Consider the following 48,234-nt stretch of genomic DNA (forward strand, 5'->3'; position numbering starts at 1 on the left):
GCGCGGGGGGGGGGGCGGCCGGGGGGGGGGGGCCGCCCGCCCCTTCGTGCGCGGGCGCGGGAAGGGGCGTGAGCCGTCTCTCTCTTGGTGCAAATGGCTTCAATGGCGGGTGAATGGGATGCCCGACACGCGGTGGTAGCCCACTTGGCGTGTATGTTCCGGGGCCGAGAACCTTGGAAGGGACCAATCCGGTGAACAAGAAGCTTGCAGCCGCACTGTCCGGCGGTGCGGTACTCGTGATGATGGCGACGCTGTCCGGTTGCGGAGACGACGCGGAGGACAAGAAGGCGGAGTGGTCCAAGGCTTTCTGCCCGAAGGAAAAGACCGCGCTCGACAAGCGGAGCAAGGCCGAGCAGCTGATCGTCGCGACGGCCGCCGACGGCAAGCCCGAGGACATCAAGAAGGCCGACGTGGCCGCCTTCCAGCAGGTCGCGGATTCGAACCGCGCGCTGGCCGAGGCACTGCGCACGTCGGGCGTGCCGCCGATCGACAAGGGAGAGCAGCTCCAGAAGGACGGCATCAAGCAGCTTGAGGCGCAGGCCGCCGCGTACACCGCGCTGAAGAAGAAGGCCGAGGCCCTCGACCCGAAGAACGGTGACGCGTTCGCGAAGGGTCTGAAGGAGATCGGCGCCGACATGGAGAAGGCGGACAAGCTGCTCAGCAAGGCGCAGCCGACCTGCCAGAAGCCGAAGGACGGGGCCGGGAGCCCGGCCGCAGGCCAGTAGCGGGCGGTTCCGGGGCGCGGTGCGAGTGAAGGACCCGCGGCCCGGAGCGTGCTGCCGGAGCACGGGATCGTCGAGGCCCGGCAGCACCGGGCCGGAGTGCGGGGCCCGTCGAGGCCCCCGCAGCGCCGTGCCGTGTCCCGGGGCGGGTCGCCTCCGCCGGTACGGCGATTGTCAGTGGCAGCGGTGACAATGGCCGGGTGAGTCAGACCAGCCTTTCCGCGCCCCTGCCCGAGTCCCTGCCCGCCCCCGAGAGCGCGCCCCGATTGCGGGACGCCCTGCTCGCCGCGGCCTTCACCGCCGACGGGCTGCTCGACCTGCTCGGCGCGCCCGCGTACAGCGCACTGGCCCGTGGCGAGACCGTTCCCGCGCTGCGGGCGACCCGGGGGGACGGGCCGCTGGAGACGCTGGTGCGGCTCTTCCTGCTCCAGGAGTCGGTGCCGGCCGCGCGGGCCGCCGCCGTGCTGCCGCTGGAGTCGTGCCTGACCGACGGCTGGCTGACGGCCCAGGGCGAGGCCGGGGGCGATGGCGTACGGGCGCGGGTCGACGTGCGGCCGTACGGTGGGGACGAGGGCCAGGACTGGTTCATCGTGTCCGACCTGGGGCGTGCGGTCGGCGGCGCCGGCGGTGCGGGCACCCGCGAGGAGGGCGTCGTGCTCGGGGTCGGCGGCGCGTCCACCACGCTCGCCGGAATCACCGTACGCACGCCCGTCGGCTCCGCCCTCGACCTCGGTACGGGCTCGGGCATCCAGGCCCTGCACGCCGCGCAGCACGCGGTGCGGGTCACCGCCACCGACCTGAACCCGCGTGCGCTCGCCTTCACCCGGCTCACCCTCGCGCTGTCGGGGGCGGCGGACGCCGAGCTCCTGGAGGGTTCGCTGTTCGAGCCGGTGGGGGACGCCGCGTACGACTTGATCGTCTCCAACCCGCCCTTCGTGATCTCGCCCGGCGCCCGGCTGACCTACCGGGACGGCGGGATGGGCGGGGACGATCTGTGCCGCACGCTCGTTCAGGGAGCAGGGGAGCTGCTGAACGACGGGGGATACGCGCAATTCCTCGCCAACTGGCAGCACGTGGAGGGTGAGGACTGGCAGGACCGGCTCCGCTCCTGGGTGCCGCGCGGCTGTGACGCGTGGATCGTGCAGCGCGAGGTGCAGGACATCACGCAGTACGCCGAGCTGTGGCTGCGCGACGGCGGCGACCACCGCACGGACCCCGCCGACTACGCCGCGCGGTACGAGGCGTGGCTGGACGAGTTCGAGGCCCGCAAGACCACCGGGGTGGGCTTCGGCTGGATCACGCTGCGCAAGTCCGAGGCTGCCCGGGACGAGCCGTCGATCACCGTCGAGGAGTGGCCGCACCCCGTCGAGCAGCCGCTCGGCCCGGTGATCCTGGCGCACTTCGAGCGTCAGGACTATCTGCGCGGTCACGACGACGCGGCGCTGCTCGCGGACCGGTTCAGGCTGGCCGACGAGATCGTGCAGGAGCAGATCGGGGCCCCGGGCGCCGAGGACCCGGAGTACGTGGTGCTGCGCCAGCACCGGGGGATGCGGCGGGCGACGAAGGTCGACACGGTCGGCGCGGGCTTCGCGGGAGTGTCCGACGGATCGCTGACCGCAGGGCAGATCCTGGACGCGATCGCCCAACTCATCGAGGAGGACCCGGTGTTGCTCCGGGACCGGACGCCGGAGGCCATCCGGCTGCTGGTGGAGCAGGGGTTCCTGGAGCCGCTGGAGGACGGGAGGGGCTGAAGCGACGGCATTTGCCCGGTAAGGGCCTCCGTGTCACCCCGGGGGCGCGGCTACCGTCGAGGGAGTGCGTGACGCGCGTCGCCGTGCACGCGCACGCGCGGAGCAGTGGTCTCGGGCACGCGGTCTCGGGGGAGGCGCCATGGCGGGAGGCACGCCGGAGCGGGGCGGGTCGCAGGGTGGGCAGCGGGACGGGCGGCGGATCGTCGCGGGCCGGTACCGGCTGGTGCGGAAGCTTGGCGCGGGTGGCATGGGGCGCGTGTGGCTGGCGTACGACCACGAGTTGGCCATCGAGGTCTCCATCAAGGAGATCGTCATGCCGGAGGGCGCGGGCGCGGTCCCGGTCGACGACGGTGAGCGCGCCGAGCGGATCGCCCGCGCGCGCAGCGAGGCCCGCAATGCGGCCCGGCTGCGTGGCCACCCGCATGTGGTGACCGTGCACGACGTGGTGGTGCACGACGGACTGCCGTGGATCGTCATGGAGTTCGTGCCGGATGCCGTCGATCTCCAGGCGGTGGTGCGGAGTTCGGGGCCGCTTTCGGCCGAGGAGACCGCGCGGGTCGGGCTCTCCGTCCTCGACGCGCTCACTTTCGGGCACCGGATCGGTGTCCTGCACCGGGACGTGAAACCGGCCAACATCCTTCTCGCACCGGACGGTTCGGATCCGTACGGGCGCGTGCTGCTGACCGATTACGGGATCGCGCTGCAGCCGGGGTCGAACGAGCCCCGGCTGACGGCCACCGCCGGAATCCTCGGCACGCCCGGGTACTTGGCACCGGAGCGGGCGCGCGGTGACCCGCCGACACCGGCCGCCGACCTCTTCTCGCTCGGCGCGACGCTGTACACGGCGGTCGAGGGCCGGGGCGCCTTCGACCGGCCCGACGACTACGCGATGCTCACCGCCCTGCTGACGGAACCTCCGGATCCGCCGGTACGGGCCGGGGAGCTGCTGGGACCTGTGCTGCTGGGGCTCCTGACGAAGAGTGCGGTACGGCGGTCCGCGCCCGAGGTGGTGGCGCGGGGGCTGGAGCGGGTACGGCAGGGGCCGGTGGCGGGATTCGGTCCTGTGCTGCCGTACGGAGGCGGAGGGATTGGTTCCGGCGGGCCGCCGGGCGGGACGGTGTCCTTGGGCAGGGGGCCGTCCACGCCGGGCGGGGGCCACGGCGGGACGCCGCCGAGGGGCCCTTACGAGCTGCCGAATCCGTATCCGTACGAGCTGAATCCGTATGCGGCGACGGGGGTCGGTGCGGGTGGTGGTGCGGGTGGTCCCGGCGGGGGAACGCCGACGACGCCCAGCGCCGACACTCCGGGCGACCGGGCACCAGGGGGGCCGGGGGGATCAGGGACACCCGGGGGACCTGGGGCGACCCGGCCGTCGGGGGCGCCAGGGGCCCCAGGTTCGCCAGGGATGCCAGGGATGCCAGGGATGCCAGGGATGTCAGGGGCACTGGGGACGCCAAAGACACCGGATTCATCGGGTTCGCCCGGGTCTTCGGACGGTGGCCGGGCGAAGAGGCGGCGGGTGGCCGTGCTGGGGGCCGTCGTCGCGGCGCTGCTCGCGATCGGCGGCGGTACGTGGGCGGTGCTGGCTCTCGGCGGTGACGAGAAGGGCGGGGCCGCGGGCGGAGCGAAGTCGTCGGCCACGGCTTCGGCCTCGCCGAGCGATGTGGGCGGTGGCTCGGGCGAGCTCTATCCGTACGGCGAGGCCGCCGGGCTGACCAAGCCGCTCGGGGTGGGCGACTGCGTCAGCGCCGTGTGGTTCAGCAAGCCGTTCACGGGCCGGCCCAACATCGGGACCGCGGACTGCGCGACGGGAGTGCCGGACGGGCAGGTGATGACGGTGGAGAAGTTCGACACCGCACAGGAGGCCAAGCGGGACGGGGCCCTGCTGTGCCGGGCCCAGACCCGGTCCGTGGTGTCGGCGCTGCCCGACGCGGCGGCGTATGCGCTGATCCCGACGGCCCAGGGGTTCGACACGGCGGGCGGGCGGGTCATCTGCCTGGTGCTCGGACGGTCCACCGGGATCGGCAGCGAGGTGGGGCGGTTCCGCGACACGGGTCTCGACCTGCCGGTGTCGGGCATGGCCGTCGGCGACTGCTGGACGTACAAGCAGCTCAAGAGCACCTGGGCCGCGCTGCTGACCGACTGTGCGAATCCGCACACGGACCAGGTCATCGGTTCGCTGTGGGCGCCGCCCGGAATGGCCTATCAGCGGACGGTCGACAACGCGACCAAGCTGTGCAGCAACAAGTTCGAGTCGCTCTGGGCGCCGGGCGACAAGCTGTCCGTGAACGGCAACATAGCGGGCGCGGACGAGTGGAACACCGGCTTCAGGAAGGTCGTCTGCACGGTGGGCCGGGCGGACCGGAAGGCGGAGCCCGGGACGCTCTCGCCGACGGGCGCGTGAGGGGCCCACGGCCGGACGGCGGTCTCGCGGACGGCCGGACGGCGGTCTTGCAGGTGGGTGGGCGGCAGTCTTGTGGACGGTTGGACGGCGGTCCCACGGGTGGGTGGGCGGCGGTCCGGCGGACGGCCGGACGGTGGCCTCGCGGGTGGGCGGACGGCGGTCCCGGGGGCGGGCGGGCGAAGGGTCCGGGCGGTGGTCCCGGTGGGGATCGTGCCACCGGGACCGGATGGGCGGGCCCGGGACCCGTAAGGGGTGGTGTGTCGGTCCGGGCGGCAGGAATGGCGATTGTCGGGTTACCGTCTCCGAGTGGCCGTTGCGGGGTTTCGGGCTTTTGCCGTTTGACACGAGGGCGGGTTGTACCGTCACACTCCGCAGCGTTATGCGTCCGGCACAGCCGTGCCGGACGGGTATCGACCACCACTTGTGACCACCGAGTGTCGACCGGAGAGAAGAGCCAAGTTGTCCCCGACCAGCGAGACCGCACAGGGCGGCCGCCGACTCGTCATCGTCGAGTCGCCTGCCAAGGCGAAGACGATCAAGGGCTACCTCGGCCCCGGATACGTAGTCGAGGCGAGCGTCGGGCACATCCGCGACCTCCCGAACGGCGCCGCCGAGGTGCCGGAGAAGTACACCGGCGAGGTCCGTCGTCTCGGGGTCGACGTCGAGAACGACTTCCAGCCCATCTACGTGGTGAACTCCGACAAGAAGGCGCAGGTCAAGAAGCTCAAGGAGCTGCTGGCCGAGTCGGACGAACTCTTCCTGGCCACCGATGAGGACCGCGAGGGCGAAGCCATCGCGTGGCACCTCCAGGAGGTCCTGAAGCCCAAGGTCCCGGTCCACCGGATGGTCTTCCACGAGATCACCAAGGACGCGATCCGCGCGGCGGTCTCGAACCCCCGCGAGCTGAACAAGCCGATGGTCGACGCGCAGGAGACCCGCCGCATCCTCGACCGGCTGTACGGCTACGAGGTGTCGCCGGTCCTGTGGAAGAAGGTCATGCCGAAGCTGTCGGCGGGCCGTGTGCAGTCCGTCGCCACACGTCTTGTCGTCGCCCGGGAACGCGAGCGCATCGCTTTTCGTTCTGCTGAGTACTGGGACCTCACCGGTACGTTCTCCACCGGACGCACCGGGGACGCCTCCGACCCGTCCTCTCTGGTCGCCCGCCTGACGACGGTCGACGGCAGGCGTGTCGCCCAGGGCCGCGACTTCAGCGCGGCCGGACAACTGAAGAGCGACGTCCTGCACCTGGACGAGGGAGGCGCACGAGCCCTGGCCGCCGCCCTCACCGACTCCTCCTTCGCGGTGCGCTCGGTCGAGTCCAAGCCGTACCGCCGCTCGCCGTACGCCCCGTTCCGTACGACGACCCTCCAGCAGGAGGCGTCCCGCAAGCTCGGATTCGGCGCGAAGTCGACCATGCAGGTGGCCCAGAAGCTGTACGAGAACGGCTTCATCACCTACATGCGTACGGACTCCACGACGCTGTCCGGCACCGCGGTCACCGCCGCCCGCACCCAGGTGACCCAGCTGTACGGCGCCGACTACCTGCCGGACAAGCCGCGCACGTACGCCGGGAAGGTCAAGAACGCGCAGGAGGCGCACGAGGCGATCCGCCCGTCGGGGGAGAGCTTCCGCACTCCGGCCGAGACCGGTCTGACCGGCGACCAGTTCCGGCTCTACGAACTCATCTGGAAGCGGACCGTCGCCTCCCAGATGAAGGACGCGGTCGGCAACTCGGTGACCGTGAAGATCGCGGGCCAGGCCTCGGACGGCCGCACCGCCGAGTTCTCGGCCTCCGGCAAGACGATCACCTTCCACGGCTTCATGAAGGCGTACGTCGAAGGCGCCGACGACCCGAACGCGGAGCTGGACGACCGCGAGCGGCGCCTCCCGCAGGTCGCCGAGGGCGACGCGCTCGGCGCCGAGGAGATCACGGTCGACGGCCACGCGACCAAGCCGCCGGCCCGCTACACCGAGGCTTCGCTGGTCAAGGAGCTGGAAGAGCGCGAGATCGGGCGCCCGTCCACGTACGCCTCGATCATCGGCACGATCCTGGACCGCGGTTACGTCTTCAAGAAGGGCACCGCACTGGTCCCGTCCTTCCTGTCGTTCGCCGTGGTCAACCTGCTGGAGACGCACTTCGGCCGGCTCGTCGACTACGACTTCACCGCCCGGATGGAGGACGACCTCGACCGCATCGCGCGGGGCGAGGCGAAGTCCGTGCCGTGGCTGAAGCGGTTCTACTTCGGCGAGGGCGAGGCGACGGGCGTCGCGTCCGACGCGGGCAACGGCGACGGGGACCACCTGGGTGGTCTCAAGGAGCTGGTGACGGACCTCGGCGCGATCGACGCCCGGGAGATCTCGTCGTTCCCGGTGGGCGACGGGATCGTGCTGCGGGTCGGCCGTTACGGGCCGTACATCGAGCGTGGCGAGAAGGACGCGGAGAACCACCAGCGTGCGGACGTCCCGGACGACATGGCGCCGGACGAGCTGACCGTGGAGTACGCGGAGGAGCTGCTGGCCAAGCCGAGCGGCGACTTCGAGCTGGGCGCGGACCCGGAGACGGGCCGGCAGATCGTCGCGAAGGACGGCCGTTACGGGCCGTACGTCACGGAGATCCTGCCCGAGGGCACCCCGAAGACGGGCAAGAACGCGATCAAGCCGCGGACCGCTTCGCTGTTCAAGTCGATGGCGCTGGACACGGTGACGCTGGCGGACGCGCTGAAGCTGATGTCGCTGCCGCGGGTGGTGGGTGTGGACGCGGAAGGCGTCGAGATCACCGCGCAGAACGGGCGATACGGGCCGTACCTCAAGAAGGGGACGGACTCGCGGTCGCTGGAGACCGAGGACCAGCTCTTCTCCATCACGGTGGAGGAGGCGCTGGCGATCTACGCCCAGCCGAAGCAGCGTGGGCGGGCCGCCGCCAAGCCGCCGCTGAAGGAGCTGGGGACGGACCCGGTGAGCGAGCGGCCGGTGGTCGTCAAGGACGGTCGGTTCGGTCCTTACGTGACGGACGGCGAGACGAACGCGACGCTGCGGTCCGGCGACAGCGTGGAGGAGATCACGCCCGAGCGCGGGTACGAGCTCCTGGCGGAGAAGCGGGCGAAGGGGCCGGCGAAGAAGACGGCCAAGAAGGTGGCGAAGAAGGCTCCTGCGAAGAAGGCTGCGGCGAAGAAGACGGTGGCCAAGAAGGCGGCGTCTTCTTCCTCGGCGGCGGCCAAGAAGACTGCTGCGGCGAAGAAGGCTCCGGCTAAGAAGGCGCCTGCCAAGAAGGCGGCGGCGGCTTCGGAGTAGTCCGGGCGTTGGGTGGGGGCGGTCGCGCGGGCGTGCGGTCGTGAGGGGGCGGCTCCGCGTGGGGGGCCGCCCCTTTGCCCACCCGCCCCCAAGCTCTCCACTTCGTTCGAGCAGGGGGGACCCCCGCCAAGCTCTTAAGGAGCAGGGGAGACCCCACTGCCCCCGGGGGCGGCCCCGCTGCCCAAGGGGGCGGCGGGGGTCGGCGGCGTCAGCCGCCCAGGGGGCTCGGGGGCAGGTATGTGGGGGCGCGGGGAACTGCGCGACCAGCCACCCACCGGCCCGCGCGTGCGGACCCGTCCATACGTCAGTTCGAGCACCCGCGCATGCGCCCCCTGCACTGCGGATAGGCTGGCGGGATGACGCGAGCCGAGCAGCCAACGGTCGTGAGCCCCACCTCCGACGCACTAGCCGCAGACTCACGCGAGCGAGCCGTACGGGCTCTTCTGCGCCATCAGCCACTGAAACGGCTGTGGAGCGCACAGCTCGTCGGTGGTGTCGGGGATGCTCTCGCCCTTCTAGTCCTCCTCCTGCTGACGCTGGAGGCATCAGGCCTCCGGGATGTCTTCGGGGGCGGCTATCGGGCCGACGCCTTCGCCGTGGCCTCCGTGTTCGGTGCACGCATCCTCGCCACACTGCTTTTCGGTGCCGTACTGCTCGGCCCCGTCTCCGCGCTCGTCGCGCCCGGCGGGCCGCTTGACCGGCGCTGGGCGATGCTCGCCGCCGACGGCCTGCGGGTCGCGCTGCTGGTCGTCGCCCCCCTGTGGGTGGTCTGGCTGCCGGGCAAGGCGACGGCGATGCTGCTGGTGACCGTGTTCGTGACGGGGGTCGCCGAGCGGTTCTGGACCGTGGCGCGCGAGAGCGCCGCCCCGGCGCTGCTGCCCACGCCGCCCATGGAGGGCGCTGCGGTACGGCCGCTTCCGGATCACCTGGACGCGCTGCGGAGGCTGTCCCTCCGTACGAGCTTCGCGGCGATCCCGCTGGCCGCTGCCGCGCTTCTCGTCGCGGTACTGCTCGCGCGGCTGCTGGGTACCGGCATCGACTGGTTCGCGCACCACCAGGCGGCGCTCGGGTCGTACCTCGCCGCAGGGCTCTTCGCCGCTTCCGTCTCCACGCTCGTACTGCTGGAACTGCCCGATGCGCAGACGCCGCGCCCGCGTTCCCCGCTGGAGGGCCTGCGGCGTCCCAGCACCGGGAACGGGCCCGACAAGGGGCGTACCGGAGCCATCGCGCTACTGGTCCTGGCGTGCGCCGCGGTCACCATGTCGGTCTCTGCCGCCGGGGCCGTGTCCGTACTGCACGCGCGTGATCTCGGACGAGGCCCCGCCGTGTTCGCACTGCTCGTGCTCGCCCTCGCGGCGGGTGTGGGCATCGGCATCCGCAGTGCCGCCAAGATCCTTCCGGCGCTGTCCCGCCGCAGGCTGCTGGCCCTCGCGATCACCGTCACCGGTGTCGCGCTGCTGGCCATGGGCCTGGTCCCGGACACCACCACCGTGCTGCTGCTCGCGCTCCTCGCGGGCGTCGCGGCGGGCGTCGCCGCGAACATCGGGCACACCCTGCTCGACCTGGAGACCGAGGACTACCGCAGGGCCCGTACGACGGAGCACCTCCAGGCGGTCGTACGGGTCTGCGGTGCGCTCGGCGTGCTCGCAGGACCGCTGCTGGCCGCCGCGATCGGTCTGCACCGGCTGGAGAGCGGAAGCTTCGTCTTTGTGCAGGGCGGCGGGGCCGCATACACGTTGATGCTGGTCGGAGCGTTGCTGCTGCCCGTGGCCGCGCTCGTACTCGCGAAAGCGGACGACCGGCAGGGAGTACCTCTGCGGCGCGATCTGCGCGAGGCGATCCGTGGCGGGGAGCCCGCGCAGGCGCCGTCCGCGACCGGTTTCTTCATCGCCCTGGAGGGCGGCGACGGCGCGGGCAAGTCGACCCAGGCCAAGGCCCTCGCCGACTGGATAAGGGCCAAGGGCCACGAGGTCGTGGTGACGCGGGAGCCGGGTGCGACGCCGATCGGCAAGCGGCTGCGGTCGATCCTGCTGGACGTGTCGAGCGCGGGACTCTCGAACCGTGCGGAGGCGCTGCTGTACGCGGCGGACCGTGCGGAGCACGTGGATTCGGTCGTAAGGCCCGCGCTGGAGCGCGGTGCGGTGGTCATCACCGACCGGTACATCGACTCGTCGGTGGCGTACCAGGGAGCGGGCCGCGACCTGGCCCCGACCGAGATCGCGCGCATGTCGCGGTGGGCGACCCACGGCCTCGTACCGCATCTGACGGTGCTGCTGGACGTGTCGCCGGAGACGGCGCGGGAGCGTTTCACGGAGGCGCCGGACCGGCTGGAGTCGGAGCCGCCGGAGTTCCACGCGCGCGTGCGGGCCGGCTTCCTGACGCTGGCCGCGTCGGACGCGAGCCGCTATCTGGTGGTGGACGCGGGCCAGGAGCCCGAGGCGGTGACCACGGTCGTACGTCACCGGCTCGACCTGATGCTGCCCCTGTCCGAGCAGGAGATCGCCGCCCAGGAAGCCGCCCGCAAGGCCGCCGAGGAAGAGGCGCGACGCCTCGCCGAGGAGGAGGCCGCGCGCAAGGCCGAGGAGGAGCGGGTCGAGCGCGAGCGGCAGGAACAACTCGCCAGGCTGCGTGCCGAGGAGGAGGAGCGCAAGCGCCGCGAGATCGAGGAAGCGCGGCTGCGCGAGGCGGAGCGGCAGGCCGAGGAGGCCCGTCGGCGCGCCGAGGAGGCGCGCAGGCAGGCCGAGGAGGAGCGGGTACGCCGCGAGGCCGAGGCCAAGGCGCGGGCGGCGGAGGAGGAACGGCTCCGCAAGCAGGCCGAGGAAGAGGCCCGGCTGCGCGCGGAGGCGGAGGAACGCCGCCGCGAGAAGCAGCGCAAGGCGGAAGAGGCGCTGCTGCGGGCGGAGGAGGCGCGGGCGGCTGCGACGGCGGCATCGGCGGCCTCCGCGGCGGCGGCTGCGGTGCGGAGGCCGGAGCCGGACAACGAGACGACGTTGCAGACTCCGGTCGTACGGCTGGACATGACGAAGGACGAAGCGCCGAGGGCATCCGACACGAGGGCGCCTGATACGCGTACGCCCGGCACGCGTACGCCCGGCACGCGTACGCCCGGCACGCGTACGCCCGGCACGCGTACGCCTGACACGCGTACGCCCGACATGGAGGAGACGACGGTGCTGCCGCAGTCGCCGAAGCCTCCGGCGGGCGGGGCGACGGACGAGACGGCGGTGCTTCCGGCTGTGCAGGACACGGGCGGCGGCACGGGCTCTGGTGCTGGTGCTGGTGCTGGTGGTGCTGGCGCGAGCTCAGGCGCCGGTGCCGGTACGGGCTCGGGTGCGGCCGGTCGGGTTCCGCCGGGGTACTTCCGTGACGAGGCGGGGGAGGACCGGACGCGGGAGCTTCCGCAGTTCGACCCGGACAACCCGGGTGGTGGCGGACCGGAGCGTGCGGAGCGCTCCGGCCGTGACCGGCCGCGTCGGCGGTCGGACTGGGCGGAGGAGACGCCGCTGGACGACCTGCCGTCGCTCGCGGACGAGCTGCTGGGCGGGCCGGACGAGGGGGACGAGGGCAAGGGCCGGGGCAAGGGCCGCCGTCCCTGACGGGGCGGGCTCCGGTCTCCCCGTGACGGGTCAGGCTCCGGCCCCCCCGTGACAGGGCAGGCTCCGACCCCTCCCCACCTTGGCCCGGTCACCGTTGTCAGTGGCGTCGCCCACAATGGAGGCCGGGCCCCCGTACCGGGGCCGTGAGGGTGTGAGGTGGGAGCGGTATGACCGTATGGGACGACCTGGTCGGGCAGGAGCGCGTCCAGGAGCAGCTGGCCGGCGCGGCCAGGGACGCCGATGCGCAGGTCACCACCCAGTCCGAGGGCGGGACCGCCGCGGACGCGTCGAAGATGACGCACGCCTGGCTGTTCACAGGACCGCCCGGCTCCGGCCGCTCCACCGCCGCCCGTGCCTTCGCCGCCGCCCTCCAGTGCACCAGCCCCGACCGTGCGATGGGCGGCATCCCCGGCTGCGGGTTCTGCGACGGCTGCCACACCACCCTCATCGGGACGCACGCCGACGTGGAGATCGTCCGCACCGACCTCCTCTCCATCGGTGTGAAGGAGACCCGCGACCTGGTCCGCCGCGCCCAGCTCTCCCCGGCGGTCGGCCGCTGGCAGGTCATCGTTCTGGAGGACGCCGACCGCCTCACCGAGGGCGCGGGGAACGTACTGCTGAAGGCCGTCGAGGAGCCCGCCCCCCGTACGGTCTGGCTGCTCTGCGCGCCCTCCCTCGAAGACGTACTGCCGACGATCCGTTCCCGCTGCCGCCACCTCACGCTCAGCACCCCGTCCGTGACGGCCGTCGCCGACGTTCTCGTACGGCGCGACGGCATCGACCCCGAAGCGGCGATGACCGCGGCCCGCGCCACCCAGGGCCACATCGGCCGCGCCCGCCGTCTGGCCACGGACGAGCGCGCCCGCGACCGGCGGGCCACGGTGCTGCGCCTTCCCCTGCGCGTGGACGACATCGGCGGCTGCCTCAAGGCCGCCCAGGAGCTGGTCGACGCGGCGGGCGAGGACGCCAAGCAGGTCGCGGAGGATGTCGACGAGAAGGAGACCGAGGACCTGAAGGCGGCCCTCGGCGCCTCCTCCGGCGGCCGGATGCCGCGCGGTACCGCGGGTGCGATGAAGGAGCTCGCCGACCGTCAGAAGCGCCGCTCCACCCGTACCCAGCGCGACAGCCTCGACCTCGCGCTCACGGACCTGACCGGCTTCTACCGCGACGTCCTCGCCCTTCAGCTCCGCTCGTCGGTGGCCCTCGCCAACGAGGACGTGCGGGACTCGCTGGACCGCATCGCCCGCGACTCCACCCCCGAGCGCACCCTCCGCCGCATCGAGGCGATCATCGCCTGCCGCCAGGCCCTGGACCGGAATGTGGCACCGCTGCTGGCCGTCGAGGCGATGGCGGTGTCCCTGCGGGCGGGCTGAGGAGGGGGAAGGGGCTGTTTCCGTTACCCGGCCGCGGGCCGGTGGCCCAGTACGGCTGTGCAGTCCTGACGGGCTGCGGGGCTCAGCAGGGGACCGAACCTGGTGAACAGGTGCAGGAGGTCTGCTCCCCAGCGTTCGCGGAAGGCGGTGTCGACGCGCGCGATGTCGAGTTCGTTGGCCGCGGTGAGTTCCGCGAAGTCCTGCTTCTCCTGGAGGGCGGGGGCGCGGCCGAGGCCGGTGAACCTGTCCGTGAAGCGCATGGCGGGGTCGGTGAGTACGGGGTACGTGGCCTGCCTGTCGCAGCTCGCGTAGAGGTGCACGACGGCCTCGGCCTCGGGGCCGATCACGGCCCTCAGCGGTTCGCGCCGGTCGGGTGGCAGCAGGACGGGGGCGAAGCCGTCGGTGCCGTAGAACGCGTGGCACAGGCCCGCGAGTTGCAGTGCCGGCCGGGCACCCCAGCGGGCGAGCTGCTGTTGTACGCGCACCAGGTGGGCCAGGAGGGTGCCGCCGGGGTGGTCGAGGGTGTCGGCACCGTGCTCGCGCAGGAGCCGTAGGGCGGCGCGGGCGGCCGGGTCGGCCGGGGCGGCGTGTCCGACACGTTCAGCGTGACCGACACGTTCAGCGTGTCCGACACGTTCAGCGTGTCCGACACGTTCAGCGTGTTCAGCGTGGACGGTGAGTTCAGCGTGGTCCGTGAGTTCGGCATCGGGGCTCATCGGTGGCTTCCTCGCAGATCATTCGGAGGGGTCGGCACCCGGCAGGCCCCCGCACACCGTCCGGAGCGGTGCGAGGGAGTCGGCCGGGTTGCCGCCTTGGGCCCGAAAAGGATCGTCCCGCCTGCCCAACACTCAAGTCAATCCTAGGGTTTCCTTGCCTGCCTCCAAGCTGTAGCTTCACCGCCCATGACCCTCGACGACCTCCGCGTCTTCGTCGCCGTGTGCCGCAGCGGCAGCCTCAGCGCCGTCGCCCGCGAGCTGTGCTGCACGCAGTCCGCGGTGAGCCAGCACATCAAGCGCCTGGAACGGGAGACCGGCATCGCACTGCTGGAGCGCCATCCGCGCGGAGTGGTGCCGACCCCGGCGGGACAGCTCCTGCACAGCGCGGCTGCTGGTGGTCTTGGCGACATCGACCACGCCCTGCGCCGCCTGCGTGACCTGGTGCGCGGCGAGGGCGGCTCGGTGCGGATCACCACCGGCGCGACCACGGTCCGCCACTTCATGTCCGATGCGGTGGTCGCCTTCCGCCGTCAATTCCCGAACGTCAGCCTGGAGTTCCGGACCACGCACTCCAGCCGCGACTGCTTCGACGCGCTCCTCGCGGGCGGTCTCGACCTTGCCTGGATCACCCTGGGCGAGCCGGTCCGCGGCATCGAACAGCGTCCCGTCGTCGAGCTTCCCTGGGTGCTCGCCGTAGCCGCCGACGACCCGCTCGCCGCCAAGTCCCGTATCGACATGGCCGACTTGGCGCACATCCGCCTGATCGGCCTGCCCGAGAACGCCACTTCCCGCTCCCGCCTGGACACCTGGTTCGCGGCGTCCGGCATCGAGCCGACCTCCGACACCAGCGTCGCCGACTGGGACACCGCGATCCTGCTGGCCGAACTCGGCCTGGGCCACGCGGTCGTCCCCGACCTGCCGGGCTGGCACGGCCCCGCCCACCCCCACCTGCGGCTTGTCCCCGTTCCCGACCTTCCCACGCTCTGGACGGGCTGGGCGGTACGCCGCTGGGAAGCCCTGTCCCCGCTCGCCCGCGCCTTCGCCGACACGGTGGAGGAGAGCTGCGGCGAGATCTTCCCGCCAGGCCCCGCGGACGCGCCTGGATGAGGCACCGCACGAGCTACCGCAGCAGGCATGTGCCCGGTGGTGAGCCCTCAAGCTCCCTGATTGACCGCCTCACTCGTACGGGCAACTACGCGCACCCGAGGCGCACCCCGAGTGACAGTCCCACTACGCTCCGGACATGGATACCAGGCGCCTGCTCCTCACCTCCGCCACCCTGTTCGCCACGACCGGCCTCCTGCTCGGCTCCTCCGGCTGTTCGTCCGGAACGATGGCGTCCCCGTCGTCGAGCCGTACCGTGTCCACCTCCGCGCAGGGGCCGGCCCAGGGCGAGGACCGGGCGGCCCTCGCCCCGTACTACACGCAGAAACTGAGCTGGCGGGCGTGCGGCGTCCCCGGCTTCGAGTGCTCGACCATGAAGGCGCCGCTCGACTACGCCAAGCCCGGCGAGGGCGGCGGCGGCGACATCAAGCTGGCCGTTGCCCGCAAGAAGGCCACGGGTCCGGGCAAGCGCATCGGATCGCTGCTGGTCAACCCGGGTGGACCGGGCGGTTCCGCGATCGGCTACCTCCAGGCCTACGCCGGAATCGGCTATCCGGCCCCGGTCCGCGCCCGCTACGACATGGTCGCCGTCGACCCCCGAGGCGTCGCCCGCAGCGAGCCCGTCGAGTGCCTGACGGGACCCGAGATGGACGCGCACACGCAGGTCGACCAGACCCCTGACGACGCCGCCGAGATCAACCAACTCTCCAAGGCGTACGAAAAGTTCGCCGCGGGCTGCGAGCAGCGCTCGAAGCGCGTCCTCCCGCACGTCTCCACCGTCGAGGCGGCCCGCGACATGGACGTCCTGCGCGAGGTACTCGGCGACGAGAAGCTCCAGTACGTGGGTGCCTCGTACGGCACCTTCCTGGGTGCCACCTACGCCGAACTCTTCCCCGGCCGCACCGGCCGCCTGGTCCTCGACGGCGCCATGGACCCCTCCCTCCCCGCCCGCGAGATGAACCGCGACCAGACCGCCGGATTCGAGACCGCCTTCCGGTCCTTCGCCGCCCACTGCGTCAAGCAGCAGGGCTGCCCCCTCGGCACGGGCACCCCCGCCGAGGCCGGCACCCGTCTCAAGGCCCTCTTCGCCGCGCTCGACGCCAAGCCCGCCCCCACCAAGGACAAGAAGCGCCCGCTCGGCGAGTCCCTCGCCACCACGGGCGTGATCGCCGCGATGTACGACGAGGGGGCGTGGCCGCAGCTCAGCGCCGGTATCAAGGCCGCCCAACGGGGCGACGGAAACGGCCTCCTGACCCTCGCCGACAGCTACTACGAGCGCGATGCGAACGGCAAGTACGCCAACCTCATGTACGCCAACACGGCCGTCAACTGCCTCGACCTCCCCCCTGCCTTCTCGTCCTCCTCGGACGTCCGGTCCGCCCTCCCCTCCTTCGAGAAGGCCTCCCCGGTCTTCGGCGAAGGCCTCGCCTGGGCCTCCCTGAACTGCGCCTCCTGGCCGGTCGAGGCCACCGGCAAGCCCCACCGCATCGAGGCGAAGGGCGCTGCCCCGATCGTCGTGGTCGGCACCACGCGCGACCCCGCCACCCCGTACAAGTGGGCCGAGTCCCTCTCCGGCCAGCTCGCCTCCGGCACGCTCCTCTCGTACGACGGCGACGGCCACACCGCGTACGGCCGCGGCAGCGACTGCATCGACACGGCGATCAACACCTACCTCCTGGAGGGCACCCCTCCCAAGGACGGCAAGCAGTGCTCCTGATCCCTCCGCGCCCCTCTCCCCACCCCCTTCCCGCGCCCTCCCCGACCCCCGTCTGACCTGCCCGGAGTCCACCGTTCCGGGGGTGTGCGGAGCACCCCCGGAAACTGTGTAGACTTGGCTCCGCTGCTGATCGCACCATGGTGTGAACGGCAGCGATGCCGCCTTAGCTCAGCTGGCCAGAGCAACGCACTCGTAATGCGTAGGTCTCGGGTTCGAATCCCGAAGGCGGCCCGGATCAGCCCCAGGACTCACTCGCCGTGACCTGGGGCTTTTTCATGTCCGGTCGGTGCTGAGGACCTGGTGCGGCTTGCCCTTCGGGGGCTCCCTTCTCGTGTTGGTGCGGACGACCTCGACGCCCCGTGCCGCATTCGCCGCGGTCAGGGTGTGCGGTCCTGTGACGGCGGGGGTGGGCAGGGCGTAGCCGTCGGGGACGGCGGTTTCGCGGAGGTGGTAGGCGCCGAGGGGGAGGCCGGTGAAGGCGCATCGGCCGCCCCGGTCCGTGGCGCAGCCGGGGCCGGTGAGGGTGTCGGGGCGGGGGCCTGAGGTTTGCAGGCCGGGGGTGTTGTTGGTCTCGCGCCAGAGCTGGAAGACCGCGCCCGGGAGGGGGCGGCCGGTGGTGGCGTCCCGTTTGAGGACGGTGATGCGGCCCAGGACCGGGCGGACGGGCTGGTTGTGGGCGGTTGCCGTGATGCCCTGCGAGGCGTTGTCGACGGTCAGGGTCAGGGGGCCGACGATGCCCGGGCGCGGCAGGACGTATCCGGCGGGGGCCCGGAGCTCCTGCCAGTAGTAGGTGCCGAGGGCGAGTTCGGCGCTGCGGCAGAGGCCGTCGGTGCCTGTGGTGCAGGGGGTGCCCAGTGCGGTGTCCGAGGGCTGGAGGCCCGGGGTGCCGTTGGTTTCGTGCCAGAGCTGGAAGACCGCTCCGGCGAGGGGCCTGCCGGTGGCGGCGTCCTTCTTGACGACGCCGACCTTGCCGGTGGGCGGGATGTAGTAACCGGCGTCGTGGGTGTGGTCGTTGGCGCCGGCGCCTGCTGTGGTGAGGACTTCGGTCTGGGTCTTCGGGTCGGGGTTGGAGTCGATCGAGCGGTTGGTGCCGCGTTCCTTCGCCGTCGGTACGAGGTCGGCGGGGGAGGGACGTTCGGGGATGCCGCTGGTGTCGGCGGTCGTCACGTCGAACCTGATGCGGTACGTCGTCCTCGGTTCGACCTGGAAGTAGTACTCGCCGCGGGCGTTGGTGGTGGTCGTTCTCAGGACGTTGCCGTCCTTGTCCATCAGGGTGACCGTCGCTCCGGGGACGGCTTCCTCGGTCGGTCCCTGGATGCCGTCGCGGTCGCGGTCGAACCAGACCCGGTTGCCGATCTGGACCGGTGCCTCGTCGCACAGCAGCTCCAGGTCACCGAGGCCGTTGGCCTTGCCGAAGGTGCCCTGCCCCTCTTCGACCTGGTAGTCCTCGCTGCCCGCGCCGGTGGCGTTGTCGAACTTCCGCACACCGCCGGAGAAGATAGTCAAGGGGTCCACGATCGTCGAGACCGTCTTGGTGAAGCGGGGAGCGAAGGCGAGACCGCCCTGCAAGGACTCGGCGAGCTGGCCGAGTGTGGAGTCCCCGGGGTAGTACTCCTTCACCCCGTTCTGCTGCGGCGGCTCGGTGCCGTCGACGAAGTGGTTGGGGCAGGCCGGTGAGTCGCTGTCCCAGACCCAGCCGCTCGGGGTCCTGCACACCCGGGTGATGTCGCCCATGGCGGGGAAGAGGGAGCGCTGCGCGGTGTCGGTGCTGCCCTCGGGGGCGAGCGCCTCGTATCCGGCCTGGTCGCCGAGACGGTCCCGGAAGCCCAGGATCAGCGAGCCGTCACGGTCGAAGACGAGGTCGGAGAGCATCGGGCCGGGGAAGTTCGCCTGGAGGAACCACTTGTACGGGTCCCAGGTCTGCAGCCAGGGACGCCAGGCGGTGTCTCCGCTCACGGCGGCGTAGCCCATGCCGCGCGCGCCGTCGAGGGCGTGCGAGACGACCGTACTGAACGAGGTGCCGGACAGCTTGAGGACGTAGGCCCGCAGGTCCTCGCTCTTCTGGGAGGACTCGGCGGAGCAGGTGCCGCCGACGTACACCTCGCCGTCGTGGACGCCGATGCCGTACGGGCGCCAGTCGTCGGCGCCGGTCGGGCAGCCGGGGTCGGGGACCGGGACGATCTGGCGTGGGGCTGCCTGCGGCTTTCCGGGGGCCGCGCCCGTGGTGTCGTAGAAGTAGAGGCTCTTGGACTTGAGCCCCATCGCGTACAGGGTGCTGCCGTCCTCCGACAGGTCGAGGTCGCCCAGGCCCTCCTTGCCGACCGCGTTGTTGATCGCCATCGTGTCGCGGGTCAGGTCGGTGGAGTGCCGGGCGTCACCGGCGTCGGGGATGGTCGCGAAGACCGAGGTCCGGGCGGTCTTGCGGTCCACCAGGTAGATGCCGCCGGGGCCTGCCGGGCCGTAGGGGATCAGGCGCTTCGTGAGGGCGCCCACGAAGAGCTGGTCGGTGTCGCGCTTGTGGGCCAGGCCGTAGGTGGCGCCGATCTGGTCGGAGGTCGCCTCGGTCGTCGGCCCCGGCGAGTTGCCGGTGCGGTTGTAGGGCCAGGAGACCAGTGCCTTGACGCCCACGCTTCCGGCCGCGTCCTGGCGCTGGCAGGGCGTGGCCAGGTCGGGGTTCTCCTGGCAGTGGTCGGCCGGGTTGTGCACGCCCGTGACCACCTGGGCGTCCCCGCCGGAGATGTCCACGAACTCGACCAAGGAGGAGAGGGTGGGGGCGGGGCCGCCCGCCTGCGCCGGGCGCAGGTGCTTCTTGGCGGCCGGAATCACGGCCTCCACCCGGTACCGCCCGCCGGTCAGCCCCAGGCTGCCCGGGGCGAAGGTCACCTTGCCGTCGGCGCCCGTGACGGCCGTTCGTACGGTGCCCGCGGCGTCGGTGAGAGTGACGGGGATGCCGGGCTCGCCCACTTCCAGGGCGGGCGTCCAGCTGCCGTCGGAGTTCACGTCCCGTACGACGGTCACGGTGACGGTGCCTTCGGCGCGGGCTTCCGGCGCACCCGACGCGGGAGTACCGGCGAGGGACGGAACGGTGAGGGCGAGTGCCGCGCACGCAAGCCACCGGTGGCTGCGCCGGGAGCCAGGTCTGCGGTTCCGTACGGGCAGGAAGGTTGGTCTTCTCATGGTCCTCATTCCCACTGCTGTCGTCACAGATGGGGGAATGATCGCCTCCGATTGTCCGATTTCGGCTCGTCCTGGCGATGAGTCGCCCTCGCCTCACCCATCCGCTGCGCCGCGTCCGGTCGCGCGGATTCAGCACGGAGCCCGGTGCCCCGCGCACGGACGGTGCGTGCGCGGGACACCGGGCTATTGCGGCTCAGCAGTGGCTGCCGGGTGCCGGGGCTTCGGTCAGAGGCCGCTCCTGGCGGGCAACTGGCCGCATTCGCCGCCGGCGCACTTGCTCAGCCAGTCGGCGAAGTCGGTGTCGTACCTGGTGCCGATGGTGTCGCGCAGGAAGGTGGCGGCAGCTTCGTACTCGCCCGCGCGGTAGTGGCCGAGCAGGGTGGCCACGTCACCCGGGTGCGACTGGAGCATGTAGCGGACGCCCAGGTAGCCCCACTGGTAGATGCGGGTGGTGTCGGAGTTCTCGTAGGTGTTCCCGAAGAGCTGGCTGAGCTTGTAGGTGTTCTTGCCCGCCTCCTCGATCGCCCGGTCGTAGGTCTCGCCGCGGTAGGAGTACGAGACGTACTCGGCGAAGCCCTCGACCCACATCACGGTCGGGGTGCTCTGCCCGGCCGCGAAGTCGCCGTGCATGTTGTAGCGGCCGTCGAGGTAGTGGGTGTACTCGTGGTTGAGGTTCCAGATCTGGAACGCGCCGTCCTGGCGGGGCTGTTCGTAGGCGATGAAGCGCGGCTGGTTGCCCGCGGCGGCCGGGTCGCCCTCCAGGTACATGCCGCCGTTGTTGGTGTCGATGCCGAAGACGATTCCGGCGTAGGTCCGGTAGTCGTTGCTGGAGTTGAAGGCGACGATCTCGATGTTGGTGTTGTTGTCGTCCTTGACCGGGCCGGGGTCCTTGGCGACGTTGTGGAAGACCGGGTCCTGCTTGAGGACGCTCTCGCAGGTGGCCGCCAGTTCGGCGGCGGACAGTTCCTGGCCGAGGATCTTCGCGCTCGGACCGCACGAGTGCTTCACCGTCAGTACGGCCTCGCGCACGCGGTTCTGCAGGTCACAGGTGCCGTACTCGGCGCAGTTGGCCTTGTCGAACGCGTCCGTCATCCCCGCGACGGCGACCCAGAGCGAGGCGGTGCGGCCGGTGATCTGGCTGCGCGCGAGCAGCTCCTTGACCAACGGCTTGACGGTGTCCCGGAGTTCCTCGTGGCGCAGGAAGCGGCCGAGTTCGAGTCCGGCGTTGCTGGCCAGGTAGGACTTGTCGGTACCGAGCAGGTCGTCGTGGGCGACGGCGAAGTCGCGCAGGCCGGTGAGGATGCTCGGATCCGCCTTCACGGCTGCCGCGAACTCCGGCAGCTGGTGGCCTCGGAAGAGCACGGTGTAGGTGTTGTTGACCGCCGCGACCATTCCGTAGAACTCGTCGTACGACTTGTTGTAGTCCTTCTGGAGGCGCTTGACGACGTTGAGGAAGCGGATGTTCTCGCCGGAGCTGTCGATCAGGATGACCGCTTCGGAGAGGGTCTCGCCGTTGGCCTCGGTGACGTCGAAGGCGCGCGCCGAGCCGAAGAAGGCGTCCAGGGCGCCCTGGACGGCGGTTTTCAGCGCCGGACCGTACTCACCGACGTTCTCCGGGTCGCCCCACTGGACGTAGTAGCCGGCGCGCAGGTAGAGCACCAACTGGGCGGCCGAAGTGCTGTTGTCACCGGGGTAGTCGGCCGCGACCTCTTTGAGGGCGTTCGACACCGTGACCATCTGTTCCTCGCGGAAGAGGGCCTTGGCGTCCCCTCCGGTCACGCTGAACAGCGTGTTGATGCAGCCGACTTCCGACTTCTTGATCTGCTCGACCAGGGCGGCGCCGGTCTTCGAGGTGAAGTCGCTGACGTTGCACTCCGCCGCGGCTTTCTCCGCGGCCCGGGCCTTCTTGCGCTCCGTCGCGTTCAGCGGCGCGGGACGAGGGGCGCGTTCCGCGGGTCTCGAAGCGCGCGCGGCCGATCGCCGGGTGGTGGCGTGTCCGGGTGCCTGATCGGCGGCGAGGACGGTGGCGGTGGCGGGCTGCGGGGCGATCGCCGAACCCGTCGCGGGCCTGGGCGCGGGCTTGGCCGCGGCGGCCTCGACCGGGGTCGGGGCCGCAGTGCCGGTGGGGGCGAGCAGGGTGAGCCCCAGGCCGGCGGCGGTCACGGTGGGTATCAACAGGCGGGTGAAGGTCCTGAGGGTGGGGGGTCTGCGCATGGAAATGGCCTCCAGGCCGGTCGGCAGCCGTGCCGGGGAGCACGGCGGTGGGGGGTGCGGACCGTAAGGGCAACGGAAGTTGAGCACTTCCGGAGCTGTCATGCCCGCGAAAAGTGTGACCGTACAATTTCACAGTTCACATGGCAGTGGTAGAGGTCTGCACGCACCAGATGGAACTGATGTGTCCTCAGGGTGCGGGTGTGGCCGTTGACTTGGAGGTCACCGGGCGTTCGGCTGCCGGACCGGATCTTGTGGATGCCTGTGAAGGGCCGTCTGCGGCCGGTGCACGCGCGCGGGACGGGCGGTCGGCGCGGTGCGCGGGACAGGCGGTCGGCGCGGTGCGCGGGACGGGCGGTGTTCGGCGTCTCGCCCGTGGTGCCGGTGGTGCCGGTGAGGCAGGTGGTCGGGACGGCGCTCGGGGCGCTGCCGGACGCTCTGTGCCCGAGGGTGATCGAGGCGGCTTCGGCGTCGGAAGTCGCGTACGACACGGAGGGAAATGCGACGGTGCGGTCACTCAACGACACGTCGTACTTACGGTGACATCAGGAGCGGTCCGGCTCTTGTAGAAGTCTACGAAGAGCCGGTCTCAGCCTGCGGAGTTTTCATGTCTTCCACTCCTAGCTGACTCCGCTCGGTTGGCTGTGTACTCCTCAACAGAAGGTGCCGAACAAGCCGGCCTCCCCCCCTCGCCGTTTCCGAACCAAGGAGTCACCGTGACCGCGCACGCCCAGGAGAAGAGCATCCAGGAACTAGAGCGCGCCTGGATGGACGAGGCGATCGGGCTGGCCACCACCAGCGTGCAGAACGGCGGCGGTCCGTTCGGCGCACTGGTCGCCAAGGACGGCGAGATCGTGGCGCTCGGGAACAACCAGGTCACCGCGAACCTGGACCCCACGGCACACGCCGAGGTGAGCGCGATGCGCGCCGCCTGCCAGAAGCTGAACACCTTCTCGCTCGAAGGGTGTGTCCTGATCACCTCGTGCGAGCCGTGCCCGATGTGCCTCTCGTCCGCGCTGTGGGCGCGGGTCGACCGGATCGTCTTCGCCGCCGACCGGGACGATGCCGCGGTGGCGGGGTTCGACGACCGCAAGTTCTACGACCTGTTCGAGAAGAAGCCCCAGTCGATGTGGCCGGCCCAGATCGTGCAGCTGGAGGTGGAGAACCGGACGGCGCCCTTCGACGCGTGGCTGGCGAAGACGGACCGCGTCGACTACTGACGTGCCGCACCGAAGTCCGGGCTCATGGGAAAACCCCGGGTCGCGCCTGCCGCGACCTGGGGTTTTCCGTGTCCGGTGGCCTGTTTACGCCATGTCCTGCGGGTACCAGCGCAGCTCGACCGTGTTCCCGTCCGGGTCCTGCACGTAGAGGGACTGGGCGGAGCCGCGGGCGCCGAAGCGGGGGACCGGGCCCTCCAGGACCGTGAAGGTGCCGGAGTCGATGACCGCCTGCCAGTCGAGCGGGTCGACGGTCAGACAGATGTGGTCGACGTTGGACTCGCCGCGGGGGCGGCTGAACAGGTCGATGATCGTTGCCGGGTTGACGCGCACGGAGGGGAACGGGACCTTGCCCGCCCGCCACTCCTCCACGCGGACCGGCTCCAGGCCGAGGGGGCCCGTGTAGAAGGCGAGGGAGCGTTCGACGTCCTGGACGTTGAGCACCAGGTGGTCGAAGTCCTTCACGCGCAGTTGAGGCAGAGACAGAGACATGCGGGGAATCAAGCAGGGGGAGGGTCGGCTGTCAATGCCCGGGCAGGTGGGACGGCCTGGGGTTTTCCGGTGCGTACGGGCGGCCGGCCGGGTGGTCGGGCGGTCAGGAGGGCGGTCGCCCGTGGTCAGGAAGGCGGACGCTGGGTCCAGACCTCCAGTTCGGGGCGGCCGTTGGAGGCGGCGATACGGTCCGTGCGGCTCCAGCGCCAGGCTTCGTACGCCGCCTTGGCCGCCGTGTTGGAAGGCTCGATGAACGTGGTGACGAGCTCGGCGTCGACCCGTACGAGCAGGCGTTCCTGAAGGCGCTCGGCGACCTTCTGGCGGCGGTGGGACGGGGCGACCATCAGATCGGCCACGTTGAACACCCGTCCGGAGTCCGCGAGCTGGCCGATCTCGGGCGGTGCGATGTCATGGCGTCCGTACCACCAGGAGCCCTGCCGGTCGGGGAGATAGCCGTAGATGCAGCCGACCAGGGTGGCGGCGGTACTGGCGATCAGGAGGTCGAAGCCCGGGCGCTGGACGTCGGCCGCGAAGCGGGTGAGGAACGCGTCACGGTCGGGGCAGGCCGGGTCGTCGGGGGGCACCGTGTCGTACGGATTGCGCCTCGGGGGAATGCTGCTGCGGGGCGTGCCGCTGTTGTCGCGGTACGTCAGTTCGTACAAGTCCGCGATGGAATCCCGCTGTTGGTCGGCCTGCCACCTGCTCAGCCGACGGAAGAAGACCTCTGCCACTGCTGCCATGCCCACAGCGTGACAGTGCGGAGCGGGTTGTGGAAGCAGGACCTACGCCGACTGCCCGAGTGCCGCCTCCAGCGCCGCCTCTATCTGGGCGGTGACCTCGGCAGCGGGCAGCGGGCGGCCGGCCCGGTCGAAGCCGTGGATCGAGGTCTCGCCGAGGCGGACCGTGGGGGTGCCGCGGACTCCGCTGCGGCCGAAGGCCTCGGCGACCGCGACCGCCCACGGGACGTACGTACCGGAGATGGTCGCCTCGCGGAAGGCGGGCGCGACCAGGCCCACGGACTCGCCGACGCGCAGGACCACCGAGGAGTCGCCGTAGGAGTCGACGCTCTCGTCGGGCTGCTGGGCGTAGAGGGCCTCGTGCAGGGTCTTGAAGTCCTGCTGGCTCTCGTGGAGCGCCGCACCCGCCGCGCCCAGCGCCGTCGTGGAGCCCCGGCCGCCGAGCATGCCGTCGAGGAACGCCGCGAAGTGGTACTCCAGGCGCAGCCGGCCGTCGTCCGCGAAGCGGCGGATCGCGGCGCCCGCGCTGAGCTCCAGGCCCGCGCAGTAGGGGCAGCGGAAGTCCTCGTAGAGGGAGAGGACCGGGAGCGCGCCCGCCTCTCCGTACGGGACGACCAGCCCGGCCTCGCCCGTGGTGTGCGCGGGCGTCCGGGGCGGCTGTGGCTGCTGCGACATGAGCCGGGCTCCTTTTCGTCCCTCCCAGGTACGCACAGGGGGGCGGGCGGCGCATCCTCAGTGGGTCGCGTCCTCAGCGGGTCGCGTGCTCAGTGGGTCGCGTTCAGTGGGTCGCGTGCTCAGCGGTTCTCGGCCTGGAACATCCAGTGCTGCTTCTCCAGCTCCGCGGTCAGCGTGATGAAGATGTCCTGCGTGACCGGGTCGGGCCTGTCGGTCGCGGTGATGCGCTCGCGCATCCGCACGATCGTGCCGCCCAGGGCCTCGACGAGCAGTGCGACCACGTCGTCGTCGGCCGTCCAGCCGCCCGTGGGCTGCGGCAGCCCGGTGTGCTCGGCGACCGTCGCCGCCCGGCCGTCGGGGGCCACGCCGATCGCGGAGGCGCGCTCGGCGACCGTGTCCGCGTACGCACGGGCCGTGTCGACGATCTCGTCCAGCTGGAGGTGCAGCGAGCGGAACCGCGGGCCGACGATCGTCCAGTGCGCCTGCTTGGCGAGGAGCGACAGGTCGAGGAGGTCGACCAGGGCGCCCTGTAGCGCGGAGCCGGTGATCCGGCGGGAGGCTTCGGGGAGGGTGCTCTGGATGGTGGGGGTGGCGGTGGGTGTGGTGGTGCTGGTGGGTGTGGCGGTGGTCATGGGGGGTCCTCCTGTGGGTCGTGTGCGGTACGGAGTCAGTCGCCGGGGCGGGTGCTCGCGTTGCCGTATCCACCCAGTTGGTGGGGGGTGCGGCGGACGCCGTCCTGAGGGAGCTCGGCCGTCTCCCGGTTCTCCCGCATCTCGCCCGGCGGGTGGTTCCGCTCCGGCGCGCGGGGCTGTTCCTCCGGGCGGGGCGGGGCGGGTTCACGCTTCTTCACGCGGATGCCCAGCCACACGCCGCCCATGAGTACGGCCACGACGGCCAGCCCGATGACGAACGGGGCGATGCCCACCATCAGGTCGCGGGACGCGGCCAGTGGCGAAGCCAGCGACGAGGCCAGCGACGAAGCCAGTTCTGTTTCGGTGTTTTCGATGCCGTGTGCGTGCATGCGTCCCGCGTACCCCACACCCGCGCGGGGATGCGGGGTGGACCATTCCACCGGGCCTGCCGGGCCTGCCGGGCCTGCCGGGCCTGCCGGGTCCGCGAGCTCCTAGCGGTGATCACTTGGCGTCGGCATAGCACTCCACCGCCGCCACCGTGAACGGGAACCGCACCGGGGTCTCCCCGAAGGCGATCCGGCCGGCCAGCTCACCGGCCGCGCGGATCGCCTCCGAGACCGCTTCCGTCTCCTCCGCAGGGCAGTGCACGATCACCTCGTCGTGCTGGAAGAAGACCAGCTCGGCCTTCATCCCGGACGCGTGCAGGGACTGCCGCAGCGCCGCCAGCATCAGCAGCGCCCAGTCCGCCGCGCTGCCCTGGACGACGAAGTTGCGGGTGAAGCGGCCCCGGGCGCGGTTGTTGCGCGAGGCGTAGCCCGGGTAGCCCGCAGTGAACTCGCCTTCTGTGGAGAGCACTTCGCCCGTCTCCTGGGGGATTCCTGCCTCCCCGATGTCGTCGTCCGAGCCCACTGCCGGTGGGCACGTCCGGCCCAGCCACGTGCGGACGAGACGGCCCTCCTCGCCCGCCCGGGCCGCGTCGTCCACGTACTGCACGGCGCGCGGGAACCTCCGGCGCATCGCGGCCAGGTTCTTCAGGCCGTCGCCCGAGGTCTGCCCGTACACCGCGCCCAGCACGGCGAGCTTCGCGGCCTCGCGGTCGCCGGAGAAGGCCCGGTCGGAGACGGCCTTGTAGAGGTCGCCCGGCTGGCCCGCGACGTCCATCAGGCCGGGGTCGCGGGAGATCGCGGCCAGGACGCGCGGCTCCATCTGGTCGGCGTCGGCGACCACCAGTCGCCAGCCCTCGTCGGCGACGACCGCGCGCCGGATGACCTTGGGGATCTGGAGCGCACCGCCGCCGTTGGTCACCCACCTGCCGGTCACCGTGCCGCCCGGCAGGTACTCGGGTCTGAAGCGGCCGTCGCGCACCCAGTCCTGGAGCCAGCCCCAGCCGTGCGCGGTCAGGATCCGGTAGAGCTTCTTGTACGCGATCAGCGGGGCGACGGCCGGGTGGTCGATCTCTTCGAGCTCCCAGCGCCGGGTCGATTTGATCTTGATTCCGGCCTGCGCGAACGCCTTGATGACGTCTGCGGGCAGCTCGGGGCGGACCCTGCGGCCGAACGCCTCCGACACCTGGTCCGCCAGCTCGGCCATCCGGCGCGGGTCGCCGCCGCCCGCGTACCGCTCGCCGAGGAGCTCGTCGAGGACGGACCGGTGGACGTCGGCCCGCCAGGGCAGGCCCGACCGGTTCATCTCGGCGGCGACGAGCATTCCGGCGGACTCGGCGGCGGTCAGCAGGCGCATGCGGTCCGGGTGCTCGGCCGCGTCGTGCCGCAGGACCTGGTCCTCGTACACCTGGAGGAGGGCGTCGAAGGGGACGTGCACCGGCTGCGGCTCGAACAGCGAGGACTGCGAGCCGGGCTCGGCTGCGCGCTGCGGGGGATCGGGCGGTACGGGGAGGTGGTGGAGGCGGGCGTACGCGGCTGCGGCGGAACGGGGCTCGCCCCAGCGGCCCGCGTGGCCGAGGAGGAGGAGCTCGGCGTCCTCGATGTCGTAACAGCGGGGGACGTGCACACCGGCGGCGAGGAGGCGGGGGTAGATCTCGGCGGTGGAGCGCCAGACCCAGCGGGTGGTCCGGGGGCGGGAGCGGACGGCTTCGGCGAGGTCGGGTTCGTGGCAGGGGGTGGCGGCGGGGCGGCCGGCCCGGGTCAGTGGGGCCAGCAGCGCCCCACCGCCTTCCGTCGCGGCGACAGCCCACCGGTCGTTCATGAGATCGAGTGTGGCAGGGGGGTCTGACAATGCCCCGCGACCGGGCGGCAAGGGGGAGGGGGGAGGGGGAGGAGGGGAGTGTTCCGGTGAGGGGAGGAGAGGGAGCGCTCTTGTGTCGTACGGGCGTTCACGCTATCCACACGCATTCCCCCACTTCTGACGCGCAACTTCTCGGCAGCCCCAACAGTCACTGTGGTGTGACCGTCCGTACCGTGAAGAGGAGCCCCATGAACGTCCGTCATGTCCTGGCCGCCGCGGTGGCGACGGCGGCCCTGTCCGCCGCCGTGGCGCCCGTCGCGTACGCCGCGGGGGCTTCGGCCGGGCTGCCCGCGTGCAGTGACGTTTCGACCGGGGACGGCGGCTACGAGCAGAAGCTGATCGCGGTGACCATGTCGGAAGCGGCAGGACCCGTCGTCGCAGGCGGCGACTGGTACCCCTACACCGTCACGGTGACCAGCACCTCGGCCGACGAGCTGAAGGACGTCGGCCGGTCCGTGACCGTCGCCCGCCAGACGGAGAACGGCGAGGACCAGCCGGGACCCTGGATGGACGTCGAGTACAAGTCGAAGGAGACCGGCCGGTGGGTCGCCCTTGAGGGACACGGCGGCCCTCTGGCGGCCCTCGGCACGCTGAAGCCGAAGGAGTCGGTGACGCAGGAACTGCGGATGCGGGCCGCCAAGGACATTCCCGCGGTGATCAATTCCATCGACTCGTACTTCTCGTCCTCCGTGGACGACGTCTACGTCAATCCGAACACCGGCACGAAGACCCCCTGCCGCGGTACGACGACGGCGATGGACACCTTCGGCATCAAGCCGGCCGGGACGGCCCCGGAGCCGACCCGCACTCCCGGCCCGAAGCCCACGCCGACCGCCACGCCGACCAGCAGGCCGACGGCCACGGTGACGCCGACCGGCGGCCCGTCCGAGTCGGGGAAGCCGTCAGGCAAGCCCTCCGTGACCTTGAGCACCGCCCCTACGGCCACCGGGTCGGCCGCCCCCGCTCCGCAGCTCGCGGGCACCACGGGCACCACGGGCGGCACCGGCGGTACGGCCGACCTCGCCTCCACCGGCGCCTCCGGCGCCCTGCCGGTCGTCGGCCTGGCGGGCGGCGGCGCGGTGCTGCTGGGCGCGGCAGCGGTGATCGTCGTACGGCTCAAGGGGCGCGCGTAACAGCAGCGGCCCGCCCCCGGGTGTACCGACGCGCGCAGCAGCAGCGGTCCGCCCCCGGGTGCACGTCCCCGCACGGCCCGCCCGGGGTGCCGACCCGGCGGGCCGCTGACAGGCTCGACGCATGCGAGTGGCACTGGCACAGACGGACTGCGTCCTCGGCGACGTCGAAGCGAACCTGGCGGCGGCCCGGGACCAGATCAGGCAGGCCGTCGCCCAGGGCTCCGACCTCGTCGTCTTCCCCGAGCTCAGCCTGCACGGCTACCACCTGGGCGCCCTCAAGCAGGACACCTCCGTGGAGGCCAGGGATCCGCGGCTGATGGAGCTGAGCACGCTCGGCGCGGACGTCGTCGTCGGGTTCCACGAGTACACCTCCATGAGGGCGTACAACACCTCGGGCTACTACAGCGCGGGCGCCCTGCTGCACGCCCACCGCAAGCTGTACCTCCCGAACTACCTGGCCTGGGAGGAGCGCAAGCACGTCAGCCCCGGCCAGTCGCTGAAGGCGTACGACCTGCCCGGCGGGCGGGGCCGGGCGGCCACGCTCATCTGCAACGACGCCTGGCAGCCGGTGCTGCCCTGGATCGCCGTGCAGGACGGCGCCGAGGTCGTCGTCGTCCCCGCGAACAGCGCGGCCTCCCTCGACCCCGAGGCGATGGACACCGGCCTGTACTGGGACAGCCTGCTGTCGTACACGGCCCGCATGCTCCAGTGCTGGGTGGTCTTCGTGAACCGCGTCGGCAGCGAGAACGGAGCGTCCTTCTGGGGCGGCTCCCGCGTCGTCGACCCGCGCGGCATGGTCGTCGCCCAGGCCCCCAAGTGGGAGACCGCACTGGTCACCGCCGACCTCTCGGTGCCCGAGGCGCGCCGCCAGCGCCGTGCGGTGCCGCTCGTCGCGGAGGCCAGGCTGGGCCTGGTGTCGCGCGAGGTCGGCCGCCTGATCGACGAGGGCGGCGACAGCTGAGCGGCAGCAGCTCAGCGGCGTCAGCTCAGCACAGGCGGGCGAGCAGGGGCGGCCGAGCAGGGGCGGCTGAGCAGGGGCGGCCGAGCACAGGCTCCGCGGCCGGGCGAGGTATACCAGAAGGGTGAGCCCGACCGAGGAGATACGTTGACCGACACTGCCGCCTTTCCGGGCGCCGACCAGGCGTTTTCCGCGCTGTACGGAACGGGCGACGACGACCTCGACCTCGGTGCCTCGCTGCTCGCCGCCGCTCCTTGGGCGGACGCGGGACGTGAAGTGCTGCGCAGGGGCGAGGAGTTCGTGCGCCGCGCCTGGGACCGGGGCTGGCAGCCGGCCGACGTCGCCCGCCTCGTCCGCCGCGACCTCAAAGAGGTGCACGTACGCCTCTTCGCCGACCTGGTCGCGGCCGAGCACCGGCGGCACTCGCCCGCGCGCGCGTACGTGTCGCCGCGCTGGCAGGAGCAGCTGCGGGAGCTGGGCGTCCAGGACGGGCCTGTCCGGTGGAAGAGCGACGAGCGGTACGCCGACGCGCTCGCCCGCCGTGAGAACACCGACCGCTTCTCCCTGGCCACCGCCGTACTGGAGCTGCTGCGGCTGCTGATCCGGCTCCCCACGATCGAGCCCGTCGGGCCGGCGCCCGGAGCCTCCCCCCTCGTACAGCAGATGCAGGCCGCCCCCGGCGAGCCGCGCATGTTCACCCGGATCCGGGCCCTGCTCGCCAAGGCGGAGGCCACGGACTACCCGGAGGAGGCCGAGGCGCTCACAGGGAAGGCGCAGGAGCTGATGGCGCGGCACAGCATCGACGACGCCATCCTCGCGGCAAAGGGGCACGGGCACTGTGCGGACGGCCCCGGCGCCTGCCGCATCGGCGTCGACGCACCGTACGAGACGGCGAAGGCGATCCTGCTCGACGCGGTCGCGACGGCGAACCGCTGCCGGTCCGTGTGGAACAGCGAGTTCGGGTTCTCCACGGTCGTCGGCTTCGAGGCCGACCTGGAGGCCGTCGAACTGCTCCACACCTCCCTGCTCGTGCAGGGGACGGCCGCGATGACCCGTGCGGAGGCCGCCCAGCGGGCCGGCGGGCGCAAGCGCACCAAGTCCTTCCGGCAGTCGTTCCTGACGGCGTACGCGAGCAGGCTCGGCACCCGGCTGGCGGAGGCCACCGAGCACGTCGTGGAGGAGGCCGGGGCCGAGGAGGCGGGCGCCCTGCTGCCCGTACTGGCGGCGCGGGACGTGGCGGTGACGGACCGGGCGGAGCAGATGTTCCCGCGCACCACGTCCACGCGCGTGCGCGGTGTGAACGACCTGGCGGGCTGGGAGCACGGGACGGCGGCCGCGGACCGGGCCTCGGTGCACGGGGCGCGGGGGCCGCGGGACCGGATCACCCGCTGACTCACGCACGGACCGCCTGCCGGCTCACCCGTTGAGGAACTCCGCGCACCGGTAGGGGCCCAGCGTGTCCCCCTCGGTCGGGTCCAGGGTGACCTCGACGTCGTCGGTCCGCACCTTCGGTTCGAGTACGGACTGGGCGCGGGCCAGCGTGCACACCAGCTGGCCCGTACCCAGATCGCGGCCCGTCGCCGAGTAGGGGCCCTCGATGCGAATCGTGACGCGGGTGCCGGAACCGGTCGCCGAATAGCCGCCGAGCTGGACGAGCGAGGTGAGCCCGTCGCGCCGATCGGCGTCCGACGGCGGCTGAGCGAGCATCTTCAGGGCCCCGTTGAGATCCCTGATCTCCTGGTCGAGCAGAGGCACTCCGCGCAGCCCGCCGGCGGACGCGTAGTACAGCCGGACGCCGCGCGTCAGCCCGGTCGCGGGCTCACCCGCGTCTATCACCCCGGTCGGCTGGACGCCGCAGCCCGTGAGGGCGATGCCCAGGGCGGCCCCCAGCACGGCCACCGCGGCGCCCCTTCTACGGACCCTCACCGTTCGTCCTCCCCGGTACGCCGCAGCGGCAGCCGCAGTGTGAACACCGCGCCGCCCTGCGGTCCGTCGGCGGCGTCGATCGTGCCGCCGTGCAGCCGTGCGTTCTCCAGCGCGATCGCCGTGCCGAGGCCGCTGCCCCGGCCGCTGTCGTCGGTGGCGTCGCGCGTGCGGGCCTCGTCCGCCTTGTAGAACCGGTCGAAGACCCGCTCCCTGGCCCCCGGCGGCAGCCCCGGGCCGTGGTCGGCGACGACGAGGGTGACCTCTTCGCCCGTCACCGCGAGGGTCACGGTGACCGGCGGGGCTCCGTGCCGCAGCGCGTTGCCCACCAGGTTCGCGACGATCACGTCGATGCGGCGCCGGTCGACCACCGCGCGCACGCCCTCATAGAGGTGCGTGTCGACCTTGTCGGTCCAGCCGCGCAGCGCCAGCGACGCCCGTACGGTGTCGGCGAGGTCGGTCTCGGCCGCGTTCAGCCGTACCGCCTTCGCGTCGAAGCGGGAGATCTCCATCAGGTCCTCGACCAGCCGCGCCAGCCGTGCCGTTTCCGCGCCGACGGTACGGGCGGCCCGCGCCGCGTCCGGCGGCAGCAGGTCGGCGTCCTCCTCCAGCACCGTCGCCACCATCGTCATCGCCGCGAGGGGCGTGCGCAGTTCGTGCGACACGTCCGCGACGAAGCGGCGCGCCTTCGCCTCCTGCTCGCGCAGTTCCGCGTCGGACTCCTGGAGCGCGTTCGCCGTCTCGTTGAACGTCCTCGCCAGCTCGGCGAGTTCGTCGTGCCCGCTCACGGCGACCCGGCTGCCGAGATCACCTGCGGCCAGTTCCCGGGTGGCCCGGCCCAGCTTCCGTACCGGGCGCAGAACCGTCCCCGCGGCCAGCAGCGCCAGTACGGCGGCCAGCAGCACCACCGGCACGACGCCCGCCCGTACGGAGTCCAGCAGGGCGGCCGTGTCGTCGCGCTCGGCCCGCAGATCGGTGATCGCGAACACCTCCAGGCCGGACGCGCGGCGGTCCCCGTCGGCGTACGTCACGGGCGTGCCGACGACCAGATAGGGCTCGCCCCGCCATGTGACCCGCTGGAACTTCGTCTCCGTCACGGTGGAGGCCCGCAGCGCACTGCTGATCCGCGCCCCCGTGTCCGCCAGGGAGTCGGACGACGCCGACAGGTCCTGATAGCGGGCGACCACGAGGTTCCCGCCGAGACCGTCCGACACCTTCGCCGCGAACCGGGCCAGGGTCAGCTGGTCCGGCGGTACGTCGAAATCGGCGGCGACGGCGCCCACCCGCTCGCGGAGGTCGTCCACGGCGGCGTTCTGGGTGCGCTGGAGCACGGCGGTGCGGGCGTCCCGGTAGGCGAGCGCGGTCGAGGTCACCGCGCTGATCAGGGCGACGACCACGAAGGCGGCGACGAGCCGGGTGCGCAGCCCGCCGATGAGCCGGCGCGAGCGCCTCTTTGAGGTGGCGGCGGCCTTGCGCCTCTTCGAGGTGGCGGCGGCCCTGCGACTGTTGCTGTCGCTGCTGTCGCTGCTGTCGCTGCTGTCGCTGCTGTCGCTGCTGTCGTTCATGCGGCTCACAGCGGTCCGAAGCGGTAGCCGAAGCCCCGCACCGTCTGTACGTACCGCGGCTTCGCCGGTACGTCCTCCAGCTTGGCCCGCAGCCTGCCGACCGCCGCGTCCACGATCCGGGAGTCGCCCAGGAAGGTGTGGTCCCAGACGGATTCGAGGAGCTGCTCACGGCTGAAGACCCGGCCGGGGGAGGCCGACAGTTCGAGCAGCAGCCGCAGTTCGGTGGGCGGCAGCGGCACCGGCGTGCCGTTCTTGGTGACGGTCAGCCCGGCGCGGTCGATCGCCAGGCCGCCAGGGTCGCCGTCCTGAGCGGTGTCGGGGCCCTGCCGCAGGGACGGTTCCGCGCGCCGCAGCGCGGCCCGGATGCGGGCCTCCAGGACGGGTGCGGTGACCGGCTTGACCACGTAGTCGTCGGCGCCCGCCTCAAGGCCCGTCACGATGTCCCAGTCGTCGCCGCGCGCGGTTAGCATGATGACCGGCAGGGTCGCCGAGCGGGCGCGGACGCGGCGGCACACCTCGAAGCCGTCCATGCCGGGCAGCATCAGGTCGAGCACGGCCAGTTCGACCTTGTCGCCGCCGGGGCCCGCCAGCAGGGCGAGGGCCTCCTCGCCGGTGGCCGCCGTGTCGACGTCGTACCCGTGCCGGCGCAGCACGAGCTCCATTCCGTCCCGTACGGACGCGTCGTCCTCGATGAGCAGTACGTGCGGCATGCGGTCGATTATGGGCACCGCGACCGCCCGCGCGACGCCTCGGCGGGGGCCGATGTCGCAGGCCGGGGCATTGTTACGTTCTCATCATGTGGCCATGGAGCGGCCATCATGCGGCCCGGTGAAGGTCGGGGCATGACCCTGAAGACGACCTCCCGTGCCACCGCCCGGCTGCGCCTGACCGCACTCGTCGCGGTCCCCGTCCTCGCCTTCTCCGTGGCCTGCGGCGGCGGCGACAGCGCGGGCGCGGTGAAGAAGGACGACGCGGTCGCCGACGTGCCGAAGGCACCGGCCGCGAGCACCCCGACGAGCGACAGCAGCCCCAGCACCAAGCCCGAGGGCAAGAGCGCCTTCTACGACGCCCAGATGAAGTTCGTCCAGTGCATGCGCGCGAAGGGTGGCTACAAGGAGTTCCCCGACCCCAAGCTCAGTGGATATCTCGACTGGGTGAAGGTCAACGAACTCGGTTCCCAGCCAGGCCGCAACAAGGGCATCAAGGCGGGCAAGGACAACGTCTGCCTTCCCGAGCTGCGGGTCGTCATGGACACCGAGCCCAAGCGCGACCAGCAGAAGTCCTACGAGTCGATGCTCGCGCACGCCAAGTGCATGCGGGACAACGGCATCTCGCAGTTCACCAACCCGACGATGTCCGGCGGCAACGCGATCCCCGGCGGCGACCCGAACCCGGGGTCCCCGTCCATCGACCAGGAGTCCCCGAAGTACAAGCAGGTCCGCGAGACGTGCAAGTCGAAGCTGCTCGACGGTCTGGACGGCATGCAGTGAAGCGCCGCACCGCCTTCCTCGCGCTCGGCGCGGTGACCGCCGCCGCCGTCACCGGGGGAGTGCTCTTCCTCGGCGACGGCGGTGACGCGGGCGCCTCGGCCAAGGGCGGTGAGCTGCCGCCCGCCACCGCGACCGTCGTACGCACCGACCTCGTGCAGTCCAAGACCGTCGACGGCAAGCTCGACTTCGCGCAGCGCCGCCCGGTCAAGGCGGTCGTCGAGGGCACCGTGACGGTGGCCGCCACGGAGGGAAGGACGGTGCGGACGGGACAGGCGCTGTACGAGCTGAACGACAAGCCCGTCACCCTCCTCCACGGGCCCGTCCCGATGTTCCGCGAGATGAAGGCGGGCGACCGGGGCAGTGACGTACTCCAACTGGAGCGCAGTCTCCGCGACCTGGGGTACGGAGCGAAGCTCTACGTCGACACGCGGTACGACAAGGACACCGAGGACGCCGTCAAGCGGTGGCAGAAGTCGCTGAACCGGGAGACCACCGGGAAGGTCGGCATGGGGGACGTCGTCTTCCAGCGCGGTCAGGTCAAGGTGGTCTCCGCCGACGCGGCGCTCGCCGACCGGGTCGGCCCGGACAAGACGGTCCTGACGGTCGCCTCCACCAAGCCCGTCGTACGGGCGAAACTGGAGCAGACCGACGGCGCCCTCACCTCAAGAGGCACCAAGGTCGAGGTCACGCTCCCCAGCGGGAAGACCGTGGCGGGCAAGGTCGCCGGGACGGTGCGCCCCGAGGAGACGGAATCCGGGGGAGCGGCCCCGGCAGCCCAGGACGGCATCACCGTCGAGGTCGTCCTGGAGGGTGGGGCGGGCGCCGCTTCGGGCGAGGACGCCAAGGTGTCGGCGAGCGTGAAGTTCGTCAGCGAGGCCCGCAGGGGAGTCCTCGCGGTTCCCGTCGAGGCGGTCGTCGCACTGCGCGGCGAGAACGGCGGCTACGGCCTGGAGGTCGTCCGGGGGACCACCTCGAAGATGGTGCGGGTGGAGACGGGCATGACCGCCGACGGGCAGATCGAAGTCAGCGGCCCGGACGTGCGCGAGGGCATGAAGGTCGGGGCGGCGAAGTCATGACACCGCCCTCAGGCAATGCTCCGGTGCCTGCTCCTGCCGCTCCTGCGTGTGCTTCGGCGGCCGGTCCGGCGGCCGGTCCGGCGACCGGTCCGGCGACCGGTCCGGCGGCCGGTCCGGTGATCGAGCTGCGGGACGCCGGCAAGCTGTACCCCGGTGGCGTGCACGCCCTGCGCGGAGTGAACCTCACCGTCGAGGAGGGCGAACTCCTCGCCGTCGTCGGCCCTTCGGGGTCGGGCAAGTCCACGATGCTGCACGTCATGGGCACCCTCGACAAGCCGACCTCGGGCACCGTCCGGGTCGCCGGGTACGACGTGTCCGCGCTCTCCGACGCCCGGCTGTCCGCACTGCGCGCCCGCCACATCGGCTTCGTGTTCCAGCACTTCCACCTGTCGGCGGGGCGCGACGCGGTCGACAACGTCGCCGACGGGCTGCTGTACGCGGGCGTCTCTTTGAGGGAGCGCCGGGCACGGGCCAGGGAGGCGCTCGCCAAGGTGCGCCTGGACCACCGCTACTCGCACACGCCGAACGAGCTGTCCGGCGGCGAGAAGCAGCGCGTGGCCATCGCCCGCGCCCTGGTCGGTGCCCCCCGGCTGCTGCTGGCGGACGAGCCGACCGGGGCGCTGGACACCGCGTCCGGGGAGATCGTCATGGAGCTGCTGCACGAGCTGAACGCGGCGGGCACCACCGTCTGCGTCATCACCCACGACCAGGAGATCGCGGAGTCGTTGCCGCGGCGGGTCCGGTTCCGGGACGGCGAGATCGTCTCGGACGTCCGTACCAACTCCCGCGCGGAAGGCGCCGTCCGTACCAACTCCCGCGCGGAAGGCGCCCGAGAAGGCGCCCGTATCGACCCCTGCGCGGAAGGCGGCGCCTCGTGAAGAACGACCTCAAGCCGTCCCGGCTCTCGCCGCGCGACGTCCTGCGCGTCGGCGCGGTCGGCCTGCGCGCGCGACGCGCGCGCGTGGTGCTCTCGGCGCTCGGCATCGCCATCGGCATCGCGACGATGGTCGCGGTCGTCGGCCTCTCCGAGTCCAGCCGCGCCGACCTGATGGCCCGGCTCGACCGCCTCGGTACGAACCTCCTCACCGCGGAGGCGGGCGAGGACGTGGACAAGAAGCCGGTCGAGTTCCCCAAGAGCGCGGTCGCGATGGTCGAGCGCATCGGCCCGGTGCAGCACGCCACGGCCACCGGCTACGTCGACACCCGCATCCGCCGCAGCGACGTGGTCCCCGAGGAGCGCACCGCGGGCGTCACCACCCAGGCCGCCAGAACGGACCTGCTGGACGCACTCGGCGCCCGCATCGCCAGGGGCGTCTGGCTGAACCGGGCCAACGAGCGGCTCCCGGCGGCCGTCCTGGGCGCAGTGGCCGCCGACCGCCTGGGCATCACCCGCACCGGCGAGACGATCATGATGAACGACACGCGCATGGTCGTCGTCGGCATCCTCGAACCGATCGAGCTGGTCCCCTCCCTGGACCGGGTCGCGCTGATCGGATTCCCGGCCGCCGAGCGTCACTTCGGCTTCAACGGCCACCCGACCACCCTCTTCGAGCGGTCCACGGACGCCTCGGTGGAGGACGTACGGGCCGTCCTGGCGCGCACCATCAACCCCGGCAAGGAGGGCGGCGTGAAGGTCTCCCGGCCCTCGGACGCGCTGGCGGCCAAGGCCGCGACCGACGAGGGCCTGACGACCCTGATGCTGGGTCTCGGCGCGGTGGCGCTGCTGGTCGGTGGGGTGGGAGTCGCCAACACCATGGTCATCTCCGTCCTGGAGCGCCGCCAGGAGATCGGCTTGCGCCGTTCGCTGGGCGCGACCCGGGGAGCGATCAGGCTCCAGTTCCTGACGGAGTCGCTGCTGCTCTCGGTGCTGGGCGGGGCGACGGGGGCGCTGCTGGGGGCGGCGGCGACGTACGGCTTCGCACGGGCGCAGGGATGGACGGCGGTGGTCCCGCCGTGGTCCCTGGCGGGCGGCCTGGCCGCCACCGTCCTGATCGGCGTACTCGCCGGCCTGTACCCGGCCGTCCGCGCCTCCCGCCTCCACCCGACGGTGGCTCTGAACGCGACGTGAGGGCCGCTGGGCGCGGGGCGGCGGGTCGTGAGGGCCGCTGGGCGCGGGGCGGCGGGTCGTGAGGGCCGCTGGGCGCGGGGCGGCGGGTGGTCGTCGTGCGGGCTGCTTGGTGCGGGGCGGCGGGTGGGTTGTACGTGCGGGTGCGTCGTGGCTGGTCGCATAGCTCCCCGCACCCCTAAATGCCCGCCCCAGGGGGCGGCCCCCATGCGGAGCGCAACCCTCCGCCCCTCCCGCCACCAGCCATTACCCTCGTCCCATGAGCTGGCTCAAAGCGCTGAAGGACACCGCCCGCTCCGGGCTGACGGTCGAGCGTCAGCGGCTCGATCCCCTCATCGCGGTCCGGGCCGCCGTCGGTCTCGCGCTCGTCGTCGGCGCCGCCCTGTACCTCTTCGGCCCCGCCGTCGCCGCCAGTTCCGCCTTCGGTGCCTTCCAGGCCGCCCTGGCGACCTTCCAGCGCAGTTGGCGCACCCGGCCCGTCCTCGCCCTCGCCTCGGGCGCGAGCCTCGCCGTGACGACCTTCGTCGGGTATCTGACCGGGGCCCACCCGGTGCTGTTCGTCAGCCTGCTGGCCCTGTGGACGTTCCTCGCGGGCATGACGTGGGCCGTCGGCCCCACCGCCGGCATGATCGCCAGCTCGAACGTGGCGATCATGCTGGTGACCGTCACCCTCCCGACCTCCGTCTCCGCCGCCGCGGGCCACGCAGGAATGATCATGATGGGCGGAGTGGTCCAGGCAGCGCTGATCGTTCTCTTCCCGGTACGCCGCTGGGGCGCCCAGCGCGACGCACTCGCCGACGCCCTCGCGGCCGAGGCCGACTACGCGCGACGGCTGCGGCACGACCCCGTCGCCCCGTTCGACCCCGAGCCCCTGATGACCGCCCGCCACGCCGCCGCGATCACCCCCCGCCAGGCCCGTCGCCGGCCCGCCGAACTGCACGGCACGCGCGGCCTGGCGGAACGTATCCGCCCGGTCCTCGCCTCCCTCGCCGACCCGGCCCTCGGCGTCCCCGCCGAGGGTGAGGAACGCGCCCGGGTCCGCGAGCTGCTCGCCGCCGCCGGGTCCACCCTCGACGCCGCCGCCCGCGCCGTCCGCAAGGGCGAGCCGGTCACCATGTCCCCGGCCGCCCGGGCGGTGCTCGCCGTCCCCAAGGAGGGCGCCGTCCTCACCGGCCCCGCCCGCCGCGCGGAGTCCCGGTTGATCACCCTGCTGCGCGACGTGATCGAGACCGCCCAGGGCAGCGGCACCACCAACTCCCGGAGCGCGGGCCCCGAGCGCAGCCCCAAGGACGACACCGCCTACCGCACCGCCGCCCGCATGGCCCGCACCGCCGCCCGCCGCGTCGCCCGCCGCCCCGAGCACCGCGCCGACCCCGACGACCACCTGCACCGGCCCACCGTCCTGGAGCTGGTCCCGGTCGCCCTGCGCCTGATGCGCGGCGAACTGCGCCGCGACTCGCCGGTGCTGCGGCACGCCGTGCGCGTCGCAGCCGTCAGCGCCACGGGCTACGTCCTCGGTGCGTCCCTGCCGCTCGGCCACGGCTACTGGGCGCCGATGGCCGCCGTCATGGTCATGCGGCCCGACTTCTCGCAGACGTACTCGCGCGCCGTCGCCCGCTTCGGCGGCACCCTGCTCGGCGTCGCCCTCGCCACCGGCCTCGTCCAGCTCACCCACCCGGACACCCGGCTGTCGGCGGGGCTCGCCGTCGGCTGCGCCTTCCTGATGTTCCTGCTGCTGCGCAACGGCTACGCCGTCACGCAGGTCTTCGTCGCCGCGTACGTCGTCTTCCTGCTCGGCATGGGCGGCCTCCAGTGGACCCAGACCGTCCCCGAGCGCGTCGTACTGACCCTGGCGGGCGGACTCCTCGCGATGCTCGCGTACGCCGTCTACCCGGCCTGGGAGACCCCGCGCCTGCGCACCCGCCTCGCCGACTGGCTGATCGCCGACGGCCGGTACGCCTCCGCCGTCCTGCAGCGGTACGCCGACCCCGCGGGCGCCCCGCGCGAGGCCGTACGGGAGACCCTGCTCGGCACCCGCGAGGCACGGGTCGCCTGGAAGGACGCCCTGGAGCGGGCCGCCAACGAACCGGTACGCCACCGCGGCCTGTCCCGCGCCGCCGCCGACGACGCCCCGGACGCCCTCGCCCAGCTCGCCCGCGTCGCCATGCTGATGGAGGCGCACCTCCCGGCCCGCGACACCACGCCGGTCCCGGCCGCCGCCGCACTCGCGGACGCGCTGCACCGCGACGTCACCGACGCGGCCCGCGCCGTGCGCGAACGCCGTGCCCCGAAGTGGGACACCTTCCGCGCCACCCTGAACGCCTGGGACGCCGACGACACCGCAGGTGACGACAAGGTCGTACGCAAGGGCGCCGGGCTCCTCCTCGAAGCGCTGGACGAACTCACCGACGCCCTGGCGGGCGAGGGGCCGCGCCCCAAGGGGAGCGCGGCAGCCGTCACCTCATAGAGGCAGCCGTCACCTCGTAGCAGCGGCCGTCACCTCATGGAGGAGGCCGCTGAACGAGGACCCGTGTCAGGACCCCGGCAGCTTCGGCATCGACGGCACGGCCGTCGGCACCCCCGAAGGCAGCGCTTCCGAAGGCGCCTTGGCGAACTTGTCCTCGATGCCGCTGCCCTCCCACTTCACGGTGAGGGTCTTGCCGTCCGCCCCGGGACTCACACGGCCCTTCGTGCGGTCGGTGTTGCCGTTGGCGCACTTGAGGTCCAGGAGGATCTCCCCCGTGCGGACCGCGCGACCCGTGCACAGGTGCTCGCCCGCGATGCCCGCCATGTCGTCCTGGACGGTCAGGACGACGAGCTTGCCGTTGGTGGTCGCCATCCAGGAGCCCTTGATGTCGGCGCTCCCCGCGTCCCCGGAGGGTGCCGCGCTCTCGCCGCCACCGGCGCCCGCACTGGAGGCACCCGTCGGCGGCGCAGTGCCGGCACCCTTCCCGCCGTTGCTGTCGCTGCTGCATCCGGTCAGCAGAAGTGCCGCCGCGAGCGCGGCAGCTCCGGCACCGGTACGAATGTGACTGTGCACTCCGGACTCCCCATGTGCTGTTGCCAGTGGATCAATTGGCAGGTGGAAGGAACGCGTCAAGCTACCAGGGCGTCTACTGAAGAAGTCCGTGCGGAAGGGGGTGCCTTTAGAGGCATCCGGTTCTGTAGTCAAGGGGCAACCCCGCGTGCACGTGCATCTGCCCATGCATCAGCAGGTGAACGAAGCTATGATCCGGGTCAGTTGACACCAGCACTTCCGGGAGCGACCTGTGCACCACGCATACAACGGCATGGCTGCCACAGAGCTCCACGGGGTGGTCTGGCAGAAGAGCAGGCACAGCAATTCACAGGGCTCCTGTGTGGAGTTCGCGAAGCTGCCCGGTGGCAACGTTGCCGTGCGGAACTCGCGGTACCCCGAGGGGCCCGCGCTCGTCTACACACGGGCGGAGATAGAAGCGATGCTGCTCGGCGTCAAGGACGGCGAGTTCGACCACCTGACGGCAGGGAACTGACGCAGGGGCATGCCGGGAATCCGGCGTAGGGGCATGCCAGGGGCCCGGCGTAGGAGCCGGTCGGGAATCCGCGTACGGGCCGGGTCGGTCTAGTGCTCGCCCTGCAGCCGGAACAGCGCCCACACGACCTTGCCGTCCAGCGTCCCCGCCAGCGGGTGCCAGCCCCAGCTGTCGCTGAAGGAGTCCACCAGGAAGAGCCCCCGCCCGGACTCCGCCGAGAAGTCGTCGCTCTCGCGCGCCGAAGGACCGTCGTGGCTGGGATCGCGCACGGCGCACACCAGCCGTGAGCTCCAGCGCATCAGGTGCAGCCGCACCGGAGGGTCGTTCTCCCGCGGAGTGTCGGCGGGCAGGGCGTGCCGCAGGGCGTTGGTGACGAGTTCGGAGACCACCAGGGCGACATCGTCGAATCTGCTTTCCAGGTCCCACTGGCACAGCGTGCTGCGGGTGAACTTCCGTGCTCCGCCGACCGCTTCGTACCGCGCGGGCAGTGCGCAGGACGCCGAGGTGGACACCGACGAGGGGTCGATGGGAGGCAGGCCCTGCCGTAACGGCACGAGCATGGTCGATCCATTCATCCCCATGCGAGGCGCTCCCGGGTTCGCGGTCGTGGCGATACGGCGGTGATGCAGCAGCTCTACGGCGGCGGTGCCACAGCGAAATGCAGCGGCGATGCAGCAGTAGTCATACGTGCGCGCGGACCAAGGTTCCCGAATGCGTACGGCAGATGCAAGGGCAGATGCACGTGCACGCGCCTGACTTGAACAACAGAGTGCCGTTTCTTGCTCATTTCTTCCTTCGACCACTTTCAGGCCCTTGCCATTTCCGTAACCGAATGCGTACAGGCTGAAGCGTTTTGGTGGCAGACTTCGGCATCTCGGGACCCTGGGGGAGGGCCTCGCGCACATATGAACGAGAGGGAGGGCCGGAGAAGTGACCGCAGGCGAGTCGAGCGGATCAGTGGTGCGCCGCATCCTGCTGGGCTCTCAGCTCCGGCGCCTGCGCGAGTCGCGCGGCATCACCCGCGAGGCGGCCGGTTACTCGATCCGTGCATCCGAATCGAAGATCAGCCGCATGGAGTTGGGACGGGTGAGCTTCAAGGCCAGGGACGTAGAGGACCTGCTCACGCTCTACGGGGTCACGGACGGGTCGGAGCGCGATGCGCTGCTCGCACTGGCCCGTGAGGCCAATCTCGCGGGCTGGTGGCACAGCTTCGGGGACGTACTGCCCGGCTGGTTCCAGACGTACGTCGGCCTGGAGGGTGCGGCGTCACTGATCCGGATCTACGAAGTCCAGTTCGTTCACGGTCTGTTGCAGACCGAGGCGTACGCCCAGGCGGTCGTCTCGCGCGGCATCCCGCACGCCACCGCGGCCGAGGTGGACCGCCGGGTCGCACTGCGCCTGGAGCGGCAGAAGGTCCTCGTCTCCGAGCGGGCGCCGCACTTCCACGCCGTGCTCGACGAGGCGGCCCTGCGCCGTCCGTACGGCGACCGGGACGTCATGCGGGGGCAGTTGCAGCACCTGATCGACATCTCCGAGCGGTCCAACGTCACGCTCCAGGTGATGCCCTTCAACTTCGGCGGCCACGCGGGCGAGAGCGGCGCCTTCACCCTGCTGAGCTTCCCGGAGTCCGACCTCTCCGACCTGGTCTACCTGGAACAGCTCACCAGCGCGCTCTACCTGGACAAACGCGAAGAGGTCGGCCAGTACGAGCGCGTCATGGACCGCCTCCAGGAGGACTGCCCGAGCCCCTCCGCCACCCGGGACGTCCTGCGCGGACTCCTTCAACTGATCTGATCCATATGTACGTTGACGGAACCTCATACTCCCCTGGAGCATCAGACTGCGCAGGGGAACCGTGGCAACAGCAGTGGCAGCAGTAAGGGATCGCATGTCCTTCTTCACCGACCTGGCGCACCAGTACATCGACGGCGAGTGGCGGACCGGCAGCGGCTCGTGGGACATCATCGACTTCAACCCGTACAACGGGGAGAAGCTCGCGGCGATCACCGTTGCCTCGGTGTCCGAGGTCGACGACGCCTACCGCGCCGCCGAGCGCGCCCAGCGCGACTGGGCCGCCGTGAACGCGTACAGCCGCCGCGACATCGTGGAGCGGGTGCTGCGCCTCGTCGAGGAGCGCGAGGCCGAGATCGTCGCCGCGATCACCGAAGAGGTCGGCGGCACGCTCGTGAAGGCGACGTACGAAGTGCGCCTGGCCAAGGAATTCCTGCGCGAGGCCACGCAGTTGGCCACCCTCCCCGAGGGCCGCATCCTGGCCTCTCCCGTCCCCGGCAAGGAGAACCGCGTCCACCGGCTCCCGGTCGGCGTGGTCGGCGTGATCAGCCCCTTCAACTTCCCCTTCCTCACCGGCATCAAGGCCGCCGCCCCGGCCCTCGCCCTCGGCAACGCCGTCGTGATCAAGCCGAACCAGAACACCCCGGTGGTCGGCGGCGGGCTCATCGCCCACCTCTTCGAGGACGCGGGGCTGCCCGCCGGACTCCTCAACGTCCTCGTCACCGACATAGCCGAGATCGGGGACGCGCTCCTGGAGCACCCCGTCCCCAAGGTGATCTCCTTCACCGGCTCCGACCGCACCGGCAGACACGTCGCCGCCGTCGCCGGTGCCCGCTTCAAGCGCACCATCCTCTCTCTCAGCGGCAACAGCGCCCTGGTGGTGCTGGACGACGCGGACCTCGACTACGCGGCCTCGGCGGCCGTCTTCAGCCGCTTCGTCTCCCAGGGCCAGGTCTGCATGGCCGCCAACCGGATCCTCGTCGACCGGTCCGTGGAGGAGGAGTTCACGGAGAAGTTCGTCGCGAAGGTACGGGCGCTGCGCACCGGCGACCCCGCCGACCCCGCGACCCAGCTCGGCCCGGTCATCAACACCTTCCACGCCGACGCCCTGTCCGGCCTGGTCGAGCAGGCCATCGCCGAGGGCGCGACCGCTCTCGTACGGGGCGCCACGCGCGGCAACCTCGTCGAGCCGACCGTCCTGGCCGGGCTGCCCGACGGCTCGCCGATCCTGGAGCAGGAGATCTTCGGCCCCGTCGCGCTCCTGCTGCCCTTCGACGGCGAGGACGAGGCGGTACGCATCACCAACGACAGCCCGTACGGCCTGAGCGGCGCCGTCATGACCGGCAACGTGGAGCGCGGCGTCCGCTTCGCCCAGCGCATCGAGACCGGCATGATCCACATCAACGACTCGACCATCCAGGACGACCCGCTCGTCGCCTTCGGCGGCGAGAAGGCGTCGGGAATCGGCCGGATGAACGGCGAGTCGACGGTCGACGTCTTCACCACCCAGAAGTGGATCTCGGTGCAGCACGGCCGCTCCGTGTTTCCCTTCTGAAGGCCTGGTTCAGGACAGCGCTTGTCCGCAAGCCGTCCTAACGTGGTGAGTGTTCGGGGAGAGTCCCTCCTCGCATCCCACCGAAGGGCGGCCATCATGGTCCTGCACGTCAGCGCCGGCGACTGCACCGACGAGGTCAGTACCCTCCTCGCCTTCCTGGACGAGCAGCGCAACGGCATCCGCAACACGCTGCGCGGCCTCACCGACGAGCAGGCGGCGGCCACGCCGAGCGCCAGCGAGCTGTCCCTCTCCGGCCTGCTCAAGCACGTCACCGAGGTCGAGCAGAACTGGCTCGCCATGGCCGGCTGCGACATCGAGCCCGTCCGGCGCACCGAGGCCGACTGGGACGAGAGCTTCCGCCTGGTCCCGGAGAAGGGCGAGACGGTCGCGTCGAAGCTCGCCGAGTGGGCCGAGGTCGCCCGGCGCTGCGCGGAGTTCAGCCGCACCGCAGACCTGAACGCCACCTTCCCGCTGCCCGAGGCCCCCTGGTTCCCCAAGGAGGACGTCTCGCTGCGCTGGGTGCTGCTGCGCCTGATCACCGAGATGGGCCGGCACGCGGGCCACGCGGACATCGTCCGCGAGTCCCTGGACGGCAAGAACTCGTACGAACTCGGCGAGTGACAGAGGTACTTGGGTCAGAGGTGACTGTGTCAGCGGTCCACGGGGATCCGGGCGCCGGGCTTGCACCTCACGTGACGTGAGGTCGCACGCTGGATCACGTACCGATGAAACCCCCACCTCAAGAGAGGGCAGCGGACAGTCATGGGCCACCCCGTGGGAAAGGTCGCCGAGCTCGCCGGAGTCACCGTGCGCACCCTGCACCACTACGACGCGATCGGCCTGCTCTCCCCGAGCGGGCGCAGCCACGCGGGCCACCGCCGTTACAGCGACACCGACCTGGACCGGTTGCAGCAGATCCTGTTCTACCGGGAGCTCGGCTTCCCTCTCGACCAGGTGTCGGCCCTCCTGGACGACCCGGACACGGACCCGCAGGAGCACCTGCGGCGCCAGCACGAGCTGCTGTCCGCCCGGATCACCAAGCTCCAGGAGATGGCCGCCGCCGTCGAAACCGCCATGGAGGCACGGAAAATGGGCATCAACCTCACCGCCGAGGAGAAGTTCGAGGTCTTCGGGGACCACGACCCCGAGCAGTACAACGACGAGGTCGTCGAGCGCTGGGGCGACACCGACGCGTACCGCGAGTCGCAGCGGCGGACCGCCTCTTACACGAAGGAGGACTGGAAGCGGCTCACCGAGGGCCTCGACGCGCTCCACCAGAAGATGGCCGACCTGCTCACCGCCGGAGTCCCGGCCGACTCGACCGGGGCCATGGACGTGGCCGAGGAGCACCGCCTGTTCATGTGCGACGGCTACTTCCAGGTCTCGCACGAGATGCACACCTGCTTCGGCGAGATGTACGTCGCGGACGAGCGCTTCACCGCCTTCTACGAGGCGATCCGGCCCGGCCTCGCGGTCTTCATGCGCGACGCGATCCTGGCCAACGGGGTGCGGCACGTCTGAGTCCTGCGGTGCGGATCCGGCCACGCCCGAGTCCTGCGGGGCAGATCTGGCCACTCCTGCGCCGTACGGGGCGGCCCGCCCACTCCTGAGCCGTACGGGGCGGTTCCACGCGGAGCCGCCCCGTACGGAACCCCTCACTCCTTGCTGAGGACGACCGCCGTGCCGTACGCGCACACCTCGGTGCCGACGTCGGCGGCCTCCGTCACGTCGAAGCGGAACATCAGCACCGCGTTCGCGCCGCGCGCCCGCGCCTGCTCGGTCAAGCGCTCCATGGCCTGGTTGCGGGTCTCCACCAGCGTCTTGGTGAGGCCGCGCAGCTCGCCGCCGACCAGCGACTTCAGACCCGCGCCGATCTGACTGCCCAGATGGCGCGACCGCACGGTCAGGCCGAAGACCTCGCCGATGACCCGCTCCACCCGGTGACCGGGGACGTCATTGGTCGTGACGACCAGAATGCCCGACTTGTCACTCTGGCCGCCGCCGTACTCCTCGATACCCATGCGAACCCACCTCTTCCAGTCGACTTCTCTCCGGTTCCTACCGCAGAGCTTTGCGCCGGTCTGTGCAGCGTGCACCCTGGGAGGGCCGGGGGAACCCGGGCGTGCACGCGCGCGTTGATACTTTTGGCCAGCCCATCGCAGACGATCCCCCTGGAGTCCGGAACCCGTGAATACGCTTGCGCTAGGACCGGCCTGGCTGGACCCGGACTTCCTGCTGAACGAGTTCGGGCTGTACGGCCTGCTGGCCATCGTCTTCGCCGAGTCGGGCCTGCTGATCGGCTTCTTCCTCCCCGGCGACTCGCTGCTGTTCACCACCGGCCTGCTGGTCACCACGGGCAAGCTGGACACCCCGCTGTGGCTGGTGTGCCTGCTGGTCGTGCTGGCGGCAGTGATCGGTGACCAGGTCGGCTACCTCTTCGGGCGAAAAGTCGGTCCCGCGCTCTTCCGGCGGCCGGACTCGAAGATCTTCAAGCAGGAAAACGTCCAGAAAGCGCACGAATTCTTCGAGAAGCACGGCCCGAAGGCGCTGATCCTGGCCCGCTTCGTGCCCATCGTGCGCACCTTTACGCCGATCATCGTCGGCGTCAGCAAGATGAACTACCGCACGTTCATCACGTACAACATCATCGGCGGCGTCCTGTGGGGCGCGGGCGTGACGCTGCTCGGAGCGGCGCTCGGCAATGTCGAATTCGTCCACAAGCACATCGAATTCATCCTGATCGCCATCGTCCTGATCTCGGTCGTCCCGATCGTCGTCGAGGTCCTCCGGGCCCGCAGCCAGTCCAAGAAGAACCCCCCGGCCCCGGCCCAGCCCGCCCACGGCACCCCGCCCTCCCACGGCACCCCGCCGGCCCCGGGTGCCCCGCCGGTCCCGGGTGCCCCGCTCGGCCCCGAGGCCCAGGACCACGCCACCCAGATCCTGCGCCCCCAGAACCCCCCGAACAATCCGAACAATCCGCCGCAACGCGGCCGTCACGCCAAGAGGTAGCCCCGCACACCGAGAAGGGGCGCCCAGCACTCGTGTCCTGGGCGCCCCTTCGTCGTACCCCGAGAAAACCCGGAACGTACCCCTGGACAACCTACAAC

38 protein-coding genes and 1 tRNA gene are annotated in these 48,234 nt (G+C 71.5%); 24 read left to right on the forward strand and 15 right to left on the reverse strand.

All coding sequences use genetic code 11. The features are described 5' to 3' along the window. Positions 1-191 precede the first annotated feature (191 nt). The 6 genes from ACWGIG_RS08705 (at position 192) to ACWGIG_RS08730 (ending at position 13,137) form a co-directional block, all read left to right on the forward strand. Entirely contained in the window at positions 192-725 is a 534-nt protein-coding gene (locus tag ACWGIG_RS08705; RefSeq protein ID WP_453320815.1) for a small secreted protein, read from the forward strand. 197 nt (positions 726-922) lie between these two features. Continuing rightward, the gene (locus ACWGIG_RS08710; RefSeq protein ID WP_453320816.1) at positions 923-2,473 is read left to right on the forward strand and encodes a DUF7059 domain-containing protein; all 1,551 of its coding nucleotides are present in this window, start codon (positions 923-925) and stop codon (positions 2,471-2,473) included. A gap of 139 nt (positions 2,474-2,612) precedes the next feature. Then, positions 2,613-4,877, forward strand: coding sequence for a serine/threonine-protein kinase (locus ACWGIG_RS08715; protein ID WP_453320817.1), 2,265 nt, complete (start codon positions 2,613-2,615; stop codon positions 4,875-4,877). Between the two features lie 459 nt (positions 4,878-5,336). After that, entirely contained in the window at positions 5,337-8,168 is a 2,832-nt protein-coding gene (topA, locus tag ACWGIG_RS08720) for a type I DNA topoisomerase (RefSeq protein ID WP_453320818.1), read from the forward strand. Between the two features lie 356 nt (positions 8,169-8,524). Next, positions 8,525-11,764, forward strand: a complete 3,240-nt coding sequence (gene tmk / locus ACWGIG_RS08725) for a dTMP kinase (RefSeq protein ID WP_453320819.1) — start codon at positions 8,525-8,527, stop codon at positions 11,762-11,764. Between the two features lie 167 nt (positions 11,765-11,931). Then, positions 11,932-13,137, forward strand: coding sequence for a DNA polymerase III subunit delta' (locus ACWGIG_RS08730; protein WP_453320820.1), 1,206 nt, complete (start codon positions 11,932-11,934; stop codon positions 13,135-13,137). 23 nt (positions 13,138-13,160) lie between these two features. Here ACWGIG_RS08730 and ACWGIG_RS08735 read toward each other — a convergent pair whose 3' ends face one another. Then, positions 13,161-13,853 (reverse strand): DUF6817 domain-containing protein, encoded by a 693-nt coding sequence (locus ACWGIG_RS08735; protein ID WP_453320821.1) that lies wholly within the window; start codon positions 13,851-13,853, stop codon positions 13,161-13,163. A gap of 186 nt (positions 13,854-14,039) precedes the next feature. On the opposite strand from ACWGIG_RS08735, the gene ACWGIG_RS08740 reads away from it, so the two are divergent. From ACWGIG_RS08740 to ACWGIG_RS08750, 3 genes are all read left to right on the forward strand, one after another. Further along, entirely contained in the window at positions 14,040-14,960 is a 921-nt protein-coding gene (locus tag ACWGIG_RS08740; RefSeq protein ID WP_453320822.1) for a LysR family transcriptional regulator, read from the forward strand. A 136-nt stretch (positions 14,961-15,096) separates the two neighbouring features. Then, entirely contained in the window at positions 15,097-16,674 is a 1,578-nt protein-coding gene (locus ACWGIG_RS08745; protein WP_453320823.1) for an alpha/beta hydrolase, read from the forward strand. Positions 16,675-16,831: 157 nt separating this feature from the next. Continuing rightward, positions 16,832-16,905: transfer RNA gene (locus ACWGIG_RS08750), tRNA-Thr, on the forward strand. A 42-nt stretch (positions 16,906-16,947) separates the two neighbouring features. On the opposite strand, the gene ACWGIG_RS08755 is transcribed toward ACWGIG_RS08750, so the two are convergent. Beyond that, on the reverse strand, positions 16,948-19,851 hold the full coding sequence (locus ACWGIG_RS08755) for an MSCRAMM family protein (protein ID WP_453320824.1): 2,904 nt from the start codon (positions 19,849-19,851) through the stop codon (positions 16,948-16,950). 225 nt (positions 19,852-20,076) lie between these two features. Then, positions 20,077-22,065, reverse strand: coding sequence for a collagenase (locus ACWGIG_RS08760; RefSeq protein ID WP_453320825.1), 1,989 nt, complete (start codon positions 22,063-22,065; stop codon positions 20,077-20,079). Positions 22,066-22,829: 764 nt separating this feature from the next. On the opposite strand from ACWGIG_RS08760, the gene ACWGIG_RS08765 reads away from it, so the two are divergent. Continuing rightward, entirely contained in the window at positions 22,830-23,282 is a 453-nt protein-coding gene (locus ACWGIG_RS08765) for a nucleoside deaminase (RefSeq protein ID WP_453320852.1), read from the forward strand. 84 nt (positions 23,283-23,366) lie between these two features. On the opposite strand, the gene ACWGIG_RS08770 is transcribed toward ACWGIG_RS08765, so the two are convergent. The 6 genes from ACWGIG_RS08770 to ACWGIG_RS08795 form a co-directional block, all read right to left on the reverse strand. Further along, positions 23,367-23,771 (reverse strand): VOC family protein, encoded by a 405-nt coding sequence (locus ACWGIG_RS08770; RefSeq protein ID WP_453320826.1) that lies wholly within the window; start codon positions 23,769-23,771, stop codon positions 23,367-23,369. A 125-nt stretch (positions 23,772-23,896) separates the two neighbouring features. Continuing rightward, positions 23,897-24,511, reverse strand: a complete 615-nt coding sequence (locus ACWGIG_RS08775; RefSeq protein WP_453320827.1) for a GNAT family N-acetyltransferase — start codon at positions 24,509-24,511, stop codon at positions 23,897-23,899. Between the two features lie 42 nt (positions 24,512-24,553). Continuing rightward, on the reverse strand, positions 24,554-25,183 hold the full coding sequence (locus ACWGIG_RS08780) for a DsbA family protein (RefSeq protein WP_453320828.1): 630 nt from the start codon (positions 25,181-25,183) through the stop codon (positions 24,554-24,556). Positions 25,184-25,302: 119 nt separating this feature from the next. Further along, positions 25,303-25,815: a Dps family protein gene (locus tag ACWGIG_RS08785; protein WP_453320829.1), complete on the reverse strand. Its 513-nt coding sequence runs from the start codon at positions 25,813-25,815 to the stop codon at positions 25,303-25,305. 35 nt (positions 25,816-25,850) lie between these two features. Beyond that, on the reverse strand, positions 25,851-26,204 hold the full coding sequence (locus ACWGIG_RS08790) for a DUF6479 family protein (RefSeq protein ID WP_453320830.1): 354 nt from the start codon (positions 26,202-26,204) through the stop codon (positions 25,851-25,853). 112 nt (positions 26,205-26,316) lie between these two features. After that, positions 26,317-28,020: a bifunctional 3'-5' exonuclease/DNA polymerase gene (locus ACWGIG_RS08795; protein ID WP_453320831.1), complete on the reverse strand. Its 1,704-nt coding sequence runs from the start codon at positions 28,018-28,020 to the stop codon at positions 26,317-26,319. A 227-nt stretch (positions 28,021-28,247) separates the two neighbouring features. On the opposite strand from ACWGIG_RS08795, the gene ACWGIG_RS08800 reads away from it, so the two are divergent. The 3 genes from ACWGIG_RS08800 to ACWGIG_RS08810 all read left to right on the forward strand — a co-directional run bounded on the left by ACWGIG_RS08800 (position 28,248) and on the right by ACWGIG_RS08810 (position 31,542). After that, positions 28,248-29,192, forward strand: a complete 945-nt coding sequence (locus ACWGIG_RS08800; protein WP_453320832.1) for a hypothetical protein — start codon at positions 28,248-28,250, stop codon at positions 29,190-29,192. A gap of 121 nt (positions 29,193-29,313) precedes the next feature. Further along, the gene (locus tag ACWGIG_RS08805) at positions 29,314-30,153 is read left to right on the forward strand and encodes a nitrilase-related carbon-nitrogen hydrolase (protein WP_453320833.1); all 840 of its coding nucleotides are present in this window, start codon (positions 29,314-29,316) and stop codon (positions 30,151-30,153) included. Between the two features lie 144 nt (positions 30,154-30,297). Then, complete coding sequence (locus tag ACWGIG_RS08810) at positions 30,298-31,542, forward strand: DUF2786 domain-containing protein (protein ID WP_453320834.1); 1,245 nt, start codon at positions 30,298-30,300, stop codon at positions 31,540-31,542. A gap of 24 nt (positions 31,543-31,566) precedes the next feature. Here ACWGIG_RS08810 and ACWGIG_RS08815 read toward each other — a convergent pair whose 3' ends face one another. Genes ACWGIG_RS08815 through ACWGIG_RS08825 form a run of 3 tightly spaced genes read right to left on the reverse strand, consistent with a single transcriptional unit; the run spans position 31,567 to position 34,348 of the window. Beyond that, positions 31,567-32,076: a GerMN domain-containing protein gene (locus ACWGIG_RS08815; protein ID WP_453320835.1), complete on the reverse strand. Its 510-nt coding sequence runs from the start codon at positions 32,074-32,076 to the stop codon at positions 31,567-31,569. Next, positions 32,073-33,638, reverse strand: coding sequence for an ATP-binding protein (locus tag ACWGIG_RS08820; protein WP_453320836.1), 1,566 nt, complete (start codon positions 33,636-33,638; stop codon positions 32,073-32,075). Before ACWGIG_RS08820 ends, ACWGIG_RS08815 begins: the two co-directional genes overlap by 4 nt. Before the next feature lie 5 nt (positions 33,639-33,643). Then, positions 33,644-34,348, reverse strand: a complete 705-nt coding sequence (locus ACWGIG_RS08825) for a response regulator transcription factor (RefSeq protein ID WP_453320837.1) — start codon at positions 34,346-34,348, stop codon at positions 33,644-33,646. A gap of 132 nt (positions 34,349-34,480) precedes the next feature. Here ACWGIG_RS08825 and ACWGIG_RS08830 point away from each other — a divergent pair, with 132 nt between their 5' ends. From ACWGIG_RS08830 to ACWGIG_RS08850, 5 genes are all read left to right on the forward strand, one after another. Next, positions 34,481-35,128, forward strand: a complete 648-nt coding sequence (locus ACWGIG_RS08830) for a hypothetical protein (protein ID WP_453320838.1) — start codon at positions 34,481-34,483, stop codon at positions 35,126-35,128. After that, positions 35,125-36,204: a peptidoglycan-binding protein gene (locus tag ACWGIG_RS08835; protein WP_453320839.1), complete on the forward strand. Its 1,080-nt coding sequence runs from the start codon at positions 35,125-35,127 to the stop codon at positions 36,202-36,204. Before ACWGIG_RS08830 ends, ACWGIG_RS08835 begins: the two co-directional genes overlap by 4 nt. Further along, complete coding sequence (locus ACWGIG_RS08840; protein ID WP_453320840.1) at positions 36,201-37,082, forward strand: ABC transporter ATP-binding protein; 882 nt, start codon at positions 36,201-36,203, stop codon at positions 37,080-37,082. Before ACWGIG_RS08835 ends, ACWGIG_RS08840 begins: the two co-directional genes overlap by 4 nt. Next, entirely contained in the window at positions 37,079-38,272 is a 1,194-nt protein-coding gene (locus ACWGIG_RS08845; RefSeq protein WP_453320841.1) for an ABC transporter permease, read from the forward strand. The genes ACWGIG_RS08840 and ACWGIG_RS08845 overlap by 4 nt, the downstream gene beginning before the upstream one ends. A gap of 256 nt (positions 38,273-38,528) precedes the next feature. Beyond that, on the forward strand, positions 38,529-40,736 hold the full coding sequence (locus tag ACWGIG_RS08850; protein ID WP_453320842.1) for an FUSC family protein: 2,208 nt from the start codon (positions 38,529-38,531) through the stop codon (positions 40,734-40,736). Positions 40,737-40,802: 66 nt separating this feature from the next. Here the strand turns inward: ACWGIG_RS08850 and ACWGIG_RS08855 are convergent, their stop codons facing one another. Further along, entirely contained in the window at positions 40,803-41,309 is a 507-nt protein-coding gene (locus ACWGIG_RS08855; protein ID WP_453320843.1) for a hypothetical protein, read from the reverse strand. A gap of 229 nt (positions 41,310-41,538) precedes the next feature. Between ACWGIG_RS08855 and ACWGIG_RS08860 the strand changes: the two genes are divergently transcribed. Further along, entirely contained in the window at positions 41,539-41,781 is a 243-nt protein-coding gene (locus ACWGIG_RS08860) for a DUF397 domain-containing protein (protein ID WP_453320844.1), read from the forward strand. An 89-nt stretch (positions 41,782-41,870) separates the two neighbouring features. On the opposite strand, the gene ACWGIG_RS08865 is transcribed toward ACWGIG_RS08860, so the two are convergent. Continuing rightward, positions 41,871-42,362 carry an ATP-binding protein gene (locus ACWGIG_RS08865; protein ID WP_453320845.1) on the reverse strand — a complete coding sequence of 164 codons (492 nt, stop codon included), beginning with the start codon at positions 42,360-42,362 and terminating at the stop codon, positions 41,871-41,873. Between the two features lie 349 nt (positions 42,363-42,711). Here ACWGIG_RS08865 and ACWGIG_RS08870 point away from each other — a divergent pair, with 349 nt between their 5' ends. The 4 genes from ACWGIG_RS08870 to ACWGIG_RS08885 all read left to right on the forward strand — a co-directional run bounded on the left by ACWGIG_RS08870 (position 42,712) and on the right by ACWGIG_RS08885 (position 46,648). Further along, positions 42,712-43,575 carry a helix-turn-helix domain-containing protein gene (locus tag ACWGIG_RS08870; RefSeq protein WP_453320846.1) on the forward strand — a complete coding sequence of 288 codons (864 nt, stop codon included), beginning with the start codon at positions 42,712-42,714 and terminating at the stop codon, positions 43,573-43,575. A gap of 94 nt (positions 43,576-43,669) precedes the next feature. Next, positions 43,670-45,127, forward strand: coding sequence for an aldehyde dehydrogenase family protein (locus ACWGIG_RS08875; protein ID WP_453320847.1), 1,458 nt, complete (start codon positions 43,670-43,672; stop codon positions 45,125-45,127). Positions 45,128-45,223: 96 nt separating this feature from the next. Next, complete coding sequence (locus ACWGIG_RS08880) at positions 45,224-45,748, forward strand: DinB family protein (protein WP_453320848.1); 525 nt, start codon at positions 45,224-45,226, stop codon at positions 45,746-45,748. A gap of 141 nt (positions 45,749-45,889) precedes the next feature. Next, positions 45,890-46,648 (forward strand): MerR family transcriptional regulator, encoded by a 759-nt coding sequence (locus ACWGIG_RS08885; protein WP_453320849.1) that lies wholly within the window; start codon positions 45,890-45,892, stop codon positions 46,646-46,648. Positions 46,649-46,782: 134 nt separating this feature from the next. Here the strand turns inward: ACWGIG_RS08885 and ACWGIG_RS08890 are convergent, their stop codons facing one another. Beyond that, positions 46,783-47,148, reverse strand: a complete 366-nt coding sequence (locus ACWGIG_RS08890) for a YbjQ family protein (protein ID WP_453320850.1) — start codon at positions 47,146-47,148, stop codon at positions 46,783-46,785. A gap of 166 nt (positions 47,149-47,314) precedes the next feature. Here ACWGIG_RS08890 and ACWGIG_RS08895 point away from each other — a divergent pair, with 166 nt between their 5' ends. Beyond that, complete coding sequence (locus ACWGIG_RS08895; RefSeq protein ID WP_453320851.1) at positions 47,315-48,136, forward strand: DedA family protein; 822 nt, start codon at positions 47,315-47,317, stop codon at positions 48,134-48,136. Positions 48,137-48,234: the final 98 nt, after the last annotated feature.

This window comes from Streptomyces sp. NPDC054863, assembly GCF_053610825.1.

Excerpts from the sequence above, each read along its gene's own strand:
- ACWGIG_RS08730 (WP_453320820.1), top strand. The coding sequence starts at position 11,932 with ATGACCGTATGGGACGACCTGGTCGGGCAGGAGCGCGTCCAGGAGCAG.
- ACWGIG_RS08800 (WP_453320832.1), top strand. The coding sequence starts at position 28,248 with ATGAACGTCCGTCATGTCCTGGCCGCCGCGGTGGCGACGGCGGCCCTG.
- ACWGIG_RS08780 (WP_453320828.1), bottom strand. The coding sequence starts at position 25,183 with ATGTCGCAGCAGCCACAGCCGCCCCGGACGCCCGCGCACACCACGGGC.
- ACWGIG_RS08790 (WP_453320830.1), bottom strand. The coding sequence starts at position 26,204 with ATGCACGCACACGGCATCGAAAACACCGAAACAGAACTGGCTTCGTCG.
- ACWGIG_RS08850 (WP_453320842.1), top strand. The coding sequence starts at position 38,529 with ATGAGCTGGCTCAAAGCGCTGAAGGACACCGCCCGCTCCGGGCTGACG.
- ACWGIG_RS08825 (WP_453320837.1), bottom strand. The coding sequence starts at position 34,348 with ATGCCGCACGTACTGCTCATCGAGGACGACGCGTCCGTACGGGACGGA.
- ACWGIG_RS08890 (WP_453320850.1), bottom strand. The coding sequence starts at position 47,148 with ATGGGTATCGAGGAGTACGGCGGCGGCCAGAGTGACAAGTCGGGCATT.
- ACWGIG_RS08735 (WP_453320821.1), bottom strand. The coding sequence starts at position 13,853 with ATGAGCCCCGATGCCGAACTCACGGACCACGCTGAACTCACCGTCCAC.
- ACWGIG_RS08775 (WP_453320827.1), bottom strand. The coding sequence starts at position 24,511 with ATGGCAGCAGTGGCAGAGGTCTTCTTCCGTCGGCTGAGCAGGTGGCAG.
- ACWGIG_RS08715 (WP_453320817.1), top strand. The coding sequence starts at position 2,613 with ATGGCGGGAGGCACGCCGGAGCGGGGCGGGTCGCAGGGTGGGCAGCGG.
- ACWGIG_RS08880 (WP_453320848.1), top strand. The coding sequence starts at position 45,224 with ATGGTCCTGCACGTCAGCGCCGGCGACTGCACCGACGAGGTCAGTACC.
- ACWGIG_RS08865 (WP_453320845.1), bottom strand. The coding sequence starts at position 42,362 with ATGGGGATGAATGGATCGACCATGCTCGTGCCGTTACGGCAGGGCCTG.
- ACWGIG_RS08765 (WP_453320852.1), top strand. The coding sequence starts at position 22,830 with ATGGACGAGGCGATCGGGCTGGCCACCACCAGCGTGCAGAACGGCGGC.
- ACWGIG_RS08805 (WP_453320833.1), top strand. The coding sequence starts at position 29,314 with ATGCGAGTGGCACTGGCACAGACGGACTGCGTCCTCGGCGACGTCGAA.
- ACWGIG_RS08785 (WP_453320829.1), bottom strand. The coding sequence starts at position 25,815 with ATGACCACCGCCACACCCACCAGCACCACCACACCCACCGCCACCCCC.
- ACWGIG_RS08770 (WP_453320826.1), bottom strand. The coding sequence starts at position 23,771 with ATGTCTCTGTCTCTGCCTCAACTGCGCGTGAAGGACTTCGACCACCTG.
- ACWGIG_RS08820 (WP_453320836.1), bottom strand. The coding sequence starts at position 33,638 with ATGAACGACAGCAGCGACAGCAGCGACAGCAGCGACAGCAGCGACAGC.
- ACWGIG_RS08875 (WP_453320847.1), top strand. The coding sequence starts at position 43,670 with ATGTCCTTCTTCACCGACCTGGCGCACCAGTACATCGACGGCGAGTGG.
- ACWGIG_RS08760 (WP_453320825.1), bottom strand. The coding sequence starts at position 22,065 with ATGCGCAGACCCCCCACCCTCAGGACCTTCACCCGCCTGTTGATACCC.
- tmk (WP_453320819.1), top strand. The coding sequence starts at position 8,525 with ATGACGCGAGCCGAGCAGCCAACGGTCGTGAGCCCCACCTCCGACGCA.
- ACWGIG_RS08740 (WP_453320822.1), top strand. The coding sequence starts at position 14,040 with ATGACCCTCGACGACCTCCGCGTCTTCGTCGCCGTGTGCCGCAGCGGC.
- ACWGIG_RS08840 (WP_453320840.1), top strand. The coding sequence starts at position 36,201 with ATGACACCGCCCTCAGGCAATGCTCCGGTGCCTGCTCCTGCCGCTCCT.
- ACWGIG_RS08885 (WP_453320849.1), top strand. The coding sequence starts at position 45,890 with ATGGGCCACCCCGTGGGAAAGGTCGCCGAGCTCGCCGGAGTCACCGTG.
- ACWGIG_RS08745 (WP_453320823.1), top strand. The coding sequence starts at position 15,097 with ATGGATACCAGGCGCCTGCTCCTCACCTCCGCCACCCTGTTCGCCACG.
- ACWGIG_RS08830 (WP_453320838.1), top strand. The coding sequence starts at position 34,481 with ATGACCCTGAAGACGACCTCCCGTGCCACCGCCCGGCTGCGCCTGACC.
- ACWGIG_RS08755 (WP_453320824.1), bottom strand. The coding sequence starts at position 19,851 with ATGAGAAGACCAACCTTCCTGCCCGTACGGAACCGCAGACCTGGCTCC.
- ACWGIG_RS08795 (WP_453320831.1), bottom strand. The coding sequence starts at position 28,020 with ATGAACGACCGGTGGGCTGTCGCCGCGACGGAAGGCGGTGGGGCGCTG.